Source organism: Nitratireductor lacus (genome assembly GCF_056431025.1).
In genome coordinates, this window is record NZ_JBWKMB010000001.1 from 282735 (window position 1) to 340405 (window position 57671).

The window sequence follows — 57671 nt, forward strand, 5'->3', positions numbered from 1 at the left end:
TCGCGTTCTTGCCGCCATCAACCGTGAAGGGCTCGCTCGCTATGGCAACCCGTAGACGCTCGGCCACCATTTCGGCCATGTCGCGCTCGGTATCCGGCATTACAACAACGAACTCTTCCCCCCCGAAACGGCAGATCAGATCGATGCCCCGGATGTTCTGACGCAATCGGTCGGCGAATTCACGCAGCACATCATCGCCGCTCGGGTGACCCCAGCGATCGTTGATCGCCTTGAAGAGGTCTATGTCGGCCATCATCACCGACAGGGAGCGCCGACGCGCAACGGCGCGCGCCAGAAGCTTCGGCAGATGCGTGTCGAGATAGCGGCGGTTGTGAAGCCCCGTCAGAGGATCTGTCACGGCCATCCGAAAACTCTGGCTGACACTCGAGCGCAGACGGTCATTATAGCGCTTGCGCCGCAACTGCGTGCGCAGGCGAGCCTGAAGCTCCTGCTGATCGACCGGACGAACGATGTAATCATTCACCCCGAGTTCCAGCGCCCGCGCGATCATCGGTCCCTCGTCCTGGTCGACCACCAGCATCACCGGCAGAAGCCGGGTGCGGTCCAGCGCGCGCAACTGGGCGCAGAGCCGCAGCGGATCATAGGTCGCATAGCTGGAGGTCACGAGAACGCATTCATAACCACCTTCGGCGGCGCGAAAGAGACCGGCTTGCGGATCGTCCTCGACATCAAGAGAAAAATGCCCCCGCAACATGGCCGAGATCGCAGCGGACGAATGGGGAGCCTCGTCAATCAGCAGGATGGCGGATGAATCGCGCCGATCCTCCTCCAGTCCCGGCTCGAAACCGGCGTTCTCCGCTGTCTCCGTCCGCAGCCGCAGTTCATCCGTCAGCATTTTCAGCCGCACCAGGCTTTTCACCCGTGTCACCAGCTGAAGGTCGTCCACGGGTTTGGACAAAAAGTCGTCGGCGCCGGCTTCCAGCCCCCGCACGCGGTCGGATGTTTCGCCCAGTGTTGTCACCATCACAACGGGAATATGCTGTGTGGCGGCATTTGACTTGAGCCTGCGGCAGACCTCGAAGCCATCCATCCCGGGCATCATGACGTCCAGCAGAACGACATCCACCTTGCCGCCGGTGCAGATTTTCAGGGCTTCCGCACCGCTATGCGCACAGACAACCTCGAAATACTCCGCCAGCAACCGGCTCTCGAGAAGCTTCACATTGGACGGGACGTCGTCAACAACCAGAATGCGCGCGGTCATGACCGGCTCCTCACGAAGGTCTTCGGGAAGCCGTCCGCAGCATCAGGCATCCCCCAGATAGGATTTGATCGTTTCGATGAAACTCGGCACGGAAATCGGCTTGGAGATATAGGCCTCGCAGCCGCCCTGGCGGATACGCTCCTCATCGCCTTTCATGGCAAAGGCCGTTACCGCGATGACGGGTATGGTATGCAGGTCATCGTCCTGCTTGAGCCATTTCGTGACCTCGAGCCCGGAAACCTCCGGCAACTGAATGTCCATCAGGATCAGGTCGGGGCGATGCTCACGCGCGAGGTCCAGCGCATGCAATCCATCACGGGTGCGCACCGTATCGTAACCGCTTGCCTCGATGAGATCGCGAAAGAGCTTCATGTTGAGCTCGTTGTCTTCGACGATCATGACTTTCTTCGACATCACACCCCGTCCCACTCAACCCCGCTGCCTTCGCCTAAGACCCGGCCCTGCCGGGAACACGTCAGACAACGAAGTTTCAGACGCCACCCTTGCACGATTTGATTTATGAATCGGTAATGGGCGCCCGCGAATCGTAGCTTTACAGCATAGCGGCCCTGGATTTGCGCGCAATTCGTCTCACGGAAAATGCCGCGCACCATCCCTGACATCGATTGGAGAGAAGGACCATGCAACGAGAGGAAGCCGAAGCCATAGCCGTTTCCGCCCTGGCATTCATAGCCGCAGACGACCAACTCCTGCCACGGTTTCTCTCACTCACCGGTATCGAGGCAAACCAGATCCGCGTCGCCGCTGCCGAACCAGGATTTCTGACCGGCGTTCTGCAGTTCATTCTGGCACACGAACCGACCCTGTTGCGCTTTTCCGAGGAAAGCGGCATTGCTCCCCGGATCGTAGCCCAGGCACCCTCCGCCCTGCCCCACGGCAACACATCCTACGACATCCAGCCCTGACACAACTTTGGACAGCGACATATGACGATTGACCCGGAAACCGCCCGGCAGATTGATGAGCTTTCACTCAGCAACGATCCCCTGATTGTGCTCGATGTGGACGATGTGATCCTGGAATTCATCAGGCCGTTTCCGGAATATCTGCGCACGCGCGGCTTCGAACTGAAACTGGAAAGCTTTGGCCTGAACGGAAACGTGACCGACCTCTCATCCGGTCAGCGCGTGGACAATGAAACGGTCGCTCAGCTTGTCGATGCATTCTTCGAGGTTCAGCACGACTGGCAGAAGCTCGCCGAAGACGCTTCGGAGACCATTGCACGCCTGTCCAGGGCGAGCCAGGTGGTGCTCCTTACCGCCATGCCGCATCGCTATCGACAGACACGCCGCACCCTGCTCGACCAGCTCGACATGCGCTACCCACTGTTGACCACGGAACGCGCCAAGGGGCCCGCGATCAAGCGCCTGCGCGGCCACCATCCCCGCCCCGTCGCCTTCGTCGATGACATGTATTACAACCTTGTCTCCGTACGCGACACGGTCGTGGACGCGCATCTTTTTCACCTCATGGCCGACAATTCCGTACGCGCGCTCATGCCCCCGATCCCGCAGGGGATAACGGTGGTTGAACACTGGAAAGAGGCCGGCGAAAAAATCTCCCGCTCGCTAAATCTCTAGGGGTCAGTATCTGTTAAAATGGCCGTGCGTCCGTCCAGGCGCACAAAAGGCGCTCCAAACCGCTGATCAGACACCGGAATAACCCGAAAGCCGGCTTCCATTTTTCAGTTCGATGCTCCGGCAAGGCCCGCCCGGCATACCACCCTGCTCAAAGTGCTGCGTTACCATAAGCAATTCGGCCCCCATGCCGGTATAACTGCGGCGCCGCATGGCACGCGGCGTCAAAGCGTCAACCGCATCAACGGGCGCCCTGCCTTGCGCTCCAGAACCGTCTCAAATCCCGCCTTCTCAAAAACCCGCGTCGATCCGACAAAGAGGCCAATGGAGCGTGTATCCCTGGAGCGGGTTATCGGACAGGCCTCCAGAAAACGGGCTCCCTGAACACGGGCGTGGTCGATCCCGGCAGCCACCAGGTGGTGCGACAGCCCTTTACGGCGCGCCGAGGGACGCAGGAAAAAGCAGGAGATTGCCCAGACCGTCGGATCCCGGTCATCGCCATCCTCCACGGGCGCCGAAACACGCCCCCTGTTGTTCCACTCAGGAACATCGCCACGCGGGCCGATCTGCATCCAGCCATCGGCGCGACCGCCCTCAACCAGAAGGAGTCCGGGGGGCGGACCAGCCTCGATCCGCGCCTTTATGTGGTCTTTGTTACGCTCGCGGTTGTTCTCACGCCGCACAGCCGGCGGCAGGCGAAAATGCGTGCACCAGCATCCATAGCAGGCCCCCTGCCTGCCAAACAGATCCTCGAACGCCGGCCACAACTCCGGCGTCAGAGGCGCGACTTGATAGTTCACCTCAGCCTCCTCCACACCGCAGCTTGTGCCCCGATGCCGTTTCCAGTAAGATGCATGTTCACTTTATGTTCACATGATATACCATGCCTGTCAACGCCCTCCCGCACGGCCTTTGCCGTGACTGCCTGACCCCGGCGCAGACTGCGTCCAGGCGTTGCCGGTCGTGCGGCAGCCCACGCATGCTTGCACATGCGGAACTGGAGAACCTGTTCCTGGCACATATCGATTGCGACGCATTCTACGCCGCCGTCGAGAAGCGCGACAATCCGGAGCTGCGCGACAGGCCCGTCATCATTGGCGGTGGCAAAAGGGGTGTGGTGTCAACGGCGTGCTATATCGCCCGCATCAACGGGGTGCGCTCGGCCATGCCCATGTTCAAGGCACTGGAAGCCTGCCCTGAAGCAGTGGTGATCAAGCCGGATATGGAAAAATACGTCCGAGTGGGCCGGCAGGTGCGCTCGATGATGGAAGCGCTCACCCCCATGGTCGAGCCGCTCTCCATCGACGAAGCCTTTCTCGACCTTTCCGGCACCGAAAAACTGCACGGCGCACCTCCCGCCATGGTGCTCGCCCGCTTTGCGCGCCAGGTGGAAGAAGAGGTCGGTATTACCGTCTCGGTGGGGCTTTCCTACTGCAAGTTCCTGGCCAAGGTCGCCTCAGATCTGGACAAGCCGAGAGGCTTTTCGGTGATTGGCAAATCGGAAGCATTCTCCTTTCTTTCCCGGCAGCCCGTCACCCTGATCTGGGGCGTGGGCAAGGCCTTCACCGCCACACTCGCCAGAGACGGGCTGCACACGATCGGCCAGCTACAGACCATGGAACGCAACGACCTGATGCGTCGCTATGGCACGATGGGAGACCGCCTTTATCACCTCTCCCGCGGGATGGACGAGCGCAGCGTGAAACCGCGCAGCGAGGCAAAAAGCGTCTCCTCCGAAACCACGTTCAATGTCGATCTGTCCCGCGCCGAAGATCTGGTGCCGGTGCTGCGCGCACTCTCCGAGCGCGTATCCGCCCGCCTCAAGAAGGCCGACATCGCCGGACGCACGATCGTCCTGAAGCTCAAGACCGCCGATTTCCGCATCCGTACGCGCAACCGGCAGTTGGGCGATCCGACCCGATTGGCCGACCGCATCTTCCACACCGGCCTCGACCTGCTGAAGCGCGAAATCGATGGCACACGCTTTCGCCTTCTGGGCATCGGTGTGAGTGACCTGACGGATGCGGCCAAGGCCGACCCGCCCGATCTGGTAGACCGTCTTTCCCACAAGCGTGCGCTTGCCGAAGGCGCCATGGACAGCCTGCGCGAAAAATTCGGCAAACAGGCGGTGGAAACCGGCTACACGTTCGGTCACGGAAAGGCTGGACAGCCACAGCGCGACGGTGACGACTGAGATGGACGGCGCGCGACACAGGCACGGTCAGTTTCTGGCCGTTTCCCCTGCCTCACCAAGTTCCTCAACGCGCTTGCGGACGGCCTCACGCCGGTCCTTTGTGCCTGGATGTGTCGCCAACCAGCCGGTTTCATCTGAGCCGCCGGCCGCCCTCACGATGCGGTCAAGCAGATCCACGAACGCGAGTGGATCGCGCCCCGCCCGGGCCATGAGTGCAACGCTGTAAAGATCGGCGTGGGTCTCAAACTCGCGCGAATAGACGAGTGTCTGCAGCGCACTCGCCTGTGTCACCACGTCGTCTACCAACTGGCTCGCGTCACCGCCAATCAGGCCGACCATGAAGCCGATTCCCAAAACCCGATAGATCTGCTGCAGCGAGTGTCGCTCGCGTACATGGCCAATCTCATGCGCAATCACGCCGGCGATCTCGTCGTCGGATACAGCGAGCGCGACAAGCTCGTCGGTAATAACGATCGTTCCACCAGGCAGCGCCAGCGCGTTCGCACCGATGGCACCGCCCCGGCGCAGCTGCAGTTTCAGCGCCGGCCCCGCATCGTCCGCAAAACCCGCCAGTTCATGGAACATGGCCTGCAGTTGCTGCTTTCGTCCCTCGTCCAGTTCCGATGGAGAGAAGACCACTCGGTCCACCGTTTCCAGCGTCCCGCGATCCATCGCGGCCACGATGGGCGGTGGTGTGATCGCCGCAGCACCGGATGCCAGGAGCGGGATGCCGAACCGGTAGATCGCAAAAACGAGGCCGACGGTAACAACAGCCGCTGCAGCGACCAGGCCGAGATTGGCTTCGAGCCTTGTGAGGCGTGAAAAGAAGCTTCCGCCCGTGTTCAGGAAACCGTCCACATCGGCTTCAAGCGGCGCTTCAAAGACGCCGCCATCGGCAAATGTGAGCTTGCGTGGAACACCGGCCAGGGGATCGGAGACCGACATCAGAACCACTGCCTGCGCCTGCGGCTCGTCCTCCCGTTTCAGCGCGGGCCGCCCCGGCCCGCCGGTAAGGCTGGCCGCGACAGCGCGTGATGACCCTGGCGGAAAATAGCGTCCGTCAATCATGATCCAACCGTTCCCCGCGCCACCGCATGGCGCACCGGGCTAGAGCCCGAAATCGATACCTTCGATATCGAAAAACTCTGCCGCGCCCACATTGCCTTCAGGTGCGGCTTCGTCGACGAAATGATCGAGCGGTCCGGCGGCCAGAAGACCCGTGCTGCTCGCCAGGTAGCGCCACGTGCGGACCGCGGCCCAGGGCCGCAGGAGCCCGAGAGACAGGATCGTGGCAAACAGGTTTGAAACCAGAATCCACACATACCGCATACGGTTCACAGTTGAGACCAGGTGATGCTGGCTGTCCAGAACCGTGTAATTATACGCGATGTTGCGCACACCCGCGGCATAGAAAAGATAAGCAAGCGCGAGCGCGATATACCCGCCGATGAGTGCACCGGTGACCGGCCCGAAAGTCAGCACATCCAGGAGTTCGTCACCCCCGCCCTGCATCATGTTTCCAGCGGCGACAAGCGATGAACCGACGAGAAAACCGATCCCGGCACACACCAGGGTGACCATGATGACGAACAGGATCGTCGCACCCAGATTGCCATAGAGAGCCTTGAGTGGCGCCCGTGTTTCAAACCGGGCCGAACCATACCCAAGATGACGGCCGATATAGTCGTTGGAAAGCTTGGAAGCGAGAGGGAAGAGCAGGCCTGCCGTCAGGAGCGCCACGATCGGCATGATCACGAACGCCAGAAACGCGCCCCAATAGGACCCACGGAAATTGAGCCGCACATTGCGATAGCTGGTCATCCGCGCGTTGAACGCCATGGACTTGTTGAGGAGCCAGGGAAAAGCCAGCAGATAAAGAATGATCAGGAGGCCGAAAATCGGGGAAATGCTGACCAGGAGATTATAGGCAACCAGAAGGGCCACGACGATAATGCGCCCGATCAGGATTTTGACCGGACGGGCGTGATACTCGAAATTGTGGCCGTCGAGCCAGGTGTTTCCATAAAAATATCGCAGACGCCGCACCTTCGCCCATGCGGTGTAGATACCAAGCGTAATGATCGACAATAAAAGGTTGACGATCCAGATACCGAAATACTCCAGCGCCCGTCCGGTAAAGGAAAACCCGAGGTGAACAGGCGCTTCACGGCCCGCAGCCGCCGTTTTCAAAGAGGTCACAACAAAATCCTCGAATATGAATCAAACAATGGGGCCTTCTAATCACAAAGGCCGTACAAAACAACGATCAGAAGTTGCAGAATAGCTCGTCCGCCAGCCGAGGTCCCGCCCCTGGGGTCAGGACCCTAAACGAGTTCGACCTCGACGACCCCGGGAACCGCCCGCATGGCGGCAGCGATCTGTGGCGAAATGCGGTATCGGTTGGGCAGACCAACCTCGATCTCACCCTGCCCGCCTTCCTTGATGACGACGAGGCTGACCTGGGCGTCACCGCGCTGTGTCAGTTGCGATGAGATTGCGGCCAGCGGCTTCGGATCGCGCAGGTAGATGCGCAACGCCTTCTGCATCCGACAGGCCTCTTCCTCCAGGGATTGCACGGCCTGGATGCGCAGATTGACGCCTTCCGGCCTGTTCTCCGCGCCCACCATGATGACCACCGAGGAGCCTGCTTCCAACAGATCGCGGTACTGCGCCAGTGCCTCGGAGAACAGCACCGCCTCATACTGTCCCGTAGCATCGGAAAGCTGGATGATGCCCATCTTGTTGCCGGTGCGCGTGCGCCGTTCCTGTTTGGACGTAACGGTGCCGGCAAGGCGGCCGGCACTGGCGCCACGCTTCACGGCAGCCTGGAAATCACCCCAGTTCTGCACCCGCATCTTTTCCAGAATCTCGGCATATTCATCCAGCGGATGCGCCGAGAGATAACAGCCGACCACCTGGAATTCACGGTGAAGCTTGTCGGCAGCCGACCATGGCTCGACCGTCGGCAGATGTATTGTCTGTGGCTCGCCGCCACCCGACATCCCGAAAATATCGCCCTGCCCCATGGCTGCATCTTCCGCAGCGCGTGCAGCCATGCCCATCAACCGGTCGATGCCGCCAAAGAGAGCCGCACGGTCGTGTCCAAAACAGTCGAAGGCACCGGCCTGGATGAGACTTTCAAAGACGCGCTTTCCAACAATCTTCGGATCGATGCGAGCGCAGAAATCCTCCAGGCTCTCGAACTGCTTCTCATTGCGTTTTTCGACAATGTGCTCGACCGCAGCGTCGCCGACGCCCTTGATCGCGGCCAGAGCATAATAAATCCTGTTCTCGCCCACCTCGAACGGACGATGCGATGTCAAAACCGAAGGCGAAACCACCTCGATGCCGAGCCGCATGGCGTCGCGCCGGAAGTCGTTGAGCTTGTCCGTATTGGCCATGTCGTAGGTCATGGACGCGGCCAGAAACTCGACCGGGTAATGCGCCTTCAGATAGGCCGTCTGATAAGAAACGATGGCATAGGCGGCCGCATGCGACTTGTTGAAGCCATAGTCGGCGAACTTGGCCAGAAGGTCGAAAATGAAATCGGCCTGCTGCTTCGAAACACCACGCTCGGTCGCACCCTTCACGAAGATGCCCCGCTGCTTTTCCATTTCGGCGCGGATCTTCTTGCCCATGGCGCGGCGCAAAAGATCGGCCTGTCCGAGCGTGTAGCCGGCGAGCTCCTGCGCGATCTGCATCACCTGCTCCTGGTAGACGATGACGCCCTGCGTCTCCTTTACCAGATGGTCGATCTTGGGATGGATCGAGGCGATTTCCTCTTCACCATGCTTGCGCGCATTGTAGGTCGGGATGTTCTCCATCGGACCCGGACGGTAAAGCGCCACGAGCGCGATGATGTCCTCGATCCGGTCCGGCTTCATGCCGATCAGCGCCTTGCGCATGCCCGCCGATTCCACCTGGAACACGCCGACTGTCTCACCGCGTGAGAGCATTGCGTAAGTGTCCGGATCATCAAGCGGTATGCGCGACAGGTCGATCTCGATCCCACGCCGGCGGATGAGCTTCACAGCCGTTTCCAGAACCGTCAGCGTTTTCAGGCCAAGAAAGTCGAACTTGACCAGTCCCGCCTGCTCGACCCATTTCATGTTGAACTGGGTGACCGGCATGTCGGACCGCGGGTCTCGATACATCGGAACCAGTTCCGACAGCGGCCGGTCGCCGATCACGATGCCGGCAGCGTGCGTCGAGGCGTGGCGGTAGAGGCCTTCCAGCTTCTGAGCGTAGTCGAGAAGCGTGCCGACAATCGGCTCCTTCTCCACCTCTTCAGCGAAGCGCGGCTCGTCCTCGATGGCCTTGGGCAATGGTGTCGGGTTGGCCGGATTGGACGGCACCATCTTGCAGAGCCTGTCCACCTGTCCGTAGGGCATCTGCAGCACGCGACCGACATCGCGCAGCACGGCGCGTGCCTGCAGCGTACCGAAGGTGATGATCTGCCCCACCTGATCGCGGCCATACTTCTCCTGCACGTAGCGGATCACCTCTTCGCGGCGGTCCTGACAAAAGTCGATATCGAAGTCGGGCATCGACACGCGGTCTGGATTGAGGAAGCGCTCGAACAGCAGCGAGAACCGCAGCGGATCCACATCCGTGATTGTCAGCGCATAGGCCACCAGCGAGCCGGCACCCGAACCACGTCCCGGTCCCACGGGGATGTCCTGCGCCTTGGCCCATTTGATGAAGTCCGAAACGATCAGGAAGTAACCCGGAAACTTCATGCGTTCGATAATGCCGAGCTCATAATCGAGCCGTTCGACATAGGTCTCGCGCGTATAGCCTTCCGCTAGTCCCTGCGTTTCGATCCGGCGTTCCAGCCCCTCATGAGCCTGCCGCCGCAATTCATCGGCTTCGGCCTGAAGAGCAGCTTCCGCATCGGCTGCATCCGCCCCCGTAAACCGCGGCAGGATCGGCGGATGCGTCTGCGTAAAATAGGAACAGCGCCGGGCAATCTCGATCGTGTTGTCGATGGCCTCGGGCAGATCGGAAAAGAGCCGCGCCATCTCGGCCTGGCTCTTCAGATAATTGTCCGGCGTGAGTTGCCGACGATCATCCATGGCGATGACCGCGCCCTCGGCGATGGCGATCAGCGCGTCATGAGCCTCAAAGTCGTCACGGGCCGGAAAAAATGCCTCGTTGGTGGCAACCAGCGGCAATTCATGCCTGTAGGCAAGCTCGACAGCGGCCGCCTCCAGAGTGCGGTCATAGCCTTCAAAGCGCTCCAGTTCCACATAGAGCCGGTTGCCAAAACACTCTTTCAGGAACAGAAGACGCTGCTCGGCCACCTCCGGGCGGTCGGCCTTCAGCGCAGCCCCAATCGGTCCACGTGGACCACCGCTCAGGCAGATAATGCCTCCGGAAAGCTCGGTCAGCCATTCGGTGGTGATGTGGGTGGCCGCACCCGGCTCGTTTTCCAGATAGGCCCGGCTGACCAGCCGGACGAGATTGGCATAGCCTTCCCCGGTCGCGGCAATCAGAACCAGCGGCTCATACTGGGAGCCGCCCTTTCGACTGTTGCCGCGGCGGCTTTCCGCCAGCGCATCCTCAAACGCACAATCAAGCTGACAGCCGACGATCGGCTGCAGCCCTTCCTTGGAAGCTTTCTGCGAGAACTCAAGCGCGCCGAACAGATTGTTGGTGTCGGTGATGGCGATGGCAGGCGCTTCGTCCTTCAGCGCATGGCCGATGATCTTGCCAAGGGGCAACGCGCCTTCGAGCAGCGAATAGGCCGAGTGCACCCTCAGATGGATGAAAGGTCGCTCGGGCCTGTTTCTCTCACGCTCCGCTGCCGCGAAAATCGGATCGCGCAAACGCCTGTCGCTCGCCATGAATTGCTGCCGCTCGGTTCCTGAAGACTCAACGCCTTATTGTTCCGCATCGAGCTGAATGGGTAAAGGCCCGCAGACGGGCAGCACACGGCTTTATGAAGGTCAGACCGGGACGGTGAGAACGCTCTCAATTGCAGAGGCTAGGTCTGAAGGCCGCTCGACGACGGCCAACGCGCCTGCCTGTTCAAGTTCGACCCTGTCACCAAAGCCCCATAAAACACCGATTGCAGGCACTCCGTTCGCCTTGCCACCGGCAACATCGTGCAGCCGGTCACCGATCATCACGGCATTGGCAGCGTCAATCGGCTCGCTCGCCAGAATGTGCCGGATCAGGTCCGCCTTGTCGGCATTGGTGCCATCGGGTGCTGAGCCATGGACCGCATCGAAATATTCCGAAATGCCGAAATGAGCGAGGATGTCCCTGCTGTAAGACTCCAGCTTCGATGTCGCAAGCGACAGGAAATACCCCGTCTCCACACAGTGAGCGAGCACGTCCCTGATGCCTGGTATGATCTCGTTCTCGAATTTCCCAACCCGTTGATAACGCTCGCGGTAGTGCCCCACGGCCTCCCAGATGCGTGCCTCGTCGTCCGTCTCGAGAAAGGCGGCAAAGGTCACCTGCAATGGTGGCCCTATATGGGAGCGGATGGCATCATCGTCGGGCGCGGTGCGCCCCATCTTTTCCATCGCGTGGCGGATTCCATTGGAAATGCCGGCGAACGGGTTCGTCAGCGTGCCGTCGAGGTCGAACAGCACGGCTGCCCGCTTTTCATTCTCCGCCATTTTGGGAAGGCTCCTATTCGAATTCCATGATGACCGCATCCACGGCGAGGCTGTCACCGGGCGCGGCATTGATCTTTGCCACCATCCCGTCGCGCTCGGCACGCAGGACATTCTCCATCTTCATCGCCTCGACAATGGCGAGGGTTTCACCCGCCTTGACCTCCTGTCCCTCGGCGACTGCGACGGACACGACCAGTCCAGGCATCGGGCAAAGCAGCATCTTCGACGTGTCAGGCGCTTCGCGCACGGGCATCAACCGGTCAAGCTCGGCAATACGCGGCAGCATAACGCGGGCATCAGCAGAGACGCCCTGCCACGCAAGCCTCACACCATTCAGAATGTGCCGCACCTGAACCGCAACCATGCGGCCATTGACCTCGCCCTCCCAGACAGGCTCGCCCGGACGCCAGGAAGAGCGCACGGTCACCGGATCGGCATCGCCGATGCGGATATCCATTTCCAGCGGGATCGAGATCATGCCCTCGACAAGGCTGACGGACAGATAGTCGTCATCCAGCCGCACCACCCAGTCACGCTTCAGCTCGCCCGAATGCGGCGCGAGACGGCCCGTCAGCCGGTCCAGCCGGTCACGCCGCAGAAGTTCTACGGCCAGCGCCACCGCAGCCAGCACCGTGCGCTCGCCCGCCATAGGCGATGGCGGCGCAAAACCATCGGGAAACTCCTCCGCGATGAAACCGGTCGACAGACGCCCTTCACGCCAGCGCGGATGGCTCATCAGAGCCGCGAGGAACGGTATGTTGTGCTCGATCCCGTCGATCACGAAACGGTCCAGCGCCTCGCTCATCGCGTTGATCGCGTCCAGCCGCTCCGGCGCCCAGGTGCAGAGCTTGGCGATCATAGGATCGTAGAACATGGAAATTTCCGACCCCTCCGTCACCCCCGTGTCGTTGCGCAGCACGGCATCGCCAAAACGGCCCTCCTCCGGCGGACGGTAGCGGGTCAGCCTGCCGATGGAGGGCAGAAAGTTTCGCACCGGGTCTTCTGCATAGATGCGGCTTTCAACGGCCCAGCCATTGAGCTTGATGTCCTCCTGACCGAAGGACAACGCCTCGCCTGCCGCCACCCGCAGCATCTGCTCCACCAGGTCGATGCCGGTGACAAGCTCGGTCACCGGATGCTCCACCTGAAGGCGCGTGTTCATTTCCAGAAAGTAGAAATTGCGGTTCTTGTCGACGATGAACTCGACCGTGCCAGCACTCTGATAATCAACGGCTTTTGCCAGCGCCACCGACTGTGCGCCCATGGCCGCGCGCGTCTCGGCATCCAGGAAGGGCGACGGGGCCTCCTCCACGACTTTCTGGTTGCGGCGCTGTATGGAGCACTCGCGCTCGCCGAGGTAGAGGCAGTTGCCCTGTGCATCGGCCAACACCTGTATCTCGATGTGGCGCGGCTCCTCGATGAATTTCTCGATAAAGATCCGGTCATCGCCGAAGGATGATGCCGCTTCCGATCTGGACCGGGCAAAACCTTCACGCGCTTCCGCATCGTTCCACGCGATCCGCATGCCCTTGCCGCCACCGCCGGCCGACGCCTTGATCATCACCGGATAACCGATTTCACCGGCGATCTTCACCGCATGTTCGGCGTCTTCGATCAGCCCCATGAAACCCGGAACCGTTGACACCCCGGCCTCTGCGGCAATCTTCTTGGACGTGATCTTGTCACCCATGGCCTGAATGGCCTTCGGCTTGGGGCCGATGAAGACAATGCCCTCCGCCTCAAGCTTCTCGCAGAACGCAGCATTCTCTGACAGAAAACCGTAGCCCGGATGCACGGCCTCCGCACCTGTCTGCTTGCAGGCAGCAATGATCCGTTCACCCAACAGATAGCTCTGATTGGCGGCAGCCGGGCCGATATGCACCGCCTCGTCTGCCATCTCCACATGCACGGCATCCGCATCCGCGTCGGAATAGACCGCAACGGTGGCGATGCCCATCCTCCTCGCTGTCTTCATGACCCGGCAGGCGATTTCACCGCGATTGGCGACGAGGATCTTCTTGAACATGAACGGTGTTTCCCCCCACGAGCGACGTTGTTTCTGTTTTATGGCTTTGCATGCTCCCGCTCAAGCGTTTCACACGATTGTCGCATGAGAAGCGGGTTTGTCAGATTGCGTCATCCTATGGCCGGTTCGGGCTTGCGGGATATAACAATTCCTGAAACTTTCGCCCGAAACTTTCGTCTTAGATTCCGGACTTGCAGGAGAATTGTCCATGAAAACCCGCGCCGCTGTTGCCGTTCAGGCAGGAAAGCCACTTGAAATCATGGAGGTCGACCTCGAAGGCCCGCGCGAAGGCGAAGTGCTGATCGAGGTGAAGGCGACCGGCATCTGCCATACGGATGAGTTCACCCTCTCCGGCGCAGATCCGGAAGGCATCTTCCCGGCGATTCTTGGCCATGAAGGCGCTGGCGTCGTCGTCGATGTCGGCCCCGGCGTGACCAGCCTCAGGAAGGGCGATCACGTGATCCCGCTCTACACGCCCGAGTGCCGCGCGTGCCCCTCCTGCCTGTCGCAGAAAACCAATCTGTGTACCGCGATCCGCTCCACCCAGGGTCAGGGGCTGATGCCGGACGGCACGAGCCGCTTCTCTCTGAACGGTGAGAAGATCCACCACTATATGGGCTGCTCGACTTTCTCGAACTTCACAGTCCTGCCCGAGATCGCGGTCGCCAAGGTCAATCCCGACGCGCCCTTCGACAAGATCTGCTACATTGGCTGCGGCGTGACCACGGGCGTTGGCGCGGTCATCAACACGGCAAAAGTCGAGATCGGCTCGACGGCCATCGTCTTCGGCCTCGGCGGCATCGGCCTCAACGTGATTCAGGGTCTCCGGCTTGCCGGCGCGGACATGATCATCGGTGTGGACCTGAACAACGACAAGAAGGAATGGGGCGAGAAATTCGGCATGACGCATTTCGTCAATCCGAAGGAGGTCGGCGAGGACATCGTTCCCTATCTCGTCAACCTGACCAAGCGCGGTGCGGACCAGATCGGCGGCGCGGACTACACGTTCGACTGCACGGGCAATGTCCACGTGATGCGTCAGGCGCTGGAAAGCGCGCATCGCGGCTGGGGCGAGTCCATCATCATCGGCGTGGCCGGTGCGGGTCAGGAAATCTCCACCCGTCCCTTCCAACTGGTCACCGGACGCACCTGGAAAGGCACCGCCTTCGGCGGCGCGCGCGGCCGCACGGACGTGCCCAAGATCGTCGACTGGTACATGGAGGGCAAGATCGACATCGACCCGATGATCACGCACACCCTGTCGCTCGAAGAGATCAACAAGGGCTTCGATCTCATGCATGCGGGCGAATCCATCCGCTCCGTGGTGGTGTACTGAGGCCGGATCCTTGCCGACCATCTATGTGGATGCAGACGCCTGTCCGGTGAAACCGGAAGCAGCCCGTGTCGCCGAGCGGCACGGGCTTGTCATCGTCTATGTCTCCAATGGCGGGCTGCGCCCCTCACGCGATCCCATGGTTCGGCATGTGGTGGTGCCCGGCACCGCCGACGCCGCCGACGACTGGATCGTGGAGAATGCCGTGGCCGGCGACATCGCCATCACGGCGGACGTGCCGCTGGCCGCGCGCCTGGTGGAGATGGACGTGCACGTGCTCGGCCCCACCGGCCGCCCGTTTACGCCTGAAACCATCGGCATGGCCGTTGCCATGCGCAACCTCAAGCAGGATCTGCGCGAATCCGGCGAGATCAAGGGATACAATCCCGGCTTCACCGCACGCGACCGCTCCGACTTCCTGCAGGCGCTCGACCGCACCGTGCGCCGCGCTTTGAAAGAAAACAGGGACTAACCTCATGAAGACCGTCTCCACCGCCCGCTCCCATGGCGGCGTCCAGGGCGTTTACAGCCACACTTCCAAGACCTGCCAGTGCGACATGACCTTCGCCGTGTTCATGCCGCCGCAGGCAGCCAGCGGCCCCTGCCCGGTCCTGTGGTATCTGTCAGGCCTCACCTGCACGCACGCCAATGTCATGGACAAGGGCGAATACCGCCGCATGGCCGCCGAACTCGGCATGATCGTGGTCTGCCCGGACACGAGCCCGCGCGGCGATGACGTGCCCGACGAGGCGGACAACTGGCAGTTCGGCAAGGGCGCAGGCTTCTATGTGGACGCCACGCAGGAGCCCTTCGCCAAAAACTACCGCATGTATTCCTACATCACCGAGGAACTGCCGGTACTGATCGCCGAAAACTTCCCGGCGGACATGGATCGCCAGGGCATATTCGGGCATTCCATGGGTGGCCATGGCGCGCTGACCATCGCGCTTAAAAACCCGGACCGCTTCAGGAGCTGCTCCGCCTTCGCCCCGATCGTCGAACCCTCGACGGCGGGCTGGTCGAAACCGGCGCTGGAGAAATATCTGGGAACGGACGAAGCCGCATGGCGCGGACACGACGCCTGCGCGCTCGTTGCCGATGGCGCACGCTTTCCCGAATTCCTGATCGATCAGGGTACGGCGGACAGCTTTCTGGACGAAGGTCTGCGCCCATGGCTGTTCGAAGAAGCCTGCCAAAGGGCTGGCGTTCCACTCACGCTCAACATGCGTGAGGGCTACGACCACTCCTACTTCTTCATCTCAACCTTCATGGACGACCACCTCGCCTGGCACGCAAAACGCCTCGCAGCCGGCTATCCTGAATCCCGAGCGTCCTGAATCAATACGTGAAGCCGATGAATCTCCATCTTACATTCTTCGTCTAACTCTCTGCCACGAAAACGCTTTTCAGCCACACCCCAATCGGCGCGCTGGCACAAGGTTGTGCCGGCGCGTCACTTCCGGCATGCTCCCCCGAGAAATCCCGCCATCAGACGGGTCATCCAGCCAAAGATGCTCGACAGAAAAAACGGAGGTGCAAACCGGTGCAGGACACCGTACATATCTATACAGATTCACCCGACCGCGACACGATGGGCGGTCGTCTTTCCAGAGCACGCGACGCCGTCGGCTTCTCGGTCTCCGAACTCGCCCGCCGCCTCGGCGTGAAGGCTACGACGATACAGGCCTGGGAAAGCGACCGCTCGCAGCCCCGCGCCAATCGCCTTGCAATGCTTGCGGGTGTCCTGAATGTGAGCCTCTCATGGCTTCTCCATGGCGTGGGCGTCTCGCCGGCAGACGAAAGCCGCTCCGAGCTCGTCAATGCCGTCTCGGCCAATCTGAAGCGTATCCGCAAACTTCAGGACGAGACGAACCGCCTCGTCACCCAGATCGAGGCCGATCTTGCCCGCGCCGCAGGTGCAGGCTGATAATCAGCAGATGCGAACCGCCGGTGTATTGTGCACAGAAACCATCATGCAAGGGCCACGGCCCGCGTTATGGCAGGTGACAAACACATCCGCCTGCGCTAGTTTCCAGCCGTCGAGGGCAGAAGCCCTGCCTGTCTGCGGGAGAGATCCAAACCGGATAGAACCGGGGCGGACGCCGAAGGGGAAATCGCCCGAAATCTCTCAGGCAAAAGAACCGTAGACGGGTCAAGACACTCTGGAAAGTCGGGGAGCGATCCCCGCGCCGAAGGTGTAAGCGTGGTCGACAGGGTTCCGGCTGCGCGAGTCTCTCAGGCTTCCGACAGAGGGGCACGAACATGCCGCTGACCGCGGCATGCGTGCGATTCTGGAGGAATGATGAGCGACACGAAACCCCAAAAACATTTGCCGCTGGAAGCGCTGCATGAAGATGCCGGCGCGCGTTTCGGCGCATTCGCCGGCTGGCGCATGCCGCTGACCTACCCTGCCGGCGTCATGAAAGAACACCTGCACACGCGCGAAAGTGCCGGCCTGTTCGACATCTCCCACATGCAGCTTTTCGAGGTCGAAGGCGCCGGTGCCGCCGATTTCCTGTCGCGCGCCTGCCCGCTCGATGCAGCAGCCCTGAGAGAAGGTCAGTCAAAATACACCGTCCTTCTCAATGAGAAGGCCGGCATCATCGACGATCTGATCGTCACCCGCCTTGGCGCAAATCGCTTCATGGTGGTTGCAAACGCTGGCAATGCCGACAAGGACGAAGCCCATTTCCGCGCCATCGCTGGAGATTTCGACGTCTCGTTCACGCCACTCGAACGTGTTCTACTGGCACTGCAGGGCCCGGATGCAGAGGCCGTCATGATCGCTGCCGGCCTCGATCTGAGCGACCTTACCTTCATGACCGGCACGAAGCCGCGCGAGGGCTGGTTTGCTGCCCGCTCGGGCTATACCGGTGAAGACGGCTTCGAGGTCGCCCTGCCCCTCGATGAAGCCGAGCGCTTCGCCCGCAAGCTGCTCGACGATGACCGCGTTCAATGGGTCGGTCTTGCAGCCCGCGACAGCCTGCGCCTGGAAGCGGGTCTTTGCCTGCACGGCCAGGATCTGGACGAAAACACCGACCCGGCAAGCGCCGCGATCCTGTGGGCGGTTCCAAAGGCGCTGCGCGAGGAAGGCAAATTCATTGGCGCGCAGGCTCTGCAGAAGATCATCGCAGATGGCGCAAGGGAAAAACGCGTCGGCCTGAAGCCGGAAGGACGCCAGCCCGTGCGCGCCGGCGCACCGCTCATCAACGAGGCGGGCGAGAAGATCGGCCGCGTCACCTCCGGTGGCTTTGGCCCCTCGGCGGGTCATCCGGTCGCCATGGGTTATGTCGCAAAAACGCTCTCCGAACCCGGCACCCGCCTTTTCACCGAAGTGCGCGGCAATCGCATCGCACTTGATGTCCACTCCCTTCCCTTCACGCCGCAGCGCTACAAAAAAGGATAACAGCCAGATGAGCCAGACCTATTTCACAGAAGATCACGAGTGGATCAAAGTCGAGAACGGCGTCGCAACCGTCGGCATCACCGACTATGCGCAGGAACAGCTTGGCGATCTGGTCTTTGTCGAGTTGCCGGAAGCCGGCGCCACGCTTTCCAAGGGTGACACCGCCGTCGTGGTCGAATCCGTCAAGGCCGCATCCGATGTCTATGCGCCCGCCGATGGCGAAGTCGCGGAAGTGAACGACGCCCTGACCAGCGAGCCCGCCCTCATCAACTCCGCCCCCACCGGCGATGGCTGGCTCTGGAAAATGAAGCTCTCCGATGAGAGTCAGCTTGAAGGTCTCATGGACGAAGCCGCCTACAAGGCGTCCATTGCCTGAGGAAACATCATGCCCCAGAACAACGTTCCTTTTGCCGCCCGCCATATCGGCCCGCGTGGGGAAGAAACCAAGGCCATCCTGGCGGCCCTTGGCGTTCCCTCGCTCGAAACACTGATCACGCAGGCGGTCCCGAATTCCATTCGTCTCGGACGCCCGCTCGAGCTGCCGCCGGCCGCCAGCGAAGCCGAGGCGCTTGCCGAGCTTGGCGCCGCCATGCGCCAGAACAGGGTGCTGAAAAGCTTCATCGGCGCCGGCTATCACGGCGTGAAGGTACCCCCGGTCATCCAGCGCAACCTGTTTGAAAACCCCGCCTGGTACACGGCCTACACGCCATACCAGTCGGAGATCAGCCAGGGCCGCCTGGAACTCCTGTTCCATTTTCAGACACTGGTGACGGAACTGACCGGCCTGCCGGTTGCCTCTGCGTCCCTGCTGGACGAAGGCTCGGCCGTCGCCGAAGCGGTGGGCATCGCCTGGCGGCACCACCGTTCCAGGCGCAACAGGCTGGCATTTGCCGGTGACCTCCATCCGCAGACGCGCGATGTGGTTGTCACCCGTGCCGAGCCGCTTGGCATCGAGGTCGATGGCGACACGATCGACGATGACACCTTTGCCCTCATCGTCCCGTGGGCCGACACCTATGGCATCTATGGCGACCACAGCGCCCTCATCGCCAAAGCGAAGGACAAGGGTGCCATCGTCATCATGGTCGCCGACCCGCTCGGCCTGCTTTTGAGCGAAACGCCGGCAGCGCTCGGCGCGGATATCGCCGTTGGTTCGATGCAGCGTTTTGGCGTGCCGATGGGCTTTGGCGGTCCGCACGCAGCCTATTGCGCCGTATCGGACAAGCTGACGCGCCTCATGCCCGGCCGTCTCGTCGGCCAGTCGGTCGATGCGCATGGCCGTCCGGGCTACCGTCTGGCGCTGCAGACCCGTGAGCAGCACATCCGCCGCGACAAGGCGACCTCCAACATCTGCACCGCACAGGCGCTGCTTGCGAATATGGCAGCCGCGTTCGCCATCTGGCACGGCCCGGAAGGGCTCGCGGCAATCGCCGAAACGGTTCACGGGCGTGCTGCGCGTCTGCATGCCGCACTGAAGGCCGCAGGCGTAAAACTTGCGGGCGACGTGATCTTCGATACGGTCACCGCCACCGTTCCGGGCAAGGCAGAAGAGATCGCCAGAAAAGCAGAGGCCGACGGGCGGCTCCTGCGTGTCATTGACGCCGACCGGATCGCCATCAACATGGATGAAACCACGGACGAGGACGATCTTGCGGCCCTTGCGACCCTGTTCGGTGCGACCTTGCCGGAAACGGCGCCCCGGCTTGCCCCAGCCACAGCGCGCGGCGAAGGCTTCCTCACCCAGCCGGACTTCCATTCGCACCGCTCGGAAACAGAGATGATGCGCTTCCTGCGCAGGCTCGCCGACAAGGATCTTGCGCTCGACCGCGCCATGATCCCGCTCGGCTCCTGCACCATGAAGCTCAACGCCGCCGCCGAGATGATGCCCGTGAGCTGGCCGGAAGTGGGTGGTCTTCATCCCTTCGCCCCGCAAGAGCACACGGTTGGCTATCGCCGCATGATCGACGATCTGGACCGCTGGCTCTCGGAAATCACCGGCTTCGATGCAGTCTCGCTGCAGCCCAATGCCGGCAGCCAGGGCGAATATGCAGGCCTTCTGGCCATCCGCCGCTACCACGCCGAGCGTGGCGAAGGCGACCGCGACATCTGCCTTATCCCCTCCTCCGCCCATGGCACCAACCCGGCGTCTGCCTCCATGGCCGGCATGCAGGTGGTGGTCGTGCGCTGCACGGAAGATGGCAATATCGATCAGGACGACCTGAAGGCGAAGGCGGAAGAGCATGCCGACAGGCTGGCGGCGCTGATGCTGACCTACCCGTCGACCCATGGTGTGTTCGAGGAAGGCGTGCGCGACATGTGCGCGGTGATCCACGAGCATGGCGGCCAGGTCTATTTCGACGGCGCCAATCTCAACGCCATGGTCGGGCTTGCCCGTCCGGGTGATCTGGGTGCGGATGTCTGCCACCTGAACCTGCACAAGACCTTCTGCATTCCCCATGGCGGCGGTGGACCGGGCGTCGGCCCCATCGGCGTCAAGGCGCATCTGAAGCCCTTCGTGCCGGGGCATGTGGCGCTCGGCAGCAGCCATGCGGTGGCGGCAGCCCCCTATGGCAGCGCGTCGATCCTGCCGATCACGTGGATGTATATCCGCATGATGGGCGGCGACGGCCTCAAGCGGGCGACGGAAACCGCGATCCTCAACGCCAACTACATCGCCCACAGCCTGAAAGAGCACTACCCGGTGCTCTACAAGGGCCGCAACGACCGTGTCGCGCATGAGTGCATTCTCGACACGCGGGTCTTCAAGGATCGCGCCGGCATCACAGTCGACGACATCGCAAAGCGGCTGATCGATTATGGCTTCCACGCCCCGACCATGAGCTTCCCAGTTGCGGGCACGCTGATGGTGGAGCCGACGGAATCGGAGCCGAAGAGCGAAGTCGACCGCTTCTGTCAGGCGATGATCTCCATCGCTGAGGAAGCTGCGAAGGTGGAAAAGGGCGAATGGCCGAAGGATGACAATCCGCTCACCAATGCACCGCACACCGCGATGGAGCTGATGGGTGACGAGTGGACACACCCCTACAGCCGCAGCGAAGCCGCCTTCCCCGAAGGTTCGCTGGCGTCCGCATCCAAATACTGGCCGCCGGTCTCGCGCGTCGATAATGTCAGCGGCGACCGCAATCTCGTCTGCGCCTGCCCGCCCATCGAGGCACTGGCAAGCTAACCAGCACGAAACGGATCATCTCCCCATCTGGGGAGATGATCGCTCATTTTTGCCGCACCTCTTGGCTGAGGCCCGCGCTTTCTGGTAGAGCGTCGTCCACACACTCCGAACGGAACCGGAACAGGCTTCGCTTTGCCTTGCAAACCATGGCAAACTGCGATGTGATTCGCGGACAGGACACCACACGCTTCATGGACGACAACAACGACCTTTTCGCCGGAATGACCGCCAATGTGGAACGTGCGAAGGCACCGGAGCCGGCAGCGCCCGAGCGCAAGCCCGCTGCGCGCCCAGCACCGTCTGCATCGCCCGATGCTTCCAGCGATGGGTACAGCGCGGCCGACATTGAGGTTCTGGAAGGCCTTGAGCCCGTCCGTCGCCGTCCCGGCATGTATATCGGCGGCACCGACGACAAAGCGCTGCATCACCTGTTCGCCGAAGTCATCGACAACTCCATGGATGAGGCTGTGGCCGGCCACGCCACCTTCATTGAAGTGGAGCTTGATGCGGAAGGCTATCTCGCCGTCACCGACAATGGTCGCGGCATCCCGGTGGACCCGCACCCGAAATTCAAGGACAAGTCGGCTCTCGAAGTCATCATGACGACGCTGCACGCCGGTGGTAAATTCGATTCCAAGGTCTACGAAACCTCCGGCGGCCTTCACGGCGTTGGCGTGTCCGTAGTCAACGCCCTGTCCGAACTCCTTCAGGTTGAGGTTGCCCGCAATCGCCAGCTCTTCCGCCAGACCTTTTCGCGCGGCCTGCCGCAGGGCGGGCTTGAAAAGCTTGGCGACGTTCACAACCGGCGCGGCACGAGGGTGCGGTTCAAGCCAGACGAACAGATCTTCGGCAAGGGCGCGAAATTCGAACCCGCACGCCTCTACCGCATGGCGCGGTCCAAAGCCTATCTCTTTGGCGGTGTCGAAATACGCTGGGTCTGCGCGCCCGAGCTGATTGGCGAAAAGGACGAAACGCCGGAAAAGGCGACCTTCCACTTCCCAGGTGGTCTCAAGGACTATCTGAACGCCTCGCTGGACGGCCAGTTTCAGGTCACGAAGGAAGTGTTCTCCGGCCGTAGCGAAAAGAACTCCGGTCATGGCGCGGTTGAATGGGCGATCACCTGGTATGGCGGCGACGCCATGCTCAATTCCTACTGTAACACCGTGCCCACGCCGGAGGGCGGGACGCACGAGACCGGTTTCCGCAATGCGCTTCTGCGTGGTCTGCGCGGCTATGCCGAACTCACTGGCAACAAGCGGGCCTCCATCATCACCTCCGAAGACGTGATGATCTCGGCCGCCGGCATGCTCTCGGTCTTTGTGCGCGAGCCGGAATTCGTCGGCCAGACCAAGGACAAGCTGGCGACGGCAGCTGCGATGCGCATTGTCGAAAACGCCGTGCGCGATCCCTTCGATCACTGGCTGGCCGAAAACCCGCAGGAAGCCTCCAAGCTCCTCGAATGGGTCGTCGCCCGCGCCGACGAGCGCCTGCGCCGCCGTCAGGAGCGCGAGGTCAGCCGCAAGAGCGCCGTGCGCAAGCTGCGCCTTCCCGGAAAGCTCGCCGACTGCACTATGGGTGCGGCAGCGGGTGCCGAAATCTTCATCGTCGAGGGTGACTCGGCCGGTGGCTCCGCCAAACAGGCGCGCAACCGCGCCAGCCAGGCCGTTCTGCCGCTGCGCGGCAAGATCCTGAACGTCGCCAGCGCCGGCACGGGCAAGCTCGCCGCTAACCAGCAGATATCCGACATCACCCAGGCGCTCGGCTGCGGCACGCGCTCGAAATACCGCGAAGACGACCTTCGCTACGACCGCGTCATCATCATGACCGACGCCGACGTCGACGGCGCGCACATTGCTTCTCTGCTGATTACCTTTTTCTATCAGGAAATGCCGCAGCTCATCGAAAACGGGCATCTCTACATGGCTGTGCCCCCGCTCTACCGCATCAGCCAGGGCGGCAAGACCATGTATGCGCGCGATGATGCGCATAAGGACGAACTTCTGGAAACCGAGTTCACCGGTCGCGGCAAGGTCGAGATCGGCCGTTTCAAGGGCCTTGGCGAGATGATGGCGAGCCAGCTCAAGGAAACGACCATGGACCCTGCCAAGCGAACATTGCTACGTGTTACGGTCCTGGGCGGTCAGGAAGCAACGAAGAGCACGATCGATTCCCTGATGGGGACGAAGCCCGAGGCGCGTTTCCGCTTTATCCAGGAAAATGCCGAGTTCGCAGAAGAGCTGGATATTTGAATTTTCTGCGGGTTCAGGCAGCAGCGATAGCCTGCGCCTGCACGCGGGCGTTTTCACGCAGCGCGTCGAGATGGATGGACCTCAGAAGGCCGGCCAGTTCAGCAGCATCCTGTACCGGGCCCGGCTGTCCGGGCGTTGCACCGATACTCTCCAGCATCAGCCATGAGACTTCCTGTGCGCCCGCCAGGCGTTTTCCCTGCGCCACTTCGCGCCAGACGGACAGAGCCCGGATGATGGGCCGGTGAACGGGCTTTGCGAGCCCTGCCTTTTGCAACAGCGCAGCCATCGCCAGGTCGCGGCCATTCACCAGAAGCCCGCTGATCCGGGCCAAAGGCTGCCCTGTCAGGACCATGAGCACATGACCGAAGAAATCGATCTTGCCATGCGCCACCAACCTGACGATGAAACTGGTTGTCAGGTCTCCGCGAATGCGCAGATGCTCAACCATTGCTCCGTGCTCTTCCGGATCGATGGTCTCGATCAATGTGAGTGAAGCTCGTATACATGCGTCCCGCGTCAGCTTTTCCGCCCGTGCCGCCCCTACCAGTGCCCGCACGAGCGGCGCGTCGCGCAGGGCTTCTCCGAGCTGCGTCAAAAGCACATGGCGGCAATCGGAGGGAAGACGGGGGTCGGCAGCCAACGCCTCGCGCAAAGGTGCATTGCTCCCATGGCGCTCGATCATGCGGCGGAAGCTCACGGCTGCAATGTCTGCGCTCGGGTTTTCGGCCAATGCCAGACAAGCCTCGAGCGATCCAACCTCGGCGATGGCCGCCGAGACACTCATGCTCAATTGGGGACGTCGCGCTATAAGGCATTGCGTCCCCCCGCGCCCGTCAGCCACCCGGTCGATCAGGTCGGGGTCGGACAAGACCGGCGAGCGGGCCAGGATCGGCGCGGCAACATCCGGCTGATCCGCCGCCAGGGCCGCCACCACCTGCACCGGCGCGTGCCGGCTCATGGAGAGCGCCTCCGCCAGCGCAGACCGCACTTTTGAAGAAGGATCGTCAAGCAGGGCTGTCAGCGCCGCCTCGGCGGCGTAGCGATCCTCGAACGGAAGCTCTCCGTCGAGATAGGCTCTAGCAAGAGCTGCCGCCGCGCCCGCGCGTTCAGCCACTTTTGCCGTCTGCGTCCACTTGAGAAAATGCTGAACCACCTGCACCGAAGTCACACTCCCGCCCTGTCTGAACCGAACCTAGCGCGAATTCGTATAGGAAACGTTTACCATAAGTGCCCGCTTGCAGGGTGCGGCCGGCCCGCCTATCAAGAAGCTGAAGATCGTTTCGGAGCAGGACGGGAGGAGCGGAATGGCCGGCCTTTATCTTCAGGAGTTCCAGCCGGGACAGGTGTTTCAGCACACGCTGCGCAAAAGCGTCACCGAAAGCGACAACATGCTGTTTTCGACCATGACGCTGAACCCCCAGCCACTGCACATCGATTTCGCCTTTGCCGAGAAGACCGAATGGGGCAAGCCGCTGGTCAATTCCCTCTTCACCCTCGGCCTGATGATCGGCATTTCCGTCCACGACACCACACTCGGCACGACAGTGGCCAATCTCGGAATGACCGAAACCAGCTTTCCCCACCCGGTGTTCCATGGCGACACCATCCGCGTGGAGACAGAGGTGAAATCCGTGCGCGAATCGAAATCCCGGCCCGATCGCGGCATCGTGGAATTCGAGCACCGCGCCTACAATCAGGATGACAGGCTGGTGGCCCGCTGCCTGCGCCAGGCGATGATCCTCAAAAAGAGAGATGCCTGATGCGCTCACTGCTCTTCGTGCCCGGTGATTCTGAACGCAAGCTCGAAAAGGCCATCAGTTCGCAGAGCGATGTCCTGATCGCCGATCTCGAAGATTCGGTCAGCCTCGACAGCAAGGCAGAGGGGCGACGCATCACCGCAGTCTTCCTTCAGTCGGCGCGCTCGCGCACGAATGCTCAGCTTTACGTTAGGGTGAACGACCTTGCGACCGGATTGACCGAAGACGATCTGGCTGTCGTCATGAAGGGCCGGCCGGATGGCATCATGCTCCCCAAGGCCGAAGGCGGGAATGACGTCGCGCGTCTCGCAGCGGCGCTGCGTGTTCACGAAGCAGAAAACGGGATCGAAGACGGCCGCACGCGCATCCTGCCGATCATCACGGAAACGGCGCTGGGCGTTCTCAACGCCGCCAGCTATCGGGGTTCCAGCGACCGGCTGGCCGGGTTGACCTGGGGCGCGGAAGACCTGTCGGCCCATATTGGCGCGCTTGCTGCGCGCCATGAAGACGGAAGCTATACGCCGCTCTTTCAGCTCGCCCGCAACATGACGCTTCTGGCGGCTGCGGCGGCAGGCGTTCCAGCGATCGACACCGTGTTCCCGAACTTCTCGGATACAGAGGCTTTCACAAGGGATTGCCAACTGGCTGCCCGTGACGGTTTCGTTGCCAAAATGGCCATTCACCCTGCGCAGGTCGAACCGATCAATACCATCTTCACGCCCTCGGATGAAGAGGTGGCAAAGGCCCGCGCCGTGGTGGAAGCCTTTTCAGCCGCCGGCAATGCCGGCGTGGTCAACATCGGCGGGCGGATGTATGACCGCCCGCACCTCGCCCTTGCCGAACGCGTTCTCGCACGCGCGGCTGAGGCATCATCGGCCTGACAAAGACATTAACCGTCCTTCCACTGCGGGCGCGTCATCTGAAAGACCTCGGTCACAGTCGAATAGTCGCGATACCCCAGGCGTGCCATATTGCCGGCTGCCACCGCATCGAACAGCCCGTCTTTCAGCACCGCCTCGCTGATATGGACGCCCACCACCTCCCCGGTAACGACAATCACGCCAGCCGGTGAACCGTCGAGCCCCAGCGGGTGTCGCACCTCGGTCACCCTGCATTCGAGCGCCGCATGGCATTCGGCAACACGTGGCGGTTTCACAAGCAGCGAGGGTGCTTCCGTGAGCCCCGCATAGGCGAACTCGCTGACACCGCGCGGCGCATCGACGGAACTGGCATTCAGCTGCTCCGCCAGATGATGACTGGCAAGATTCACGACAAACTCGCCGGTCTCTTCTGCATGCGTGGCGCTGTCCTTCGCCCCTTCCGAGGAAAAAAACACCAGATGCGGATTGGACGAAATCGCATTGAAAAAGGAATAGGGTGCCAGATTGGCCTCCCCCTCCTTCGACAGTGTGGAAATCCACCCGATCGGGCGGGGCGACACTATGGCCTTGAACGGATCGTGCGGCAGGCCATGCCCCTTGGACGGTTCGTAAAACATCACGCCTCCCACATCACGCCTCCCATGGCCCGGCATAGTCGGAAACGATGGTCTTGAGCTCCGGACGCGGGCGCTCCTGAAGCTCCACATCATAGGAACCGATATGCACGAACCCGACCACCCGTTCGCGCGGTGCAAGTCCCAGAATGCGACGGCCTTCGGCATCGTCCGAATACCAGTTGGTGATGAGATTCGTGCCGTAGCCCAGCGCATTCGCAGCAATCATGAGATTCATCGCAGCCATGCCGCCGGACAGGAACATCTCCCATTCGGGAATGGTCGGGCTCTCCTTCGGCACGCAGACCACGCCAATGACCAGCGGTGCACGCGAAAAGCGGGTCCGCTCCTGCTCGATCCGCGGCTCGGGCAACGCACCCTCGCGCTCAATGGCGCGTGCGGCCAGCGCCTCCCCGATCTGCCTGCGCACATCGCCACGATAAATAATGAAACGCCATGGCGTCAGCCGACCGTGATCGGGCACACGCGAGGCCACCGTCAATATGGTCTCGATTTCCTTATCGGTCGGTGCCGGTTCCGCAAGATCCTTCACCGGCGTAGAGCGGCGCGCAAGCATGAAATCAAGCACGGATGGGTGCAATTGTCTGTCTCCTGTGGGATATGCATGGCCTGAAACAGCCAGGACGGTTTGTACAAGCTGGCGGGTCGTGGAAACCAGATCGCACAAACGCCTTGAAATTGCCACCGCCTTGGGCTTCATGTCGGACATGCGCAGTCCTTTAAGAACGACACTTTCCATTCTCGCCCTGTGTGCCCCGTTCCTGATGGCGCTTCCCGCCTATGCACAGGATGATGCGGCAAATGCCGTCGATGGTCTGCGCCTGCCCGGCCTCAACAATTACGCTCCTGCCTCGGTGGACGATGCACTGGCTATTGCCGATACCGGCGAGGTCACGCTCGTCGCTCATTTGAACGAAGGCGGCGAGGAAATCCCCAATGGTCTTGTCTGGCGCATTTTTGGAACGCAGCCGGGCGCCGACGAAAAGCTTCCGCTCGTTGCCACAGCGCGCGGCGGCAACGGTGTTTTCCAGCTTGCGCCGGGCAGTTACCTCGTCCACGCAGCCTACGGTCGCGCCGGCGTCACCAAACGCATCACCGTCGGTCGTGAGCCGGTGCGCGAGGATCTCTTTCTCGATGCGGGCGGGCTCAAGCTGAACGCGATCCTGCCTGGCGGCGTACGAATTCCGCAGAACCAGCTCCGCTTCTCGATCTACGAGGCGAGCGAAGACAATATTGGCGATGGAACCCTGATATTGCCCAATGTCGAGCCGGGCAGCATCGTGCGCCTCAATGCCGGCACCTACCATGTCGTGGCGAAATATGGAGCGATGAACGCCGTCATCCGCTCCGATATCCGTGTCGAGGCCGGAAAGCTGACTGAGGCAACGGTCGAACACCGCGCTGCCGACCTTACCATGAAGCTTGTCCGTGAACGCGGCGGCGAAGCCATCGCCGACACTGCGTGGTCCGTACTCACCGACACCGGTGAAATCGTCTACGAGACGGTCAGCGCCTATGCCTCAATGGTGCTCGCTGAAGGCGACTACACCATTGTCGCCAAGAACCGCGACCGCATCTACCAGCGCGACTTTTCGGTCGTGCCCGGCCGCAATCAGGACGTGGAACTGCTTCCGACGGACCTGCTCGACACGCGAAACCAGTTTCCCGACTGATTCCCCCTCAAATGAAAAAAGCCGCGCAAAAGTACGGCTTCTTTCCATTTGGTGAAGTCCTGAAAAGCCTTAAGCGGCAGCCGCCCTTGCGGCCCTGCGCTTCAGGTCAGGCGGCGTTGCCTCGTCGGCCAGCATTGCGGTCACATCGGCCAGCGACATGGACGCCTGATCGCGGCTGCCCAGCCGGCGAATATTGACCGTGCCTTCTTCCGCTTCGCGCTTGCCGCAGACGAGGATGACCGGAACCTTGGCCAGCGAGTGCTCGCGGACCTTGTAGTTGATCTTCTCGTTGCGCAGATCCGCCTCGGCCAGAAGTCCGGCCTCCTTCAGCGCCTCCGTCACTTTCAGCGCATACGCGTCGGCATCGGACGTGATGGTCGCCACCACCACCTGCACCGGCGCAAACCAGAGCGGGAAGTGACCGGCGAAGTTCTCGATCAGAATGCCGAGGAAACGCTCCATCGAGCCGCAGATCGCCCGGTGCACCATGACCGGCTGCTTCTTTTCCGAATCATGATCGATGTAGAAGGCACCGAAACGCTCCGGCAGGTTGAAGTCGATCTGCGTCGTGCCGCACTGCCATTCGCGGCCGATGGCGTCCTTCAGAACGTAGTCGAACTTCGGCCCATAGAACGCGCCATCACCCGGGTTGATCGCCGTCTTGATGCGGCTGTCGGAAGCAGCGATCTTCTTGAGAACGCCAGCCATGATCTCCTCGGCGTGATCCCACAGCGCATCCGACCCAACGCGCTTTTCAGGGCGCGTGGAGAAGAAAACGGTGATCTCCTCAAAGCCGAAATCGGCATAGGTGGAGAGGATCAGATCGTTGATCTTCAGGCATTCGGCTGCAAGCTGGTCTTCCGTGCAGAAGATGTGCGCATCGTCCTGCGTGAAGCCGCGCACGCGCATCAGGCCGTGCAGCGCGCCCGAAGGCTCGTAGCGATGCACATTGCCGAACTCGGCCATCCGGATCGGCAGATCGCGGTAGGACTTCAGTCCGTGCTTGAAGATCTGCACATGGCCGGGGCAGTTCATCGGCTTGAGCGCGAAGGTGCGGGTGTCTTCCGCCTCGTCGTCCGCGCATTCCACCTTGAACATGTTCTCCTTGTACCAGCCCCAGTGACCGGAGGTCTCCCACAGGCTCTTGTCGAGCACCTGCGGCGCATTCACCTCGTCATAGCCATCGGTCGCAAGCCTGCGGCGCATGTAGCTCACAAGGTTCTGGAACATGCGCCAGCCCTTGGAATGCCAGAACACGACGCCCGGTCCCTCCTCCTGGAAATGGAACAGGTCCATCTCGCGGCCAAGGCGGCGGTGATCGCGCTTTTCGGCCTCTTCCAGCATGTGGAGATACTGGTCGAGTTCCTCCTGCGTCTGCCAGGCCGTACCGTAGATGCGGGTCAGCATCGGATTGTTGGCATCGCCGCGCCAGTAGGCGCCGGCCACCTTCATAAGCTTGAAAGCCTTGCCGATCTGGCCGGTCGAGACCATGTGCGGACCGCGGCAAAGGTCGAACCAGTCACCCTGCGCGTAGATCTTGACGTCCTGATCCTCGGGGATCGCGTCGATCAGCTCGACCTTGTAGCTCTCGCCCTTCTCGGCGAACACTTTCTTGGCCTTGTCACGCGACCAGACTTCCCTGGTGAAAGGCTTGTTGCGCGCAATGATCTCCGCCATCTTCTTCTCAATGACCGGCAGGTCTTCGGGCGTGAAGGGCTCATTGCGGGCAAAATCGTAATAGAAGCCGTTCTCGATCACCGGGCCGATGGTGACCTGGGTGCCGGGCCAGAGTTCCTGCACGGCTTCGGCGAGCACGTGCGCGGCATCGTGCCGGATCAGTTCCAGCGCGCGCGGGTCGTCGCGGGTGATGATCTCAAGATCGCCGGACGTACCGACAGGCTCGGAAAGGTCGCGCACTGTGCCATCGAGCGCATAGGCGACGGACTTCTTTGCGAGCGACTTGGAGATGCCGGCTGCAATGTCAGCGCCGGTCGTCGCCGCGTCATATTCACGAACGGAGCCATCGGGAAATTTTAGGGAAACGGCCTCAGCCATAAGTCTTCTCCTTATCCAGTCCCGCCAACGAGCGCGGGTGGTTTGGGCATTTTTTGGTTTGCGGGCTCGGGATAAGCGTTTCAGCCGTGAAGGTAAAGGGCAAACCGGATACACCCGGCTGCCACCGTGCAGGCGACGGTTAAATCAATGCCCGCCCTTCTGCCTCGCCACCTTCCAGTAACGCCAGGGCGCCCACCATTTCAGTTCAGGTTCAAGCACATCAGGCACCGGGTCGACGCCGTGTGTGCCGCCAGGCCCACACCGCACCACACGGAAAAGCCCCATCCAACCACCCGACCACAGCCCATGCCGGGCAATTGCCTCATAGGCGTATTCCGAACAGGTGGGGAAATGCCGGCAGGAATTGCCGATAAATCCTGAGAGCGTGAGTTGGTAGAGCCGGATCATCGCGGTCCCCAACAGGCGACCGGGCGTCTTAGGCCAGGGCCCCTGCCAGTTTCGGCTCCGCGCGGGGTGAACCATGATGTCAGGCGGCTGCGCCGGCACGCGCCTTCTCAATCTGGTCGATCGCGTCCACAACCGCATCGAAAGTCAGCAGCGTGGAAGCGTGACGTGCCTTGTAGCCACGCACCGGCTCCAGATATTTCAGATCATCGAAACGCCCGTTTGGCGGTGTGCCCTCCTCCTTGAGCATCGCGTACATCTGCTCCCGGACCCGCCGCAGCTCACCAGACTTGGCGCCGACAACATGAGCGGCCATGATGGAAGACGATGCCTGCCCCAGAGCACAGGCTTTCACCTCATGCGCGAAATCAACAACCGTATCGCCCTCCATCCTGAGATCGACCACGACAGTCGAGCCACAGAGTTTGGAATGCGCTTTTGCCGTGGCATCCGGCGCGTCCAGCCGCCCGATCCGCTGAATATTGCCGGCAAAACCAAGAATTTTTGCGTTGTAGACATCGTCCAGCATAGAATTTCCGTTCTGCCGCAGTCGAAACACATCAATGTCGCTTCGACACCTTTCCTTCTGCTCCAGGGCACTTATATAATGATCGCTGTGGGCCCGCGACAAGGCATGATGCGCTTGCGGGTTCCGGTTTCGTGCACGCCGCTGTCGGGCCGGGCTGAGATTTTTCTCCATTACCCGCTGGATAAGGCCGTGAACCGTTCAACTCGTCGCTGCTGAGACAGGGACTACGGGAGACGCCTTTTATGGACGCAGTTATCAAGAACTTTCCGCCTCACACCGATAAGGGTGAGAAAATCGCGGAGACAAAATCCTATATGGATAAGCCAGTTACCGACCGCCCATCCCAGGAAGAGGTGGAGAACGCCGTGCGCACCCTTCTGCGCTGGACCGGCGACGATATTGCTCGTGAAGGCCTTATCGAGACACCCCAGCGTGTCGCCAAGGCCTATCGCGAAATGTTTTCCGGCTACGACCAGTGCCCCGCCGAGGAACTGGGCCGTACCTTTGAGGAAGTGCAGGGCTACAACGACATGGTCCTCATCAAGGACATCTCGTTCCACTCCCACTGCGAACATCACATGGTGCCTATCATCGGCAAGGCGCATGTGGCCTATTTACCGGATGGAAAAGTGGTCGGCCTGTCCAAAATCGCCCGCGTGGTGGACATCTTCGCCCGCCGCCTGCAGACACAGGAAGCCATGACGGCACAGATCGCCCATGTCATCCAGGACGTGCTCAAGCCGCGCGGTGTCGCCGTGCTGGTGGAGGCCGAGCACATGTGCATGGCCATGCGCGGCATCCGCAAGCAGGGTTCCGTGACGCTCACCACCACGTTCACGGGCGTCTACCGGGAAGAACTCCAGGAACAGGCGCGCTTCATGACCATGTTGCGCGACAAGCACGGCTGATGTCGACACTGCTCTTTCCCCCGGCCCCGTCCGACAAGGCCGCGCTTGAAGAAGGCACGGCTTTTTCGCCGCGCTTTGATGCCAATGGCCTTCTCACGGCGGTCGTGACAGATGCCGAAACGAATGCGCTCCTGATGGTTGCCCACATGAATGCCGAGGCACTGTCCATGACGCTGGAAACCGGCATTGCCCATTACTGGTCGCGTTCACGTGCAAAGATCTGGAAAAAGGGCGAGACCTCCGGAAACGTCCAGCACATTGTCTCCATCGCGACGGATTGCGATCAGGACGCTGTGCATCTGAGCGTGAAGGTCGCCGGCGATGGTGCGACCTGTCACACCGGTCGCCGCTCCTGCTTCTACCGAAATGTGAGCATTCGCGACGGCAAGGCGGTTCTCATCGACCTTGGCATAAAGCCTCTGGGTCACAAAGACGGACAGGCTTGACCAAAAGTCGGTCTCGATTTCTTGAACATCTGTGGCATAGACTTTCCAGTTGGGAACGCACATCTAAAGGGCTGGGGAATCCCCCGCGTTCCCGGGTGAGGCAGCGTTGAACCGTTCGGTTCGCAAAAGCGACGCATATTCACCAATTTGATACAGTTCCCGGGCATGATGCCATGGGGACGAGGAGATGATCATGCTCGACTGGGCATCTCTACGCAGAAAACAGGAAAACCGGCAGATCGATGTGGTTTCGCCGGAGCCGCCCGCGGTCGATCCGGTTCCGGCACCAAATCCCCGCAATGGAATTGCGCTCGCACTGGGCGGGGGCGCGGCGCGTGGCTGGGCCCACATTGGTGTTCTGCGTGCCCTTGAAGAAGCGAAGATTCCCATCGGAATGATCGCCGGGACGTCAATTGGTGCGCTTGTCGGTGGCTGTTATCTGGCAGGCAAACTGGACGAACTGGAAGAATTCGCCCGCTCCCTGACCAAACGCCGCATTTTCGGTCTTCTCGACATCAACTTCGGCGGCAGCGGCCTTTTTGGCGGCATGAAGCTGACGGCACGCATGGAAGAGCATTTGCGGGGCGTCACCTTCGACGATCTGTCAAAACCCTTCGTCTGTGTGGCGGCGGAAATCCGCACCGGTCACGAAATCTGGTTGTCGAGCGGGTCACTGATAACGGCCATGCGCGCATCCTATGCTTTGCCAGGTGTCTTCGAGCCCGTCACCTGCAACGGCCGCGTGCTTGTTGACGGAGCGCTCGTCAACCCGGTCCCCGTATCCGCCTGCCGTTCCTATGAGCAGCCACTCGTCATGGCCGTCAATCTTCACTACGACCTCTTCGGGCGCGCTGCGGTCATCAAGCACGCTGCCGACATGCCCCGGGAAACCGAAGATGGCGAGAAAGCACCGCTTGTGGTCGACAGGGGCCCGCACGAGCGCAATCATAGGCTTGGCATTACCGGCGTGATGGTGGAGGCCTTCAACATCATTCAGGATCGGATTTCGCGCGCCCGTATGGCCGGCGACCCACCGGACCTGTCGCTCCAGCCGAAGCTCGGCCACATCGGCCTTACGGAATTTCATCGCGCCGACGAGGCCATTGCCATCGGCTACGAGACCACCCAGGCACGCCTTTCCGAGCTCGACCGGATCATCGCCGTTCTCGGCTAAACCCTTCCATCAGGCGCTCGCCGCATCCTGCAGACGCATCTGGATACGCTTCGTTCCATTCCAGTGATTGGCCGCCAGCGTTCCAGCCACGTGAATGGTCGCGCCACGATTGGCGAACAGGAAATTGCCGAGATCAGTCTCGGCAGCGCGAAAAGCAATTGCTTCCATGCGTGCGCCAGTTTGCGAACGCAGCTCGGCGCGGATGTGACCATTGCCAACAATACGTGCATCCGCGAGCCGGTGGCGCGGTAGCGCAAGCACCGGCGTTGGATGGCCGGAACCGTAAGGCCCCGCCGTCTCCAGCGCATCAAGCAACGCAAAACCGGCACCATCGGCAGAGAGTGCTGCGTCGATCTTCAGGCTCTCACCGTCGCGCAGCTTCTTCACGGCACTCGCTGCACGTTCCTCGAAAAACGCGCGAAGCGACCCGAGCTTGCTGCGCTCGATTGTGATTCCGGCAGCCATCGCGTGCCCGCCTCCCTTCACCAGCAGCCCTTCAGCCACCGCTTCACGCACGATCTTGCCCAGGTCGAACCCCGGAATGGAGCGCCCCGATCCGGTTCCCTTGCCATTCGGATCGAACGCAATCGCGAATGTCGGCCGCCGTGCGTGATCCTTAAGGCGCGAAGCGAGCAGACCGACAATGCCCGGGTGCCAGCGTTCGCTCGCGGTGACAAGCACGGCAGGCCCCTCACCCGCCATCAATTCGGCATCCGCTTCGGCCTTCGCCTCCGCAAGCATCACCGTTTCCATATCCTGGCGCTCGGTGTTCAGCCGGTCGAGCGTCTCGGCAATTTTTGCGGCCTCTGCCGGATCGTCGCTGGCGAGCAGGTTGCTGCCCAGAGCCGCATTGCCGATACGCCCTCCGGCGTTGATGCGCGGTCCGATCATGAAGCCCAGATGATAGGGGTTGAGTGGCTCGCCGATGCGGGATACGCGCGCCAGCGCGGCAAGCCCCGGCGTCTTCATCTGGCGCGCGGCCAGAAGCCCTTTCACCACAAAAGCCCGGTTGACACCCACAAGCGGCACCACATCGCATACCGTGCCGAGTGCCACGAGATCGAGAAGCGCGAGCAGGTCCGGTGGTGGTTTGGCAACGCCCCCCTGCCGCAGATGCTTCGCCGTCTGCACCAGCGCAAGAAAAACGACGCCCGCAGCACACAGAAAACCCTGCCCCGAAAGGTCATCCTCGCGGTTGGGATTCACGACAGCGACCGCTTCCGGCAAATCGTCCCCCACCTGGTGATGATCGAGCACCACCACATCCGCGCCCGCCTCATTTGCGGCGGCGATGGCTGCAGCGCTGTTGACCCCGCAATCCACCGTCACGATGAGAGCGGCCCGCCCCGCAAGATCGCGCATCGCATCCGGATTGGGGCCATAGCCCTCGAAAATCCGGTCGGGAATATAGATTTCAGCGTCGATGCCGTAATGCGCGAGAAAGCGCTTCATCATGGCCGAGGAAACAGCCCCATCGACGTCATAATCGCCAAAGATCGCCACCTTCTCGCCGCGCCGCACCGCGTGGGCCAGCCTTTCGGCAGCCTTGTCCATGTCGGTCAGCGTTGCGGGATCGGGCAAGAGATCGCGGATGGTTGGATCGAGAAAGCGCTTTGCGTCATCCATATCCACCCCGCGCCCGGCGAGCACACGCGCCACGATTTCAGGAATACCGTGCGACTGCGCCATCGCCAGCGCAGCGTTCTCGCCCCGCAGGTCTAGCCTGTGCTCCCAGGCGAGACCGCGCGCGGAGCTCCGGACATCAAGGAAGTATCGTTTATCGCCAGTCATCGCCGCCTAGGTTTCACAGAGGACGGACAATGGCAAGCGCCTCCCGGCGTCCTCAGAACTTGTCCAGATCCTGATGGCGAGCAATGATCTCGCGCACCGTCTGCGAAGAAGAGCGCATAACGATCGTGTGGGTGGAGATCTGATCGCGGCCAAACTTGACACCGGAAAGCAGATTGCCGTCCGTCACACCGGTCGCAGCGAACAGCACGTCGCCCTTGGCCATCTCGTCCATGCGATAGACCTTGTTCGGGTCGGAGATGCCCATCTTGGCGGCGCGTGCGATCTTTTCCTCGGTGTTGAGCTGCAGGCGGCCCTGCATCTGGCCGCCAATGCAGCGCAATGCCGCCGCAGCCAGAACACCTTCCGGCGCTCCGCCAATGCCCAGATAGATATCGATACCGGTTTCGTCCGGATCGGTCGTGTGGATCACGCCGGCCACGTCACCGTCGCCGATCAGGCGGATCGCAGCGCCCGTGCCGCGCACGTCCTCGATCAGGCGCGCATGGCGGGGCCGGTCGAGAATACACGCCGTGATCTCGTTGACCGGAACGCCCTTGGCCCTGGCCAGCGCCTCGATATTCTCCACCGCAGGAGCGTCAAGATCGACAACCCCGTCGGGATAACCCGGTCCAACCGCAATCTTCTCCATGTAGACGTCCGGCGCATAAAGAAGGCTGCCGCGCTCTGCGATGGCGATCACCGCCAGCGAGTTGGGCAGGTTTTTTGCGCAGATCGTGGTGCCTTCCAGCGGATCGAGCGCGATGTCGACCTCCGGCCCCTCGCCGACGCCCACTTCCTCGCCAATATAGAGCATGGGCGCTTCGTCGCGCTCGCCCTCGCCGATGACGACCGTGCCCTTGATCGGCAGACGGTTTAGCTCCGAGCGCATGGCATCAACGGCCACCTGGTCCGCCGCCTTCTCGTCGCCGCGCCCGCGCAGCCGCGCCGCAGCCACCGCCGCGCGCTCTGTCACACGAACGAGTTCCAGTGTGAGAATGCGGTCGAGACCCGCCTGCGTGGCTTTCAACATATATCCAGATCCTGATCTTTACCTGCTTCCCATGAGCAGGACGGCTTCTTGTGGCAAAGACGGCGCGGCACGGCAAGACCCCGTCCGCCCCGTCAAAAACATGAATCGATTGAATAAATGTGACAGGCGCGAATTGTGCGTCAGGCCGCCCGCTCGATGCGGATAACCTGTGGCTTGTCGACCAGGTGGCCGTCCTTCATCACGCCGTCGACCGCCTTGCGCACGGCCGCCTCGGTCGTCTCATGTGTCACGAGAATCACATTCTTCTGCTCGTCCGGCAGACCGCCATCGGCATGCTGGACGATCGATTCGAGCGAGATCTCATTGTCGGCCATGCGCTTGGCGATGGCCGCAAAGACGCCGGCACGGTCATGCACCGTCATGCGAATGAAATAGCCGCCTTCATGGGAGCGCATACGCGCGCGCTTGTAGGGCTTCAGCTTCGCGGCCGGACGCCCGAAGACGGGCCCATGCTGGAAACCGGGGCGGCTCTTTGCAATGTCAGCCATATCGCCGATAACCGCGGATGCCGTGGCATTTCCGCCGGCACCGGGCCCCGAAAGCAGAAGTTCGCCAAGCACATCCGTTTCGATGGCCACGGCATTGGTCACGCCATGAACCTGCGCAATAACGGAGTGTGTCGGAACCATGGTCGGGTGAACCCGCTGTTCGATCCCGCTCTCGGTCTTCACCGCAACGCCAAGCAGTTTGATACGGTAGCCGAGCTCGCTGGCCGCACGAATGTCGGCCTGGCTGATGTTGGAGATGCCCTCCATATAGATATCGTCAGCCGAAATCTTACAGCCGAAAGCGAGACTGGTAAGGATGGAGAGCTTGTGCGCCGTGTCGTGCCCCTCGATGTCGAAGGTCGGATCGGCCTCGGCATATCCAAGGCGCTGCGCCTCGGCGAGGCAGTCCTCGAAGGAGAGCCCCTCTTCTTCCATCCGCGTCAGGATATAGTTGGCGGTGCCGTTCATGATGCCGAACACACGGCTCACCTCATTGCCGGCAAGCGCCTCACGCATTGTCTTGATGACGGGAATGCCGCCCGCCACCGCAGCCTCGTAGTTGAGGAGAACGCCTTTCTCCTCGGCAATCGCCGCCAGCGCGACACCGTGTTTGGAAAGGAGTGCCTTGTTCGCCGTGACTACGTGGCGTCCGGCCTCCAGCGCCGCCTTCACGGCGTCGTAAGCCGCGCCGCTGTCGCCGCCGATCAGTTCGACGAAGACATCGATCTCGGCCGACCTGGCCAGCTCCACCGGATCGTCAAACCACTGCGCATTTCCAAGCTCTATGCCGCGATCGCGGGTGCGGTCACGCGCCGAAACCGCTGTCAGAGCCATCGTGCGTCCACATTGCCTGGTCAGTTCCGCTTCCTTGTCCGTCATGCAGCGCACAACGGAAGCTCCCACGGTTCCCAAACCCGCAATTCCAATACGCAACGCTTCGGCCATGATGCGGCGTGCTCCTTCTCAAAAGTTCAGTGAGTGAGACTCAGCGCCGGGCGCCGAGCGGGATGACGTTGTCGGTGTTTTCCGGTGCCGTTGCAAGGAAGCGCTTGATGCTGCGCGCGGCCTGGCGGATCCGGTGCTCGTTTTCCACCAGGGCGATGCGCACATGCTGGTCGCCGAACTCACCGAAACCGATGCCCGGTGCCACGGCCACCTCGGCCTTTTCGACCAACAGCTTGGAAAACTCCAGAGAGCCCAGTTCGCGGTAGGCGTCCGGGATCGGCACCCAGACAAACATTGTTGCGGGCGGCGGAGGCACAACCCAGCCCGCACGGCCAAACGATTCCACAAGCACGTCGCGGCGGCGGCGATAGACCTCGCGCACCTCTTCAATCTCCGTGCCATCCGAGTTCAATGCTGCGGCGGCAGCCACCTGGATCGGTGTGAACGCGCCGTAGTCCAGATAAGACTTTACGCGCGAAAGCGCTGCAATCAGCCGCTCATTGCCGACCGCAAATCCCATGCGCCAGCCGGGCATGGAAAACGTTTTGGACATGGAGGTGAACTCCACCGTCACATCCATCGCGCCCGGCACCTCCAGAACGGAAGGCGGCGGATTGCCATCGAAATAGATTTCCGAATAAGCAAGATCGGACAGGATGATCAAATCGTTCTTTCGAGCGAACGTCACCACGTCCCTGTAAAAATCCAGCGATGCCATGCAGGCCGTCGGGTTCGACGGATAGTTGAGGATAAGCGCCAGCGGTTTCGGCGTTGAATAGCGCACCGCCCGCTCAAGTGCCGGTATGAAATTCGCATCCGGTTCGGCGGGAATGGCGCGCACGACACCACCCGACATGATGAAACCGAAAGCGTGGATTGGATAGGTCGGGTTCGGACACAGAACCACATCGCCCGGCGCTGTGATCGCCTGGGCCATGTTGGCAAAGCCCTCCTTGGAGCCAAGCGTCGCAACCACCTGGGTCTCAGGATCAAGTTTCACACCAAAGCGGCGCTCGTAGTAAGCGGCCTGCGCGCGACGAAGCCCCGGAATGCCGCGCGAAGACGAGTAGCGATGCGTGCGTGGATCACGCACAACGTCGCACAGCTTGTCGACAATGGCCTGCGGGGTTGGCAGGTCGGGATTGCCCATGCCCAGATCGATGATGTCGGCCCCGCGCGACCGCGCGCTGGCCTTCAGGCGGTTCACCTGCTCAAACACATAGGGCGGAAGCCGGCGGATCTTATGGAATTCTTCCATCATCATACCTCAATGCGGGTCGTGCAGGACGACGCCCGGTCCTCATATACCCATTCCCCCAAACGGTCGAGGGGAGCAAACCGAAGCTACTCGCTCTTTTCGATTTCCTCGAGTTGCCGATCAGCATGCGTTTTCGCCAGGCGACGCAGCCGGATCGCTTCCGCCTCGGCATTGTTGGTCGGCGCGCGGCCCGCCAGACGATCGCGCGCGGCGGAAAGGTCGCGGGTTAGTGCATCCTTCTCGGTTGCATCGATCGGCGTTGCAGCCGATTCCGGCGGGATGTTCAGATCGGGATATGCGCCGGTATTGCGGACGCCGGGCCCGCTTACGACCTCAGCTGCTGTTCGCGGAGCAGGCTGCGGCATCGGCGCTGGCGTTGTGATCGCGGCAGACGGTGCGGCATCTTCAAGGCTCATGCTCATACACCCCCCAAGAGCCAGCGAAAGCGCAGCCGCCGGGGCGATCAATCCGGTCGCGCGAAAAAATCCGCCATGAGGTCTAATTTTCATATTCTCTTCCGATTCAAGCCACTACCATGCATGATGGTCGCGGGGGAGCCTCCCGTGAGATTACGTTAACAACGCGCCGCTTGAAAGGCGCGTCCAGGTTGCAGGCGCAGATTATGGCTCAGAAAAAGCAGACCAACGGCGCAGAAAACCACGCAGGCACAACACTCGACCAGTATTTCGCAAAAGACCCCGAGCGTCTCGCACAAAATCTCGCGCGGGCGCTGGAGGAACTCGGCAAGGCGGCCGCCTCCTGGACGGAGGCACGGGAAAAGGGCGAATCGAGCGACATCACAGCCGCCCCGCTTGCCGACATGATCAGAACATTCTCGCGCGTCAGTGAATACTGGCTTGGCGACCCCGGCCGCGCACTTGAGGCACAGACCCGCCTCTTCGCCGAATTCATGGGCATCTGGGCGAACGCAATTCGCCGCATGAACGAGGAGAACGTCGGCGACTACGCACAAGCCTCCACCACCGACAAACGTTTCCAGGATCCTGAATGGGGGCGCAACGCGTTTTTCAGCTTCCTGAAACAGGCCTACCTCGTTACAGCGCGCTGGGCGTCCGATCTCGTGGACGGCGCCGACAACCTCGATGACATAACCCGCCACAAGGCTCGCTTCTACGTCGAGCAGATGAGCCAGGCTCTTTCTCCATCAAATTTCCTGCTCACCAATCCCGAGCTCTACCGTGAGACGATGGCGAGCGATGGCGAAAACCTGGTGCGCGGCATGCGCATGCTTGCCGAGGACATTGCCGCCGGCAAGGGTGACCTGAAACTCAGACAGTCCGACAGTTCCAAATTCAGGGTCGGCGAAAACATCGCCACCACCCCCGGCAGGGTCGTTGCGCGCAACGACCTGGTCGAGGTCCTCCAATACGACCCCACCACGAAGAACGTACTGAAGCGGCCGCTCCTCATCGTCCCGCCTTGGATCAACAAATTCTACATTCTCGACCTCAACCCGAAGCGGTCCTTCATTCGCTGGGCCGTCGAACAGGGCCATACGGTCTTCGTCATCTCCTGGGTCAACCCGGACGAGCGTCACGCGCGCCTCGACTGGGCGGACTATATCGATCAGGGCATACGGTTTGCGCTGGACACGATCGAAGCTGCGACCGGAGAAAGACAGGTCAATGCAATGGGGTACTGCGTCGGCGGCACACTGCTTGCAGCCGGCCTCGCCCTGATGGCTGCCGAAGATGACAACCGCATAGCCTCGGCGACGCTTCTGACCACGCAGGTGGACTTCACATTTGCAGGAGACCTCAAGGTCTTCGTCGACGAAGATCAGATCAGGGCGCTGGACGCAGCCATGCGCGAGCGCGGCTACCTCGATGCAACACGCATGGCGACAGCGTTCAACATGCTGCGCGCCGGTGATCTGATCTGGCCCTACGTGGTCAACAACTACCTGCGCGGTCAGGCGCCGCTGCCCTTCGATCTCCTTTACTGGAATTCCGATTCCACCCGGCTGGCCGCCGCCAATCACTCCTACTATCTGCGCAACTGCTACTTGGAGAACAATCTCTCACGCGGGCGCGCTACACTCCGCGGCAAAGCGCTTCATCTCGAGCAGATCAAGATTCCGATCTTCAACCTTGCGACACGCGAAGATCACATTGCGCCCGCAAAGTCCGTGTTCCTTGGCAGCCGCTTTTTCGGGGGACCGGTTGAGTTCGTCCTCGCAGGCTCGGGTCACATCGCCGGCGTCATCAACCCGCCCGAGATGAAGAAATATCAGTTCTGGACCGGCGCAAAACCCAACGGGGAACTAGACGACTGGATGGCGAAAGCCACGGAGAACGCCGGCTCCTGGTGGCCGCGCTGGCACGACTGGATCGTCGCACAGGACGACAAAAAGGTGAAAGCCCGGAAGCCAGCAAAGAGCAGGAAGTCCCTCGGAGAAGCCCCTGGAAATTATGTGCGTATCCGCGCCTAGGATGAGGGACTGATCACACAACGTGACGGCATGAAACAATGCTTTTAAGGGCCTGATTTGAACTTTGACATAGTCTTGCTCTGAAACATGTTCTTGCCTCAATTGTTTTCTAACGCCTATATGGTTTTCCAACGGGCTGAGATTCGCAGGCAAGACAAGCACTTGCCACAAGTTTGCGACCCAGATTTCAGTTCACCGTAGAGCGTGTGGCAAATCAGTTGAGGGGGCACATTTCTGTTGCTGGGGGACGAGAGCGGAAAACGCTGTATGACGGTGATGAGCTTTGGCCGGACCAGCCTGGCGAGTGTTATGTGCGCTCTGTTTCTGGCGTCCTGCTCCACCACCTCGGATCCCGTAACCCAGCTTGGCCTCGCCCCGGCCGCACTGCAAAGCGACGACACCAACTCCGATCTCGCGGCCAGCGATGGCGCTCTGATTGCATCTGCCCCCGGCGCGGACGAAGCCGCATCGGCAAACGCGGTGCCACTCCCGAAAGAACGCCCGGGCGCTGCTGAAAAAGCAGAGCCGGTTGCCGAAACCACAACGGAAACCGCAGCAGCGCCAATCGCACCAGCTGAAGCGACAGCAGAGGCTGCGTCCGCCGAAAGTGCACCGCAGGTCTCCGCCACCGCAACTGACAACACCGTCGCCCAGTCTGCAGAACCAGCAGCAACTGACGAAGCTCCCTCCGACGACGTTGCGGTCGCCGCCGACGGCACCGGCTCCCAGGAAGAATCGGCATCAAAGCGCCAGAGTTTCCTATCGGCGTTCTTCTCCGCTCGGGAGCCACAGGCTGCAAAAGCGGCCGAGAAAGCAACCCGCCCGCTCATCAGTCAGGCAAGTGCAAAGCCGAAAGACGAGGAGCCGAAAGTGGTGCTTGCCTCCGTCTCCCCGGACACGAAGCCGGTGCAGGCATCCGTCAATATGGGCTCGGCCCTGCCCGGCGTACGCCAGGGCGAAAGCCTTTTTGAGTTTTCCAGCAGGTCCGGCAGCAGCGATTCTGATGCGGACGCGGACATTTACGAAGAAGAGCCAGCCTATCAGGTTGCTTCGGCGGCAGGCATGGCACGCCTCGCCCCCAACGGTCTCCTGAAACAGCGCGAAAGCGTGGATACCGCCTGCCTGAAGCCGGCCCTTGTCGGCATGCTCAAGACCATTGAGCGTCATTACGGCAAGCGAATCGTGGTGACATCCGGTTACCGCAGCCCGAGCTATAACCGCCGCGTGCGCGGCGCCCGCAAATCTCTGCATATGTATTGCGCCGCCGCCGACATCCAGATCGAAGGCGTGAGCAAGTGGGAACTGGCCAAATATGTCCGTTCCATGCCGGGTCGTGGCGGTGTGGGCACCTATTGCCACACAAAATCAGTCCATGTCGACGTCGGCCCGGAGCGCGACTGGAACTGGCGCTGCCGCCGCAGAAAATAAATCACAAAAAAAGCATAGAACCATCACAAGACGGGTTGCCCCCGGCAGCGAAGCTCACTATAAGCCGGATCGTCTTGAGCGCGCCCATCGTCTAGCGGTCTAGGACGCCGCCCTTTCACGGCGGAAACACGGGTTCGAGTCCCGTTGGGCGTGCCAGTTTCTCCCGCTTTCCACATCGCATATGGATTGACGCTGACGAACCGGGTTTGACCCTGTCTTGCAGCACGCGTACTCCTCGCATGAAATGGTTGCGACTGATGGAGGCGTGTCTGCGTCAGCGGCACGGACAGGAAGGCGATGGAATGCAGGGCCTATTGACCGCTGTGGAGAAACTGCTCGGCTTTGCCGCATCCCATGCCCGCTTCTTCCTGATTGCCGGGCTTCTCGTGGGCATAGCCTCACCGGCTGCCGCTCATGCTGCAAAGCCCTGGATCGCCGAAATGATCGCTGCCCTGCTCTTTCTGGCAGCCCTTAGAGTGGGCCCGAAAGCCCTCATCGGCGCGCTGGGCGATTTTCGCCAGTCACTCGTCGCCACGCTCGCCTTTCAGTTGCTTCTGCCCATCGGCTTCGCACTTTTCTTTCTGGCAATCGGATGGAGCGGGGTCCTGCCCACGGCCCTGGTGTTGATGGCGGCCGCCGCGCCTGTGTCCGGCAGCCCGCACCTGGCAATCATGACCGGCAACGACCCCGCCCCTGTCATGCGGGTCATGACGCTCGGAACAGCCCTCCTGCCGCTTACGGTTCTTCCGGTTTTCTGGCTGACCCCGGCGCTTGGCAGCGCCGATGTGATCCTGGCGGCCGCTGGCCGGTTGCTGGGCGTCATTGCGCTGGCCGTCTCCGCCGCCTTCTTCCTGCGCCGTCTGGCGCTCTCAAGCCCGCCCCCCGGGGCCATCCGGTCAATTGACGGCCTGTCGGCCATTCTGATGGGTGTCGTGGTTGTCGGCCTCATGTCGGCAGTGGGCGAGACCCTTCTCGTCGATCCGGCGCGTGTCGGCCTCAATCTGGCGGTTGCCTTTGTCGCCAACTTCGTCCTGCAGATCGCTGTGACAGCCCTGCTTGAACGCTATGGAGACAAACGGATTGCAGCGCCCCTGGGCATTGCTGCCGGCAACCGCAATATCGGCCTCTTCCTTACAGCCCTCCCCGCCAGCGTTACCGATTCGCTGCTGCTTTTCATCGGCTGCTACCAGATCCCCATGTATCTGACACCGCTCGTCCTTGGCCCGTATTATCGCAGGCGTGCAGCAGCCGTGGCCCACAGTCCGACACAGGGCTGATACCGCCTCAACAACCCCAACGCCCCGCTGAAAGCCCTCCCAAAACACAATGCAGTTTCCAACACCCCTGATCGAAGCCCGCCTCATTCGCCGCTACAAGCGTTTCCTTGCCGACGTCACGCTGATGGACGGCACGGAGATCACCGTTTCGGTGCCCAACACCGGTTCCATGCTCGGTCTCACAGCCGCAGGGTCGCGAATCTTCCTTTCCCACTCAGACGACCCGAAGCGCAAATACAGCCACCGTCTGGAGATCGTGGAGGCCGATGGCACGCTGGTTGGCATCAACACAGGCCTGCCCAACAGGCTCGCCGAAGAAGCAATTCGCGCCGGACTTGTGTCCGATCTTGCCACCTATCCCATTCTGAAGCGTGAGCAGCGCTACGGGGAACGCTCCCGTATCGACATGCTTCTGGAGGATCCGCAGCGCCCCTCGGCCTATGTGGAAGTCAAGAACGTGCATTTCATGCGCAAGGCGGGTCTTGCGGAGTTTCCCGACACAGTGACAGAGCGCGGAGCGCGGCACCTGCACGAGTTGATGGCCATGCGCAGGGCCGGCCATCGCGCGATCATGATCTATCTGATCCAGAGAAGCGACTGCGAGCGTTTTCGCCTGTGTGACGATCTCGACCCCGCTTATACGGCCGCATTTGCACTTGCCGACAAAGCCGGGGTTGAAGCTTACGCTATCAAATGCCAAATCAGCCCTGAAGCCATAGAGCCGGACAGGCTGATAGACATCGTGTGATAAAAACAGCAAAATCCGGTAGCAACACCCAACCGAAGCGCAAGCGATTCAAGCTCCATGGTCACCTATCTCGAAGCAGACTCCGCCCCCATGCGAAACACCGGCCAGATTCGCCTTTACGGGGAAGAAGGGTTCGAAGGCATGCGCAGGGCATCCAACCTGACCGCACGCTGCCTGGATGAACTTGCAGACCGTGTCGCGCCGGGCGTGACCACCAACGAAATCGACAGGTTTGTCTTCGAATTCGGCATGGACAACGGCGCGATCCCCGCGACACTGAACTATCGCGGCTACACCAAGTCGACCTGCACCTCGATCAACCATGTGGTTTGTCACGGCATTCCCGACGACAAGCCGTTGCGTGATGGCGATATCGTCAACATCGATGTCACTTACATCCTTGACGGGTGGCATGGCGATTCAAGCCGCATGTATCCTGTTGGCACCATCAAGCGCGCTGCCGAGCGCCTTCTTGAAGTGACCCATGAGTGCCTGATGCGGGGCATCGCTGCGGTGAAGCCAGGCGCGCGCACTGGCGCCATCGGCGCGGCAATCCAGTCCTATGCAGAGGGGGAACGCTGCTCGGTCGTACGCGACTTCTGCGGCCATGGGGTGGGGCAACTGTTCCACGATGCACCCAATATCCTGCACTATGGCAGCATCAATGAGGGCGTCGAGATGCGTCCAGGCATGATCTTCACCATCGAGCCCATGATCAATCTCGGTCGCCCGCATGTAAAAGTACTGTCCGATGGCTGGACGGCGGTCACCCGTGACCGCTCATTGTCGGCTCAGTATGAGCATTCCATCGGTGTTACGGAAACCGGTTGCGAAATTTTCACGCTTTCGCCCGCAGGGCTCGACCGGCCCGGCCTCCCGGCTTAAACTGCTACCAGAACGTGCGTCGTCGAGGAGGCGCATGTTCATATGGGGCAGCGGCGGGGGCACGTCATGGACGGGGAAGACGAACGCAGTTTCTTTGCAGAAGAGCAGTTTGCGCCGGCTGGAAAAACCGGAACGAAGCCGCATTATCACGGGCACCGCGACCGGCTGCGGCAGCGTTTCGCGGAGGCAGGCAGCGCGGCACTTCTGGACTATGAGATCCTGGAATTGTTCCTGTTCCGCTCGATACCGCGTGCCGACACGAAAGGCCCCGCGAAAGCCCTGCTGGAGCGCTTCGGCTCGCTTCCCGAGGTTTTCGGCGCACCCGAGCGCCTGCTTAAGGAAGTCGACGGCATCGGCGCGTCAGCCGCACGCGACATCAAGATCGCGGCAGCCCTTGCCCAGAGGATGCTCAAGGCAGATCTCCGCAACCGCCAGCTTCTGACCTCATGGTCCCAGGTGATCGAATACTGCACCGCTGTCATGGCACACGAAGACCGCGAGCAGTTCCGCGTCCTGTTTCTGGACAAGAAGAACCAGTTGATCGCCGATGAGGTCCAGCAGACCGGCACGGTGGATCATACGCCGGTCTATCCGCGCGAACTCATCCGCCGCGCTCTGGAACTCGCCGCGACGGCGGTAATCCTCGTGCACAACCATCCCTCTGGCGACCCGACCCCCTCACGCGCCGATATCGACATGACGAAGACCATCGTCGACACGGCAAAACCGCTTGGCATCACGGTTCACGACCACATCATTGTCGGAAAGAAGAGCCATGTCAGCTTCAAGGGGCTCCAGCTTATCTGAACCCGTGACCAGAACGGAAAAGGCCGCTCATGGAGCGGCCTTCACAAAGTTCTGAAAAAGTCGAGAAGCGATTACTCGCCCTCTTCCTTCTTCTTGGCAGCAGCCTTTTTCGGAGCGGCTTTCTTTTTCGGAGCAGCCTTCTCCTTCTTCGCCGGCTTTGCCTCAGCCTCGTCTTCGTCGTCCGCCATCAGCTCGTCGCGCGAAACCTTCTCGTCAGTGACGGAGATCTCACCGAGCAAATGGTCGATGACCTTCTCCTCGAACAGCGGCGCACGGATGTTGGCCATGGCCTGCGGGTTCTGACGGTAGAACTCGTAGATTTCCTGCTGCTGGTGCGGCGGGTAGCGGCGGATCGATTCGATGAGCGCGCGCTGCATCTCTTCGTCGCCAACCTTGACCTCTGCCTTCTCGCCGACCTCGGAGAGAACGAGCCCCAGACGCACGCGGCGCTCAGCAAGACGCTGATACTCTTCGCGCGCCTCTTCCTCGGTCGTCTCTTCATCTTCGAAGGTGCGGCCGGCAGCCTCGAGATCGCGGGTCACCTGGTTCCAGATGTTCTCGAACTCGGCTTCCACGAGCTTGGACGGCGCTTCGAACTTGTAAGCCTCGTCCAGCGCGTCGAGAATCTGACGCTTCGCCTTCTGGCGTGTCACCTGACCGAACTGGTTCTCGAGCTGGCCACGAACGATCTCGCGCAGCTTGTCAGCCGATTCAAGGCCGAGCTGCTTTGCGGTCTCATCGTTGATCTCCAGCTCATTGGGCTTGGAGACCTCTTTGACTTTGATGTCGAACTCGGCTTCCTTGCCGGCCAGATGCGCAGCCGCATATTCTTCCGGGAAGGTCACCTTGATCGTCGTCTCGTCGCCGGCCTTCAGGCCTACAAGCTGCTCTTCGAAACCGGCGATGAACTGGTTCATGCCGATCACGACCTCGGAATCCTCGGCAGCGCCGCCATCAAAGGCCTCGCCGTCGATCTTGCCGAGATAGTCTAGCTTGACCTTGTCGCCGTCTGCCGCCTTGCCCTTCTTCACCTCATAGGTGCGGGCGGAATCGGCGACACGCTTGACCTGCTCTTCGACTTCCTCATCCGTCACGTCATAGACCTGACGCGTGATCTTGATGTCGGAGAAGCTCTTCAGCTCGATTGGCGGAATGACCTCGTAAGACATCGAGAATTCGAAATCCGCATCGCCGGAGAGAACCTTCTCGGCTTCCTTCTCGTCCTCGGTCATTGAGATTTCCGGCTGGATGGCCGGCTTCTCGCCGCGGTCGGTCAGGATGCTCTGCGTGTCCGCAAGGATTTCGTTCACAACCTCGGCCATGAAAGACTTGCCATAAACGCGGCGCAGGTGCTGAGCGGGCACTTTGCCGGGGCGGAAACCCTTGAGGTTTACCTTGCCCTTCGCGTCATCGAGACGCTGGGTGAGGCGCGCCTCCATGTCCTTTGCAGGAACGACGACCTTAAGTTCGCGCTTGAGCCCTGAGTTGAGAGTTTCGGTTACCTGCATCCATCATACCTTTGTATTCGCTTTTGTCGCCGCGTTCACGGCGCCCACCGCTCTTCCTGTCGGGGAATCTTACCGGGAATGGCCCTTCTGGTGCGGGTGGAGGGACTTGAACCCCCACGGCTTGCGCCACAGGAACCTAAATCCTGCGTGTCTACCAATTCCACCACACCCGCTTCGAAAGACCCAAGGAACACCCTAAGCTTCCGAAAGCGCGGGTTCTATATCACCTGCACCTAGTCTATCAAAGCAAAATTGGCAAGATTCAGGGCTTTTTTGATCCTTTTGCCGACCCGGCAATACCCCGCGCTCCCGCTTCGTTTCCAGCATTTTTTATAAATCGATTATAATCCCGCCGGCTCCCTGCCATAACGCAGCCGCAAAAAGGCCATGCTGCATTGCACAAATCGCATTGCTGTCATGCAACATTGGCACTTCAAAGCTGAGCGGGATGGGACTATCTCATGCTCAACAACGAACACGGAATTCAAACGAAGCGAGCACTGAGATGAACATCATCCGCAATTACCGCAACTGGCGCCGTTACCGTCAGACCGTCACCGAACTGAGCCGTCTGTCCAACCGTGAGCTGAACGATCTGGGCATCTCCCGCGGCGACATCCCGTTCGTGGCGCGCAAGTCCCTCTAAGGGCACAAGAGTTTAAGAGTTTCGCCAGGGTCACCTCCTCCCGATCCTGACGAATATGACCGACAACCTCCTCCTCCCAATTGTCGGTCACCCCAAAACAACACCTGCCGGATCTCCTCCCCCGGCAGGTGTTGGAACGGGCGGCAGAGCTTGAAACAGCGCGCCACACAGAGTTTTTAGAGCTTCCTTCGGAGTTATCCTCCTCCCAATTCCGAAGGAAACGACCGGCAACCTCCTCCTCCCAAATTGCCGGTCATCCCAAAACGACACCCGCCGAACCTCCTCCCTCGGCGGGTGTTGTTTCCGGGCAGAAGCCTACCTATATGGGCGCTGTCAGGAATTGAGTTTCATAGATTTCGTCCGGGTTACCTCCTCCCAACCCTGGCGAATAGACCGGCAACCTCCTCCTCCCAAATTGCCGGTCATCCCATAGCGACACCCGCCGAACCTCCTCCCTCGGCGGGTGTCGTTTTTTTGGGAATCGTTCAGCGTTCGCCGCGCACACCGCGCTTTTTCCATTCGGACAGTTTCATGATGTCGGGCGCCCCGCCGGCCGGCTCAAACCAGCTGTCCACCGCCCAATCCTCTCCGCTCTTCGTGCGCAGCACGGCCGTCGCATGCGGATAGCGCACATCCACGAAAAAGCCGCGCGCTGAGTTCCGCTGCACCGTGTGATGGCGCAGCAGCCCGTGCCGCTCCAGATAACGCAGCAGCGTACGCGTGTTGCGCGACTCGTCGATGCAGTCCATCTGGCCATGGACATGCGCGCCGCCGGGTGCCGACTTCGCGTCGTCCCGCACACCGATGGCCTGTGTCGCCAGCTTTTCGAAATAGCGTACGGCCTTTCCCACAGCCGCACGCTCGGCCTTCGCAGAAGCCCTGCCCGAGGCCATGATGCGTGTCAGCCGCTGCCTGGCCGCTGCATCAATCGTCAGACTTTTCTTGTAGAAGCAGCCATATCCGCTGCAGACATAAACGCGCTCCGCCTGTGCCGCGTCTACCCAGAAGAGCGTCAGCGCCGCGCAGACCATTCCTTTACGTAAAATTCCAAGCCCCATTGAGATAATCTACGCTGCGGGTCCGAATAGGGAAAGCGCCACCAGCCACGCTCTGCATAATTGGTTAGCGCGCATCGTCTGCCGTTGCATTCCCCGATACGGCGGCTTATCTCCACTTCATGAAACCGATACACATCATTGGCGGCGGACTCGCCGGCTCCGAAGCCGCCTGGCAGGTTGCTCAGGCAGGGATTCCCGTCATTCTGCATGAGATGCGGCCAGTGCGCGGCACAGACGCCCACAAGACCGATGGCCTTGCCGAACTGGTCTGCTCCAACTCCTTCCGTTCCGACGACGCAGAAACCAACGCGGTCGGTCTGCTTCACGCGGAGATGCGCCTGGCGGATTCGCTCATCATGCGCTGCGGCGACGCCAACCAGGTGCCGGCCGGCGGCGCGCTCGCCGTCGACCGCGATGGCTTTTCAGAAGCGGTCACGGCAGCGCTCGAGGCTCATCCGCTCATCACCATTGAGCGCGGAGAAATCACCGGGCTGCCGCCGGAAGACTGGGATCAGGCGATCATCGCCACCGGTCCCTTGACCGCACCGGCACTGGCAGAAGCCATTTCACAGGCGACCGGCGCAGAATCGCTCGCTTTCTTTGATGCCATTGCACCCATCGTGCATTTCGATTCCATCAATCTCGACGTGGCATGGTTCCAGTCGCGCTATGACAAGGTCGGTCCAGGCGGCACGGGCAAGGACTATATCAACTGCCCCATGGACAAGGCGCAGTACGAAGCCTTCATCCAGGCCCTTCTTGAAGGCGGCAAGACCGAGTTCAAGGAATGGGAAGGCACGCCCTATTTCGACGGCTGCCTGCCAATCGAGGTAATGGCCGAGCGCGGCCCCGAAACGCTTCGGCACGGCCCCATGAAGCCCATGGGGCTCACCAATGCGCACAGGCCCGATGAAAAACCCTATGCCGTGGTGCAACTGCGTCAGGACAATGCACTCGGCACGCTCTACAATATGGTCGGCTTCCAGACGAAGCTGAAATACGGCGAACAGACGCACATTTTCCGCATGATTCCCGGTCTGGAGAACGCTGAGTTCGCGCGTCTCGGTGGGCTGCACCGCAACACCTATCTGAACTCTCCGACCCTTCTGGACGGCACATTGCAGTTGAAGAGCCGCCCGGGGCTGCGCTTTGCCGGGCAGATCACCGGTTGCGAAGGCTATGTGGAAAGTGCCTCCATGGGTTTGATCGCCGGTCGCTTCGCGGCAGCCGAGCGTTTGGGGCGCCCCATCCCCACGCCACCAGCGACCACCGCCTTCGGCGCCCTGCTCAATCACATCACCGGCGGACACATTCTTTCGGATGACGAGCCCGGCAAGCGTTCATTCCAGCCAATGAACGTCAATTTCGGCCTTTTCCCGCCTGTCGAGGTCCCGAAGCCTGAAGGCAAACGGCTTCGCGGCAAGGAAAAATCCATCGCCAAGAAAAAGGCGCTGACAGCGCGCGCGCTTGTCGACTTCAAGGCATGGCTTGACGGCCTTTCCGCCGTCGCGGCAGCCGAATAAGCCTTTCAAAAGCCTTTGAACGCGCAAGATCAAAGGGGGCCGGTCCAGGCCCCCTTTTTTCGTTCGGCGCCACGAATCCGTACCCCCGGAGATCGAAAGTCACACCGCGGCCGCGGCCGCTCTTTCAGGCTCAGGGCCAGTCGGCGCTACGCAAAAGCACGGTTCCCGTGAAATTCTCCAAAACCGTTTCCGGATCCGATCTTGCATAGAGATAGCTGGGGATCAGCACAATCGTCCGCTCCTCCGCCTCAAGGCGCAGCACCGCAGGTTGATCCTCCTGCGAGGAAAGCTCGACGATTTTTGCGGTATCGATGGAAAACAGCGTGGGTGTGCCCTCCGCCGGCTCCAGTGATACCGCGTTCTTTTTCAGAAGCAGCCTGAGAACGGTCCCGTCAGGCAATGCGACACCACCTGTTGGGTCGTTCTCCCGGTAAAACTGTGCGTTCTGGATTGCGATGTCGAACCCATCAAGAGCGAACGCGAAAATTCCCGGGTTGTTATAGGAGAACCCTTGTCGCCCGCGTTGCACGGGATTGTCGGGGTCGAGGCCCCAGGCATGCGCCACCTGCCGATAGAGGCTCTCGCCATCCTCCTCAACAAAGCCGTGCGGAGCCACGTCGAGCGCAGCATTTTCTCCATTCAGATAACGCAATACGGCAAGCGCCTCTGCCTTCGTCTGCAAGTCCTCCGGCTCGCCCCGGACGATTTCCAGAAATCGCTCGCGCTGCGATGACAACGACCAGTCGAGAGCGCCCTGCGGGCCAAAGCTGCCGACAAGAAGCGCCAGAACCGGAATGCCGGCGATTATGCGAATATCGCCACGCAGCCGTGGCACGAGCTGCAGAACGACCAGAACAAGCATCACCAGGCCGAACAGCCCCAGGAAATACCGTTGCACTGTCCAACCGAATGCGCCCACGCGCAGCGACAGTGCATAAAACAGCAGGCCGAGCGGCACCAGCAAAAAGAGCGGCCAGAAGCGCACAAAGAAACGCGTCGGCGCGCGAGCGGTGTCGAGAAACGGTTTGGTCAGAAGCAGAACGGCGACAATGCAGGAGCCATAGGTCAGCACCAGCCAGCCGATCTGCCCCTGCGGCACCTCCCCCGTAACGATGATCTTCGCCACATAGAGATGCAGAATCACCGCGTAGATGATGAGGAGCGGAACCGCCGCGAAATCACCCAGCGACCGCATGCCCCGCTGCATCATGTCATGCTCATGCCCGCCCGGTTCCTCGTCAAACACGCGCGGGGTCTGACCAAGCCCGAACAGGGGTGCAACGAAGAGTCCTATGGAGGCCCAGATATGTTCATAGAGATCGCTCGGGATGTCGATGCCGAAGAGATGGGTGAGGCTTGCCAGAATGGCGGAAATGCCGCCACCAAACAGCACGAAGGCCAGGAGGCCGAGTGCAGCGGCAAAGGCAAGCCGCGCCGTGCACATCCAGAACGCATTTCCCGATCCCCTGCCCGCAAAGGGCGCGATCGGCACCAGCGCCATCAGCGAAGCAAGAAACGCCCATTCCACCGTGCGGTCCGCCACTGTCGACCACATCACGGTGAAGGCGGCCACGCCAGCGAGCAACGCCAGCAGGGCCGCGATCAATGCAGACAAACGCCATGCCTGCGCGAGAAGTGTTGCGACGAATGAGGCAAACACCGCTGCGAGCAATGCCAGAAGCAGGTCTTCGTCTCGCACCGAACCCAAAATCCAGGCCGGAACGAGATCGATATCGGCCACCATCGCGTTGGCCTGTAGCGCCATCAGAAAGAGGAAGATCACCGTGACGGGAAAGCGCGACAACGCATCTCCCATGGCGGCAATCGCCTCCCGCGATGAGGCGAGCCAGCCGGTGCCCGCATGAGCGTCGTTCATTTGTTCTGCCAAAAACTTTCCCCCGGAACGAACCTTTGCACAATCAGGATCATGAAAGCGCGGTACAATTTAGGCACCGCTTCCGAAGGCTTATCCCCAGCCCTTTGTGGCATGCCTGAACATCAGCCAGTGCCGCCGCCATTGCGCCAGCGTCACGACCTCATTGAGGGCTGCTTCCCCCTTGGCTTCGAGACGACCCAAATACGTCTTCGAAAGGCCCGCCGGCAGGAAGGCGGGGCGCAGCGAAGCAGGCAGGCCTCTCGCCCCCTCCTCGAACCTGGCAACGTGGTGCCTGCCCAATGCGATCATGGCGGCAAGCGCGCGCGCCGAGCCCGCCCTGTCCTGACCATTCAACAGGTTTTCGCGCGTGGTCCCGGCAGCATCGAGAAGGTCGCCCGGGATGTAGCACTGCCCGCGCCTGCGGTGGATCGGCAGCATGCGCAGAAGCCCGGCAATGGCCTGCGCACAGCCGGCATGCCCCGAGACTTCGGAAAACCGCATGGCGGCAGGCGTGTCGAGCACCAGCCCGGCAAGCTGAATCAACGCAGACGCCGTCTCGCCGCAATATCCTTCCAGATCGTTCCGGCTCGGCATGGGGTCGTCGTAAAGATCGAAGCTGCGCGCTTCCAGAAGGTCGAGCAGTGGCTGAACGGGAAGCTGGTGGCTGCGGATCGCATTGAGCAGCGCGACCGCAAGCGGCGCGCCCTCCGCGCTTTCCGGCGCAGCGTCCGCCGTCAGCACATCGCGCCAGAACTGTAGCCGCACCTCCCCCGGCAGGGGCTCGCTCACGCGGTCACGGATTCCAGCCACCTCGGCATTGAACGCGTAGAGCGCGAAAAGCGCCGCGCGTTTGTCTTCTGGAGCATAAAGAACGGAGAGGTAGCGGTCTGGATCGGCCTCCCGCACCAACGAAACGACGAATGGCTCCACCTCTGCCATCTCAGTCGACGGCGATCAGCGCTGCAGCAACGGTACGGTCCTCTGCGAGAAGCACGTTGTAGGTCCGCACAGCCGCGCCCGTGGCCATGGTCTCCACCGCCACGCCGGCCTCGCGGAAGCTCCTGCGCATCTGCGGGGGCATCGGGATCAGCGTATCGCCCGTCCCCACGAGAAGGATGTCGAACTCAGCGGCTTCGTCCAGCAGGCGGGCAAGATCGGCCTCCCCCACATCACCGAAGCTGCTCACACCCCATCCATGTATCCCCGAGGGCAGACACAGGATCGAGCCGCGATGCGACATGTCGGCAAAGCGAAACCCGCCATTGCCGTAGGCATCGATCGGCGCGCGGCCCGGAAAGTGGGCCGCGCGGATTTCGATACCGCCCGCCATCACTTGGCCGGCAGCTGTCCGGTCGTCTCCGAACCGGCTGCGTCATCGCCGCCCTGCTCCGCACCGAGTGCTCCGGTGGAGCGCATGCGGAACAGGATCAGCAACGGCCCGGCGATGAAAATCGACGAATAGGTGCCGATCACAACGCCGAAGATCATGGCCGCCGTAAAGGAGCGAATGACCTCGCCGCCGAAGACGAAGAGAGCCGCCAGCGCCAGAAGCGTTGTCACGGAAGTCATGATGGTGCGTGACAGGGTCTGGTTCATCGACAGGTTCAGAAGCTCCGGCAGCGGCATCTTCTTGAACCGTCTAAGGTTCTCGCGCACGCGATCATAGACGACCACCGTATCGTTCAGTGAGTAGCCGACAATTGTCAGGATCGCCGCGATACTCGAAAGATTGAACTCTATTCCGGTAATCACGAAGAACCCGACGGTCATGATCACATCGTGCAGCGTTGCCAGGATCGCACCCACGGCGAACTGCCACTCGAACCGGAGCCAGATATAGATCAGGATCGCCATCAGCGAGACAAGCACGGCAATCGTGCCGGCCCGCGCCAGTTCGCCTGACACCGTCGGTCCGACCACTTCAACGCGGCGGAACTCATAGGCATCCTCGAGCTCCCCCCGCACCTTGGCGATCACGGTCTGCTCGGCATTCTCGCCACCGTCCTGCGTCTGAACGCGGATCAGCACCTCGCGCGGATCGCCAAACTCCTGAACCTGCACCTCGCCAAGATTGAGATCGGACAGACGTGCTCGGATATCGCCGATGTCCGCCGGTCCTTCGCGGGACTGGACCTCGATCGACGAACCGCCCTTGAAGTCGATGCCGTAGTTCATGTTGATGGTCATGAAGAGCGCGACGGCCGCAATCGACGCGATGGCCGAGAGCGTGAAGGTCACGCGGCGCAGCTTCATGAAGCCGATGCTGGTGCCATCCGGCACAAAACGCAGTGGTGTGCGCGGCAGCTCCTTGGGGCGGCGGCGACGCACCCAGTCGGCAACGATCCACCGTGTCAGCGTGTAGGCGGTGAACACCGTCGTGGCGATACCGATGGCGAGTGTGACCGCGAAACCGCGAATCGGGCCCGATCCGAGATAAAACAGGATGATCGCCGCGATCAGCGTCGTCACATTGGCGTCGACAATGGTGGCCAGCGCCTTGGAGAAGCCCGTATCGACCGCCTGGATCAGCGAACGCCCTCCGGCCCGTTCCTCGCGTATGCGCTCGAAAATGAGCACGCTTGAATCCACCGCCATGCCGATCGTCAGCACGATACCGGCAATGCCCGGGAGCGTCAGCGTCGCTCCCAGCGCAGACAGTATGGCGACGATCATCGTCACGTTGGCCGCAAGCGCCACCACGGCAAACACGCCAAGCAGGCCATAGGCTGCGATCATGAACAGCACGACGAGCGCGGCGCCGATCATTGCAGCGATCTTACCGGCATCGATGGAGTCCTGGCCAAGGCCTGGTCCGACAGTACGCTCTTCGATGATGGTCAGGGTTGCTGGAAGTGCACCGGCACGCAGAAGAACGGCCAGATCATTGGCCGACTGCACGTCAAAGCTTCCTGAAATCTGTCCGGTACCGCCCAGGATGGGTTCGCGGATCTGCGGTGCGGAAATAACCTGGTCATCGAGAATGATGGCGAAAAGGCGCCCGACATTCTCCTGCGTCGCCTGGCCGAACCTTGTCGCGCCCTTGGTGTCGAAGCGGAAGCTGACCACCGGCTCATTGGTGCGCTGGTCGAATGTCGCCTGCGCGTCCACGAGGTTTTCACCCGAAACGATCACCCGGTCCTCGATCAGGTAGGGAACGGGCGGGTCGTCCACGGAATATTTGATTGTCGTACCGATGGGCGGGCGGCCATTGATCGCCTCCTGCACTGGCACCGACTGGTCCACCATCTGGAAAGTCAGCTTGGCGGTCTGGCCGAGAATGTCTTTCAGGCGCTGCGGATCCTGCAGGCCCGGCACCTGTACCAGAATGCGGTCATCGCCCTGCCGCTGAATGATCGGCTCGGTCGTACCGAGTTCATTGACGCGGCGGCTCACCACCTCGATCGACTGCGACAGCGCAGACGAGATACGGTAGTTGATGCCCTCTTCTGTCAGCGAATAGCGCAGGAGCCCCGGTTCCGGCTCCGTCAGTTGAAGCTCGGTCACCGTGCCGCCGCTGAAGAGGCCCGAATTGACCGGCTGAGTCAACTCGCGCAGCGCCTCCTTGGCCTCTTCAACCTGACCCGCATCGCGGATACGCACCTGCACGCTCTGGCCAGACC

Annotated in this window: 50 protein-coding genes, 2 tRNA genes and 1 riboswitch (2 of these 53 cut by a window edge); of the genes, 26 read left to right on the forward strand and 26 right to left on the reverse strand. The window is 61.3% G+C overall.

Annotated elements, in window-relative coordinates; all coding sequences use genetic code 11:
- Together AC07E3_RS01420 and AC07E3_RS01425 are read right to left on the reverse strand one after the other, a co-directional pair.
- A protein-coding gene (locus AC07E3_RS01420; protein ID WP_478360080.1) for a PleD family two-component system response regulator crosses the window boundary here: on the reverse strand, positions 1-1225 show its 5' portion. It extends 140 nt beyond the left edge of the window; 1225 of the gene's 1365 nt are visible here — the first part of the coding sequence; its start codon is at positions 1223-1225; its stop codon lies off the left edge, out of view.
- Positions 1226-1267: 42 nt separating this feature from the next.
- Complete coding sequence (locus AC07E3_RS01425) at positions 1268-1639, reverse strand: response regulator (RefSeq protein ID WP_065815141.1); 372 nt, start codon at positions 1637-1639, stop codon at positions 1268-1270.
- 227 nt (positions 1640-1866) lie between these two features.
- Between AC07E3_RS01425 and AC07E3_RS01430 the strand changes: the two genes are divergently transcribed.
- The gene (locus AC07E3_RS01430; protein WP_478360081.1) at positions 1867-2151 is read left to right on the forward strand and encodes a DUF3572 domain-containing protein; all 285 of its coding nucleotides are present in this window, start codon (positions 1867-1869) and stop codon (positions 2149-2151) included.
- Between the two features lie 21 nt (positions 2152-2172).
- Entirely contained in the window at positions 2173-2826 is a 654-nt protein-coding gene (locus AC07E3_RS01435; protein ID WP_336068506.1) for a hypothetical protein, read from the forward strand.
- A 221-nt stretch (positions 2827-3047) separates the two neighbouring features.
- Here AC07E3_RS01435 and AC07E3_RS01440 read toward each other — a convergent pair whose 3' ends face one another.
- On the reverse strand, positions 3048-3623 hold the full coding sequence (locus tag AC07E3_RS01440; RefSeq protein WP_336068503.1) for a GNAT family N-acetyltransferase: 576 nt from the start codon (positions 3621-3623) through the stop codon (positions 3048-3050).
- Positions 3624-3706: 83 nt separating this feature from the next.
- Between AC07E3_RS01440 and AC07E3_RS01445 the strand changes: the two genes are divergently transcribed.
- Positions 3707-5017 carry a DNA polymerase IV gene (locus tag AC07E3_RS01445; RefSeq protein WP_336068499.1) on the forward strand — a complete coding sequence of 437 codons (1311 nt, stop codon included), beginning with the start codon at positions 3707-3709 and terminating at the stop codon, positions 5015-5017.
- A 27-nt stretch (positions 5018-5044) separates the two neighbouring features.
- Here AC07E3_RS01445 and AC07E3_RS01450 read toward each other — a convergent pair whose 3' ends face one another.
- The 5 genes from AC07E3_RS01450 to AC07E3_RS01470 all read right to left on the reverse strand — a co-directional run bounded on the left by AC07E3_RS01450 (position 5045) and on the right by AC07E3_RS01470 (position 13672).
- Positions 5045-6085 carry a M48 family metallopeptidase gene (locus AC07E3_RS01450; RefSeq protein ID WP_478360082.1) on the reverse strand — a complete coding sequence of 347 codons (1041 nt, stop codon included), beginning with the start codon at positions 6083-6085 and terminating at the stop codon, positions 5045-5047.
- Between the two features lie 39 nt (positions 6086-6124).
- Complete coding sequence (locus tag AC07E3_RS01455; protein WP_478360083.1) at positions 6125-7216, reverse strand: YjgN family protein; 1092 nt, start codon at positions 7214-7216, stop codon at positions 6125-6127.
- A 125-nt stretch (positions 7217-7341) separates the two neighbouring features.
- Positions 7342-10863, reverse strand: coding sequence for a DNA polymerase III subunit alpha (gene dnaE, locus AC07E3_RS01460; RefSeq protein ID WP_478360084.1), 3522 nt, complete (start codon positions 10861-10863; stop codon positions 7342-7344).
- Between the two features lie 102 nt (positions 10864-10965).
- Positions 10966-11646, reverse strand: coding sequence for an HAD hydrolase-like protein (locus AC07E3_RS01465; protein WP_478360085.1), 681 nt, complete (start codon positions 11644-11646; stop codon positions 10966-10968).
- A 13-nt stretch (positions 11647-11659) separates the two neighbouring features.
- Positions 11660-13672 carry an acetyl-CoA carboxylase biotin carboxylase subunit gene (locus AC07E3_RS01470; RefSeq protein ID WP_478360086.1) on the reverse strand — a complete coding sequence of 671 codons (2013 nt, stop codon included), beginning with the start codon at positions 13670-13672 and terminating at the stop codon, positions 11660-11662.
- Between the two features lie 208 nt (positions 13673-13880).
- Here AC07E3_RS01470 and AC07E3_RS01475 point away from each other — a divergent pair, with 208 nt between their 5' ends.
- The 8 genes from AC07E3_RS01475 to parE all read left to right on the forward strand — a co-directional run bounded on the left by AC07E3_RS01475 (position 13881) and on the right by parE (position 23847).
- On the forward strand, positions 13881-15008 hold the full coding sequence (locus AC07E3_RS01475; protein ID WP_478360087.1) for an S-(hydroxymethyl)glutathione dehydrogenase/class III alcohol dehydrogenase: 1128 nt from the start codon (positions 13881-13883) through the stop codon (positions 15006-15008).
- Complete coding sequence (locus AC07E3_RS01480; RefSeq protein ID WP_478360088.1) at positions 14971-15477, forward strand: YaiI/YqxD family protein; 507 nt, start codon at positions 14971-14973, stop codon at positions 15475-15477. Before AC07E3_RS01475 ends, AC07E3_RS01480 begins: the two co-directional genes overlap by 38 nt.
- 4 nt (positions 15478-15481) lie before the next feature.
- The gene (gene fghA, locus AC07E3_RS01485) at positions 15482-16342 is read left to right on the forward strand and encodes an S-formylglutathione hydrolase (RefSeq protein ID WP_478360089.1); all 861 of its coding nucleotides are present in this window, start codon (positions 15482-15484) and stop codon (positions 16340-16342) included.
- 206 nt (positions 16343-16548) lie between these two features.
- The gene (locus tag AC07E3_RS01490; RefSeq protein WP_336068479.1) at positions 16549-16932 is read left to right on the forward strand and encodes a helix-turn-helix domain-containing protein; all 384 of its coding nucleotides are present in this window, start codon (positions 16549-16551) and stop codon (positions 16930-16932) included.
- A 128-nt stretch (positions 16933-17060) separates the two neighbouring features.
- Positions 17061-17159, forward strand: a riboswitch (glycine riboswitch).
- Between the two features lie 148 nt (positions 17160-17307).
- Complete coding sequence (gcvT, locus tag AC07E3_RS01495; protein ID WP_478360090.1) at positions 17308-18411, forward strand: glycine cleavage system aminomethyltransferase GcvT; 1104 nt, start codon at positions 17308-17310, stop codon at positions 18409-18411.
- Positions 18412-18418: 7 nt separating this feature from the next.
- Complete coding sequence (gene gcvH / locus AC07E3_RS01500; protein WP_478360091.1) at positions 18419-18787, forward strand: glycine cleavage system protein GcvH; 369 nt, start codon at positions 18419-18421, stop codon at positions 18785-18787.
- Positions 18788-18796: 9 nt separating this feature from the next.
- Complete coding sequence (gcvP, locus tag AC07E3_RS01505; protein ID WP_478360092.1) at positions 18797-21598, forward strand: aminomethyl-transferring glycine dehydrogenase; 2802 nt, start codon at positions 18797-18799, stop codon at positions 21596-21598.
- 191 nt (positions 21599-21789) lie between these two features.
- The gene (gene parE / locus AC07E3_RS01510; RefSeq protein WP_336068468.1) at positions 21790-23847 is read left to right on the forward strand and encodes a DNA topoisomerase IV subunit B; all 2058 of its coding nucleotides are present in this window, start codon (positions 21790-21792) and stop codon (positions 23845-23847) included.
- Positions 23848-23860: 13 nt separating this feature from the next.
- Here the strand turns inward: parE and AC07E3_RS01515 are convergent, their stop codons facing one another.
- Positions 23861-25006, reverse strand: a complete 1146-nt coding sequence (locus tag AC07E3_RS01515) for a DUF2336 domain-containing protein (protein WP_478360093.1) — start codon at positions 25004-25006, stop codon at positions 23861-23863.
- 145 nt (positions 25007-25151) lie between these two features.
- Here AC07E3_RS01515 and AC07E3_RS01520 point away from each other — a divergent pair, with 145 nt between their 5' ends.
- Together AC07E3_RS01520 and AC07E3_RS01525 are read left to right on the forward strand one after the other, a co-directional pair.
- Positions 25152-25607 carry a MaoC family dehydratase gene (locus tag AC07E3_RS01520; RefSeq protein ID WP_349367089.1) on the forward strand — a complete coding sequence of 152 codons (456 nt, stop codon included), beginning with the start codon at positions 25152-25154 and terminating at the stop codon, positions 25605-25607.
- Entirely contained in the window at positions 25607-26485 is an 879-nt protein-coding gene (locus AC07E3_RS01525; protein WP_336068463.1) for an HpcH/HpaI aldolase/citrate lyase family protein, read from the forward strand. The genes AC07E3_RS01520 and AC07E3_RS01525 overlap by 1 nt, the downstream gene beginning before the upstream one ends.
- A gap of 8 nt (positions 26486-26493) precedes the next feature.
- Here the strand turns inward: AC07E3_RS01525 and AC07E3_RS01530 are convergent, their stop codons facing one another.
- Both AC07E3_RS01530 and AC07E3_RS01535 read right to left on the reverse strand, forming a co-directional pair.
- Positions 26494-27102: a flavin reductase family protein gene (locus AC07E3_RS01530; RefSeq protein WP_090329874.1), complete on the reverse strand. Its 609-nt coding sequence runs from the start codon at positions 27100-27102 to the stop codon at positions 26494-26496.
- 13 nt (positions 27103-27115) lie between these two features.
- Positions 27116-27676: a nitroreductase family protein gene (locus AC07E3_RS01535; protein ID WP_478360134.1), complete on the reverse strand. Its 561-nt coding sequence runs from the start codon at positions 27674-27676 to the stop codon at positions 27116-27118.
- A gap of 208 nt (positions 27677-27884) precedes the next feature.
- On the opposite strand from AC07E3_RS01535, the gene AC07E3_RS01540 reads away from it, so the two are divergent.
- A complete protein-coding gene (locus tag AC07E3_RS01540) occupies positions 27885-28793 on the forward strand; it encodes a hypothetical protein (RefSeq protein WP_065815381.1) in 909 nt (302 codons plus the stop codon).
- Between the two features lie 69 nt (positions 28794-28862).
- Here the strand turns inward: AC07E3_RS01540 and thrS are convergent, their stop codons facing one another.
- The 3 genes from thrS to AC07E3_RS01555 form a co-directional block, all read right to left on the reverse strand.
- Complete coding sequence (gene thrS / locus AC07E3_RS01545; RefSeq protein WP_478360094.1) at positions 28863-30848, reverse strand: threonine--tRNA ligase; 1986 nt, start codon at positions 30846-30848, stop codon at positions 28863-28865.
- Between the two features lie 144 nt (positions 30849-30992).
- Positions 30993-31331, reverse strand: a complete 339-nt coding sequence (gene yidD / locus AC07E3_RS01550) for a membrane protein insertion efficiency factor YidD (protein ID WP_336068727.1) — start codon at positions 31329-31331, stop codon at positions 30993-30995.
- Between the two features lie 4 nt (positions 31332-31335).
- Positions 31336-31782, reverse strand: coding sequence for an iron-sulfur cluster assembly scaffold protein (locus tag AC07E3_RS01555; RefSeq protein ID WP_336068454.1), 447 nt, complete (start codon positions 31780-31782; stop codon positions 31336-31338).
- 242 nt (positions 31783-32024) lie between these two features.
- Between AC07E3_RS01555 and folE the strand changes: the two genes are divergently transcribed.
- The 3 genes from folE to AC07E3_RS01570 all read left to right on the forward strand — a co-directional run bounded on the left by folE (position 32025) and on the right by AC07E3_RS01570 (position 34310).
- The gene (gene folE / locus AC07E3_RS01560) at positions 32025-32690 is read left to right on the forward strand and encodes a GTP cyclohydrolase I FolE (protein WP_478360095.1); all 666 of its coding nucleotides are present in this window, start codon (positions 32025-32027) and stop codon (positions 32688-32690) included.
- Positions 32690-33136, forward strand: a complete 447-nt coding sequence (hisI, locus tag AC07E3_RS01565) for a phosphoribosyl-AMP cyclohydrolase (protein ID WP_478360096.1) — start codon at positions 32690-32692, stop codon at positions 33134-33136. Before folE ends, hisI begins: the two co-directional genes overlap by 1 nt.
- A 187-nt stretch (positions 33137-33323) precedes the next feature.
- Positions 33324-34310, forward strand: coding sequence for a patatin family protein (locus tag AC07E3_RS01570; RefSeq protein ID WP_478360097.1), 987 nt, complete (start codon positions 33324-33326; stop codon positions 34308-34310).
- Between the two features lie 9 nt (positions 34311-34319).
- On the opposite strand, the gene recJ is transcribed toward AC07E3_RS01570, so the two are convergent.
- The 5 genes from recJ to AC07E3_RS01595 all read right to left on the reverse strand — a co-directional run bounded on the left by recJ (position 34320) and on the right by AC07E3_RS01595 (position 40259).
- On the reverse strand, positions 34320-36101 hold the full coding sequence (gene recJ / locus AC07E3_RS01575; protein WP_478360098.1) for a single-stranded-DNA-specific exonuclease RecJ: 1782 nt from the start codon (positions 36099-36101) through the stop codon (positions 34320-34322).
- A 52-nt stretch (positions 36102-36153) separates the two neighbouring features.
- Positions 36154-37131, reverse strand: a complete 978-nt coding sequence (glpX, locus tag AC07E3_RS01580) for a class II fructose-bisphosphatase (RefSeq protein ID WP_065815120.1) — start codon at positions 37129-37131, stop codon at positions 36154-36156.
- Between the two features lie 140 nt (positions 37132-37271).
- Positions 37272-38585, reverse strand: coding sequence for a homoserine dehydrogenase (locus AC07E3_RS01585; protein WP_025031114.1), 1314 nt, complete (start codon positions 38583-38585; stop codon positions 37272-37274).
- Between the two features lie 40 nt (positions 38586-38625).
- On the reverse strand, positions 38626-39843 hold the full coding sequence (locus AC07E3_RS01590; protein WP_478360135.1) for an LL-diaminopimelate aminotransferase: 1218 nt from the start codon (positions 39841-39843) through the stop codon (positions 38626-38628).
- A gap of 86 nt (positions 39844-39929) precedes the next feature.
- Positions 39930-40259 (reverse strand): hypothetical protein, encoded by a 330-nt coding sequence (locus tag AC07E3_RS01595; protein ID WP_478360099.1) that lies wholly within the window; start codon positions 40257-40259, stop codon positions 39930-39932.
- A 206-nt stretch (positions 40260-40465) separates the two neighbouring features.
- Between AC07E3_RS01595 and AC07E3_RS01600 the strand changes: the two genes are divergently transcribed.
- The 7 genes from AC07E3_RS01600 (at position 40466) to radC (ending at position 47440) form a co-directional block, all read left to right on the forward strand.
- Entirely contained in the window at positions 40466-42295 is a 1830-nt protein-coding gene (locus AC07E3_RS01600) for a PHA/PHB synthase family protein (protein ID WP_478360100.1), read from the forward strand.
- A 267-nt stretch (positions 42296-42562) separates the two neighbouring features.
- Entirely contained in the window at positions 42563-43723 is a 1161-nt protein-coding gene (locus AC07E3_RS01605) for a YcbK family protein (RefSeq protein ID WP_478360101.1), read from the forward strand.
- A gap of 80 nt (positions 43724-43803) precedes the next feature.
- A tRNA-Glu gene (locus AC07E3_RS01610) sits at positions 43804-43879 on the forward strand.
- A 146-nt stretch (positions 43880-44025) separates the two neighbouring features.
- Positions 44026-45000: a hypothetical protein gene (locus tag AC07E3_RS01615; protein ID WP_478360102.1), complete on the forward strand. Its 975-nt coding sequence runs from the start codon at positions 44026-44028 to the stop codon at positions 44998-45000.
- A 49-nt stretch (positions 45001-45049) separates the two neighbouring features.
- Positions 45050-45748: a DNA/RNA nuclease SfsA gene (gene sfsA, locus AC07E3_RS01620; RefSeq protein WP_478360103.1), complete on the forward strand. Its 699-nt coding sequence runs from the start codon at positions 45050-45052 to the stop codon at positions 45746-45748.
- 57 nt (positions 45749-45805) lie between these two features.
- The gene (map, locus tag AC07E3_RS01625; protein WP_336068419.1) at positions 45806-46633 is read left to right on the forward strand and encodes a type I methionyl aminopeptidase; all 828 of its coding nucleotides are present in this window, start codon (positions 45806-45808) and stop codon (positions 46631-46633) included.
- Between the two features lie 42 nt (positions 46634-46675).
- Positions 46676-47440, forward strand: coding sequence for a RadC family protein (gene radC / locus AC07E3_RS01630; RefSeq protein WP_336068417.1), 765 nt, complete (start codon positions 46676-46678; stop codon positions 47438-47440).
- A 71-nt stretch (positions 47441-47511) separates the two neighbouring features.
- On the opposite strand, the gene tig is transcribed toward radC, so the two are convergent.
- Positions 47512-48948 carry a trigger factor gene (gene tig, locus AC07E3_RS01635; RefSeq protein WP_336068416.1) on the reverse strand — a complete coding sequence of 479 codons (1437 nt, stop codon included), beginning with the start codon at positions 48946-48948 and terminating at the stop codon, positions 47512-47514.
- Positions 48949-49036: 88 nt separating this feature from the next.
- A tRNA-Leu gene (locus AC07E3_RS01640) sits at positions 49037-49121 on the reverse strand.
- Positions 49122-49453: 332 nt separating this feature from the next.
- Here AC07E3_RS01640 and AC07E3_RS01645 point away from each other — a divergent pair.
- On the forward strand, positions 49454-49594 hold the full coding sequence (locus AC07E3_RS01645) for a DUF1127 domain-containing protein (RefSeq protein WP_007008226.1): 141 nt from the start codon (positions 49454-49456) through the stop codon (positions 49592-49594).
- A 485-nt stretch (positions 49595-50079) separates the two neighbouring features.
- On the opposite strand, the gene AC07E3_RS01650 is transcribed toward AC07E3_RS01645, so the two are convergent.
- On the reverse strand, positions 50080-50625 hold the full coding sequence (locus AC07E3_RS01650; protein ID WP_478360104.1) for a hypothetical protein: 546 nt from the start codon (positions 50623-50625) through the stop codon (positions 50080-50082).
- A gap of 146 nt (positions 50626-50771) precedes the next feature.
- Between AC07E3_RS01650 and trmFO the strand changes: the two genes are divergently transcribed.
- The gene (gene trmFO, locus AC07E3_RS01655; RefSeq protein WP_478360105.1) at positions 50772-52175 is read left to right on the forward strand and encodes a methylenetetrahydrofolate--tRNA-(uracil(54)-C(5))-methyltransferase (FADH(2)-oxidizing) TrmFO; all 1404 of its coding nucleotides are present in this window, start codon (positions 50772-50774) and stop codon (positions 52173-52175) included.
- A gap of 130 nt (positions 52176-52305) precedes the next feature.
- On the opposite strand, the gene AC07E3_RS01660 is transcribed toward trmFO, so the two are convergent.
- From AC07E3_RS01660 to secDF, 4 genes are all read right to left on the reverse strand, one after another.
- On the reverse strand, positions 52306-54051 hold the full coding sequence (locus AC07E3_RS01660) for a DUF4153 domain-containing protein (protein WP_478360106.1): 1746 nt from the start codon (positions 54049-54051) through the stop codon (positions 52306-52308).
- 90 nt (positions 54052-54141) lie between these two features.
- Positions 54142-54990, reverse strand: a complete 849-nt coding sequence (locus AC07E3_RS01665) for a phytoene/squalene synthase family protein (protein WP_478360107.1) — start codon at positions 54988-54990, stop codon at positions 54142-54144.
- A 1-nt stretch (position 54991) separates the two neighbouring features.
- Complete coding sequence (locus tag AC07E3_RS01670; RefSeq protein ID WP_478360108.1) at positions 54992-55381, reverse strand: Mth938-like domain-containing protein; 390 nt, start codon at positions 55379-55381, stop codon at positions 54992-54994.
- Positions 55381-57671 carry the 3' portion of a protein translocase subunit SecDF gene (gene secDF, locus AC07E3_RS01675; protein ID WP_336068402.1) on the reverse strand. Its footprint extends 280 nt past the window's final position, so the window shows 2291 of its 2571 coding nt (coding positions 281-2571); its start codon lies beyond the right edge, outside the window — the gene reads right to left on this strand; its stop codon occupies positions 55381-55383. The genes AC07E3_RS01670 and secDF overlap by 1 nt, the downstream gene beginning before the upstream one ends.

Coding starts and splice junctions, on each gene's coding strand:
- trmFO (WP_478360105.1), top strand. CDS start 50,772: ATGAAACCGATACACATCATTGGCGGCGGACTCGCCGGCTCCGAAGCC.
- gcvP (WP_478360092.1), top strand. CDS start 18,797: ATGCCCCAGAACAACGTTCCTTTTGCCGCCCGCCATATCGGCCCGCGT.
- AC07E3_RS01430 (WP_478360081.1), top strand. CDS start 1,867: ATGCAACGAGAGGAAGCCGAAGCCATAGCCGTTTCCGCCCTGGCATTC.
- fghA (WP_478360089.1), top strand. CDS start 15,482: ATGAAGACCGTCTCCACCGCCCGCTCCCATGGCGGCGTCCAGGGCGTT.
- glpX (WP_065815120.1), bottom strand. CDS start 37,131: ATGTTGAAAGCCACGCAGGCGGGTCTCGACCGCATTCTCACACTGGAA.
- folE (WP_478360095.1), top strand. CDS start 32,025: ATGGACGCAGTTATCAAGAACTTTCCGCCTCACACCGATAAGGGTGAG.
- AC07E3_RS01585 (WP_025031114.1), bottom strand. CDS start 38,585: ATGGCCGAAGCGTTGCGTATTGGAATTGCGGGTTTGGGAACCGTGGGA.
- AC07E3_RS01590 (WP_478360135.1), bottom strand. CDS start 39,843: ATGGAAGAATTCCATAAGATCCGCCGGCTTCCGCCCTATGTGTTTGAG.
- AC07E3_RS01480 (WP_478360088.1), top strand. CDS start 14,971: ATGCGGGCGAATCCATCCGCTCCGTGGTGGTGTACTGAGGCCGGATCC.
- radC (WP_336068417.1), top strand. CDS start 46,676: ATGGGGCAGCGGCGGGGGCACGTCATGGACGGGGAAGACGAACGCAGT.
- sfsA (WP_478360103.1), top strand. CDS start 45,050: ATGCAGTTTCCAACACCCCTGATCGAAGCCCGCCTCATTCGCCGCTAC.
- AC07E3_RS01645 (WP_007008226.1), top strand. CDS start 49,454: ATGAACATCATCCGCAATTACCGCAACTGGCGCCGTTACCGTCAGACC.
- AC07E3_RS01540 (WP_065815381.1), top strand. CDS start 27,885: ATGGCGCTTCCCGCCTATGCACAGGATGATGCGGCAAATGCCGTCGAT.
- AC07E3_RS01615 (WP_478360102.1), top strand. CDS start 44,026: ATGCAGGGCCTATTGACCGCTGTGGAGAAACTGCTCGGCTTTGCCGCA.
- AC07E3_RS01475 (WP_478360087.1), top strand. CDS start 13,881: ATGAAAACCCGCGCCGCTGTTGCCGTTCAGGCAGGAAAGCCACTTGAA.
- recJ (WP_478360098.1), bottom strand. CDS start 36,101: ATGACTGGCGATAAACGATACTTCCTTGATGTCCGGAGCTCCGCGCGC.
- AC07E3_RS01425 (WP_065815141.1), bottom strand. CDS start 1,639: ATGTCGAAGAAAGTCATGATCGTCGAAGACAACGAGCTCAACATGAAG.
- AC07E3_RS01535 (WP_478360134.1), bottom strand. CDS start 27,676: ATGCTTGCGCGCCGCTCTACGCCGGTGAAGGATCTTGCGGAACCGGCA.
- AC07E3_RS01595 (WP_478360099.1), bottom strand. CDS start 40,259: ATGAGCCTTGAAGATGCCGCACCGTCTGCCGCGATCACAACGCCAGCG.
- AC07E3_RS01570 (WP_478360097.1), top strand. CDS start 33,324: ATGATCATGCTCGACTGGGCATCTCTACGCAGAAAACAGGAAAACCGG.
- AC07E3_RS01650 (WP_478360104.1), bottom strand. CDS start 50,625: ATGGTCTGCGCGGCGCTGACGCTCTTCTGGGTAGACGCGGCACAGGCG.
- AC07E3_RS01435 (WP_336068506.1), top strand. CDS start 2,173: ATGACGATTGACCCGGAAACCGCCCGGCAGATTGATGAGCTTTCACTC.
- AC07E3_RS01470 (WP_478360086.1), bottom strand. CDS start 13,672: ATGTTCAAGAAGATCCTCGTCGCCAATCGCGGTGAAATCGCCTGCCGG.
- AC07E3_RS01555 (WP_336068454.1), bottom strand. CDS start 31,782: ATGCTGGACGATGTCTACAACGCAAAAATTCTTGGTTTTGCCGGCAAT.
- AC07E3_RS01525 (WP_336068463.1), top strand. CDS start 25,607: ATGCGCTCACTGCTCTTCGTGCCCGGTGATTCTGAACGCAAGCTCGAA.
- AC07E3_RS01600 (WP_478360100.1), top strand. CDS start 40,466: ATGGCTCAGAAAAAGCAGACCAACGGCGCAGAAAACCACGCAGGCACA.
- yidD (WP_336068727.1), bottom strand. CDS start 31,331: ATGGTTCACCCCGCGCGGAGCCGAAACTGGCAGGGGCCCTGGCCTAAG.
- dnaE (WP_478360084.1), bottom strand. CDS start 10,863: ATGGCGAGCGACAGGCGTTTGCGCGATCCGATTTTCGCGGCAGCGGAG.
- AC07E3_RS01465 (WP_478360085.1), bottom strand. CDS start 11,646: ATGGCGGAGAATGAAAAGCGGGCAGCCGTGCTGTTCGACCTCGACGGC.
- AC07E3_RS01520 (WP_349367089.1), top strand. CDS start 25,152: ATGGCCGGCCTTTATCTTCAGGAGTTCCAGCCGGGACAGGTGTTTCAG.
- tig (WP_336068416.1), bottom strand. CDS start 48,948: ATGCAGGTAACCGAAACTCTCAACTCAGGGCTCAAGCGCGAACTTAAG.
- AC07E3_RS01530 (WP_090329874.1), bottom strand. CDS start 27,102: ATGTTTTACGAACCGTCCAAGGGGCATGGCCTGCCGCACGATCCGTTC.
- thrS (WP_478360094.1), bottom strand. CDS start 30,848: ATGGCTGAGGCCGTTTCCCTAAAATTTCCCGATGGCTCCGTTCGTGAA.
- AC07E3_RS01450 (WP_478360082.1), bottom strand. CDS start 6,085: ATGATTGACGGACGCTATTTTCCGCCAGGGTCATCACGCGCTGTCGCG.
- map (WP_336068419.1), top strand. CDS start 45,806: ATGGTCACCTATCTCGAAGCAGACTCCGCCCCCATGCGAAACACCGGC.
- AC07E3_RS01660 (WP_478360106.1), bottom strand. CDS start 54,051: ATGAACGACGCTCATGCGGGCACCGGCTGGCTCGCCTCATCGCGGGAG.
- gcvH (WP_478360091.1), top strand. CDS start 18,419: ATGAGCCAGACCTATTTCACAGAAGATCACGAGTGGATCAAAGTCGAG.
- AC07E3_RS01665 (WP_478360107.1), bottom strand. CDS start 54,990: ATGGCAGAGGTGGAGCCATTCGTCGTTTCGTTGGTGCGGGAGGCCGAT.
- AC07E3_RS01670 (WP_478360108.1), bottom strand. CDS start 55,381: ATGGCGGGCGGTATCGAAATCCGCGCGGCCCACTTTCCGGGCCGCGCG.
- gcvT (WP_478360090.1), top strand. CDS start 17,308: ATGAGCGACACGAAACCCCAAAAACATTTGCCGCTGGAAGCGCTGCAT.
- parE (WP_336068468.1), top strand. CDS start 21,790: ATGGACGACAACAACGACCTTTTCGCCGGAATGACCGCCAATGTGGAA.
- hisI (WP_478360096.1), top strand. CDS start 32,690: ATGTCGACACTGCTCTTTCCCCCGGCCCCGTCCGACAAGGCCGCGCTT.
- AC07E3_RS01445 (WP_336068499.1), top strand. CDS start 3,707: ATGCCTGTCAACGCCCTCCCGCACGGCCTTTGCCGTGACTGCCTGACC.
- AC07E3_RS01605 (WP_478360101.1), top strand. CDS start 42,563: ATGACGGTGATGAGCTTTGGCCGGACCAGCCTGGCGAGTGTTATGTGC.